The organism is Zooshikella harenae (assembly GCF_018837975.1).
Classification (GTDB): Bacteria; Pseudomonadota; Gammaproteobacteria; order Pseudomonadales; family Zooshikellaceae; genus Zooshikella; species Zooshikella harenae.
This window is the reverse complement of the sequence record NZ_JAGSOY010000012.1, coordinates 1-57,671: the sequence shown is the minus strand read 5'-3', so window position 1 is coordinate 57,671 and position 57,671 is coordinate 1. Positions and strand designations below refer to the sequence as shown.

Annotated in this window: 47 protein-coding genes (1 of these 47 running past the window's edge); 20 read left to right on the top strand and 27 right to left on the bottom strand. The window is 42.7% G+C overall.

The window, feature by feature from the left end; all coding sequences use genetic code 11:
• The 13 genes from rnr to KCG35_RS07460 all read right to left on the bottom strand — a co-directional run.
• Positions 1-662: the start of a ribonuclease R gene (gene rnr / locus KCG35_RS07520; protein ID WP_230409074.1), read on the bottom strand. It extends 1,852 nt beyond the left edge of the window; only the first 662 of its 2,514 coding nucleotides appear in the window; it begins with the start codon at positions 660-662; its stop codon lies beyond the left edge, outside the window.
• Between the two features lie 332 nt (positions 663-994).
• Positions 995-2,287, bottom strand: coding sequence for an adenylosuccinate synthase (locus tag KCG35_RS07515; RefSeq protein ID WP_215819068.1), 1,293 nt, complete (start codon positions 2,285-2,287; stop codon positions 995-997).
• Between the two features lie 55 nt (positions 2,288-2,342).
• Entirely contained in the window at positions 2,343-3,518 is a 1,176-nt protein-coding gene (locus KCG35_RS07510) for an ATP phosphoribosyltransferase regulatory subunit (protein WP_215819067.1), read from the bottom strand.
• A gap of 35 nt (positions 3,519-3,553) precedes the next feature.
• Positions 3,554-3,745, bottom strand: coding sequence for a DUF2065 domain-containing protein (locus KCG35_RS07505; protein ID WP_215819066.1), 192 nt, complete (start codon positions 3,743-3,745; stop codon positions 3,554-3,556).
• A gap of 132 nt (positions 3,746-3,877) precedes the next feature.
• A complete protein-coding gene (gene hflC, locus KCG35_RS07500; RefSeq protein ID WP_215819065.1) occupies positions 3,878-4,777 on the bottom strand; it encodes a protease modulator HflC in 900 nt (299 codons plus the stop codon).
• Positions 4,774-5,946, bottom strand: a complete 1,173-nt coding sequence (gene hflK / locus KCG35_RS07495; protein ID WP_215819064.1) for an FtsH protease activity modulator HflK — start codon at positions 5,944-5,946, stop codon at positions 4,774-4,776. Before hflK ends, hflC begins: the two co-directional genes overlap by 4 nt.
• Before the next feature lie 156 nt (positions 5,947-6,102).
• A complete protein-coding gene (hflX, locus tag KCG35_RS07490; protein WP_215819063.1) occupies positions 6,103-7,380 on the bottom strand; it encodes a ribosome rescue GTPase HflX in 1,278 nt (425 codons plus the stop codon).
• A gap of 21 nt (positions 7,381-7,401) precedes the next feature.
• Positions 7,402-7,650, bottom strand: coding sequence for an RNA chaperone Hfq (gene hfq, locus KCG35_RS07485; RefSeq protein WP_027706897.1), 249 nt, complete (start codon positions 7,648-7,650; stop codon positions 7,402-7,404).
• A 215-nt stretch (positions 7,651-7,865) separates the two neighbouring features.
• Positions 7,866-8,813, bottom strand: coding sequence for a tRNA (adenosine(37)-N6)-dimethylallyltransferase MiaA (gene miaA, locus KCG35_RS07480; protein ID WP_215819062.1), 948 nt, complete (start codon positions 8,811-8,813; stop codon positions 7,866-7,868).
• The gene (mutL, locus tag KCG35_RS07475; RefSeq protein ID WP_215819061.1) at positions 8,814-10,769 is read right to left on the bottom strand and encodes a DNA mismatch repair endonuclease MutL; all 1,956 of its coding nucleotides are present in this window, start codon (positions 10,767-10,769) and stop codon (positions 8,814-8,816) included. It abuts the gene before it with no gap.
• Between the two features lie 143 nt (positions 10,770-10,912).
• Entirely contained in the window at positions 10,913-12,250 is a 1,338-nt protein-coding gene (locus KCG35_RS07470) for an N-acetylmuramoyl-L-alanine amidase (protein ID WP_215819060.1), read from the bottom strand.
• Positions 12,251-12,264: 14 nt separating this feature from the next.
• Positions 12,265-12,750: a tRNA (adenosine(37)-N6)-threonylcarbamoyltransferase complex ATPase subunit type 1 TsaE gene (tsaE, locus tag KCG35_RS07465; protein WP_215819059.1), complete on the bottom strand. Its 486-nt coding sequence runs from the start codon at positions 12,748-12,750 to the stop codon at positions 12,265-12,267.
• Positions 12,747-14,300, bottom strand: coding sequence for an NAD(P)H-hydrate dehydratase (locus KCG35_RS07460; RefSeq protein ID WP_215819058.1), 1,554 nt, complete (start codon positions 14,298-14,300; stop codon positions 12,747-12,749). Before KCG35_RS07460 ends, tsaE begins: the two co-directional genes overlap by 4 nt.
• 283 nt (positions 14,301-14,583) lie before the next feature.
• Between KCG35_RS07460 and queG the strand changes: the two genes are divergently transcribed.
• Positions 14,584-15,669: a tRNA epoxyqueuosine(34) reductase QueG gene (queG, locus tag KCG35_RS07455; protein ID WP_215819057.1), complete on the top strand. Its 1,086-nt coding sequence runs from the start codon at positions 14,584-14,586 to the stop codon at positions 15,667-15,669.
• Positions 15,670-15,719: 50 nt separating this feature from the next.
• Here the strand turns inward: queG and orn are convergent, their stop codons facing one another.
• A complete protein-coding gene (gene orn, locus KCG35_RS07450) occupies positions 15,720-16,307 on the bottom strand; it encodes an oligoribonuclease (RefSeq protein WP_215819056.1) in 588 nt (195 codons plus the stop codon).
• 206 nt (positions 16,308-16,513) lie between these two features.
• Here orn and rsgA point away from each other — a divergent pair, with 206 nt between their 5' ends.
• Positions 16,514-17,536 carry a small ribosomal subunit biogenesis GTPase RsgA gene (gene rsgA / locus KCG35_RS07445; RefSeq protein ID WP_215819055.1) on the top strand — a complete coding sequence of 341 codons (1,023 nt, stop codon included), beginning with the start codon at positions 16,514-16,516 and terminating at the stop codon, positions 17,534-17,536.
• Positions 17,537-17,569: 33 nt separating this feature from the next.
• Here the strand turns inward: rsgA and motB are convergent, their stop codons facing one another.
• Together motB and motA are read right to left on the bottom strand one after the other, a co-directional pair.
• Positions 17,570-18,526: a flagellar motor protein MotB gene (gene motB / locus KCG35_RS07440; RefSeq protein WP_215819054.1), complete on the bottom strand. Its 957-nt coding sequence runs from the start codon at positions 18,524-18,526 to the stop codon at positions 17,570-17,572.
• A gap of 22 nt (positions 18,527-18,548) precedes the next feature.
• Complete coding sequence (motA, locus tag KCG35_RS07435; RefSeq protein ID WP_215819053.1) at positions 18,549-19,400, bottom strand: flagellar motor stator protein MotA; 852 nt, start codon at positions 19,398-19,400, stop codon at positions 18,549-18,551.
• Between the two features lie 104 nt (positions 19,401-19,504).
• Here motA and KCG35_RS07430 point away from each other — a divergent pair, with 104 nt between their 5' ends.
• From KCG35_RS07430 to asd, 3 genes are all read left to right on the top strand, one after another.
• Positions 19,505-21,532, top strand: a complete 2,028-nt coding sequence (locus KCG35_RS07430; protein ID WP_215819052.1) for an HDOD domain-containing protein — start codon at positions 19,505-19,507, stop codon at positions 21,530-21,532.
• Between the two features lie 133 nt (positions 21,533-21,665).
• Positions 21,666-22,514, top strand: coding sequence for a sulfurtransferase (locus KCG35_RS07425; protein ID WP_215819051.1), 849 nt, complete (start codon positions 21,666-21,668; stop codon positions 22,512-22,514).
• A 61-nt stretch (positions 22,515-22,575) separates the two neighbouring features.
• The gene (gene asd, locus KCG35_RS07420) at positions 22,576-23,451 is read left to right on the top strand and encodes an archaetidylserine decarboxylase (RefSeq protein ID WP_215819050.1); all 876 of its coding nucleotides are present in this window, start codon (positions 22,576-22,578) and stop codon (positions 23,449-23,451) included.
• 130 nt (positions 23,452-23,581) lie between these two features.
• Here asd and epmA read toward each other — a convergent pair whose 3' ends face one another.
• Positions 23,582-24,574 (bottom strand): elongation factor P--(R)-beta-lysine ligase, encoded by a 993-nt coding sequence (gene epmA / locus KCG35_RS07415; RefSeq protein ID WP_215819049.1) that lies wholly within the window; start codon positions 24,572-24,574, stop codon positions 23,582-23,584.
• Between the two features lie 415 nt (positions 24,575-24,989).
• A complete protein-coding gene (efp, locus tag KCG35_RS07410) occupies positions 24,990-25,565 on the bottom strand; it encodes an elongation factor P (protein ID WP_215819048.1) in 576 nt (191 codons plus the stop codon).
• 31 nt (positions 25,566-25,596) lie between these two features.
• Between efp and epmB the strand changes: the two genes are divergently transcribed.
• From epmB to KCG35_RS07395, 3 genes are all read left to right on the top strand, one after another.
• Positions 25,597-26,613: an EF-P beta-lysylation protein EpmB gene (gene epmB / locus KCG35_RS07405; protein WP_215819047.1), complete on the top strand. Its 1,017-nt coding sequence runs from the start codon at positions 25,597-25,599 to the stop codon at positions 26,611-26,613.
• 235 nt (positions 26,614-26,848) lie between these two features.
• Positions 26,849-28,639, top strand: a complete 1,791-nt coding sequence (locus tag KCG35_RS07400; RefSeq protein ID WP_215819046.1) for a cyclic-di-GMP receptor FimW-related protein — start codon at positions 26,849-26,851, stop codon at positions 28,637-28,639.
• A 210-nt stretch (positions 28,640-28,849) separates the two neighbouring features.
• Positions 28,850-30,934 carry an EAL domain-containing response regulator gene (locus KCG35_RS07395; protein WP_215819045.1) on the top strand — a complete coding sequence of 695 codons (2,085 nt, stop codon included), beginning with the start codon at positions 28,850-28,852 and terminating at the stop codon, positions 30,932-30,934.
• Between the two features lie 148 nt (positions 30,935-31,082).
• Here the strand turns inward: KCG35_RS07395 and serB are convergent, their stop codons facing one another.
• On the bottom strand, positions 31,083-32,288 hold the full coding sequence (gene serB, locus KCG35_RS07390) for a phosphoserine phosphatase SerB (RefSeq protein WP_215819044.1): 1,206 nt from the start codon (positions 32,286-32,288) through the stop codon (positions 31,083-31,085).
• Between the two features lie 320 nt (positions 32,289-32,608).
• Here serB and KCG35_RS07385 point away from each other — a divergent pair, with 320 nt between their 5' ends.
• Positions 32,609-33,838, top strand: a complete 1,230-nt coding sequence (locus tag KCG35_RS07385) for a hypothetical protein (RefSeq protein ID WP_215819043.1) — start codon at positions 32,609-32,611, stop codon at positions 33,836-33,838.
• 83 nt (positions 33,839-33,921) lie between these two features.
• Here KCG35_RS07385 and parC read toward each other — a convergent pair whose 3' ends face one another.
• The 5 genes from parC to KCG35_RS07360 all read right to left on the bottom strand — a co-directional run bounded on the left by parC (position 33,922) and on the right by KCG35_RS07360 (position 40,738).
• On the bottom strand, positions 33,922-36,180 hold the full coding sequence (gene parC, locus KCG35_RS07380; protein ID WP_215819042.1) for a DNA topoisomerase IV subunit A: 2,259 nt from the start codon (positions 36,178-36,180) through the stop codon (positions 33,922-33,924).
• 76 nt (positions 36,181-36,256) lie between these two features.
• Positions 36,257-38,143 carry a DNA topoisomerase IV subunit B gene (gene parE, locus KCG35_RS07375; RefSeq protein ID WP_230409073.1) on the bottom strand — a complete coding sequence of 629 codons (1,887 nt, stop codon included), beginning with the start codon at positions 38,141-38,143 and terminating at the stop codon, positions 36,257-36,259.
• A gap of 12 nt (positions 38,144-38,155) precedes the next feature.
• Complete coding sequence (locus KCG35_RS07370) at positions 38,156-38,791, bottom strand: YqiA/YcfP family alpha/beta fold hydrolase (RefSeq protein ID WP_215819041.1); 636 nt, start codon at positions 38,789-38,791, stop codon at positions 38,156-38,158.
• 290 nt (positions 38,792-39,081) lie between these two features.
• Positions 39,082-39,885: a 3',5'-cyclic-AMP phosphodiesterase gene (gene cpdA, locus KCG35_RS07365; protein WP_215819040.1), complete on the bottom strand. Its 804-nt coding sequence runs from the start codon at positions 39,883-39,885 to the stop codon at positions 39,082-39,084.
• A 292-nt stretch (positions 39,886-40,177) separates the two neighbouring features.
• Positions 40,178-40,738, bottom strand: a complete 561-nt coding sequence (locus KCG35_RS07360) for a DUF1249 domain-containing protein (RefSeq protein WP_215819039.1) — start codon at positions 40,736-40,738, stop codon at positions 40,178-40,180.
• 426 nt (positions 40,739-41,164) lie between these two features.
• Between KCG35_RS07360 and KCG35_RS07355 the strand changes: the two genes are divergently transcribed.
• Positions 41,165-42,559 carry a TolC family outer membrane protein gene (locus tag KCG35_RS07355; protein ID WP_215819038.1) on the top strand — a complete coding sequence of 465 codons (1,395 nt, stop codon included), beginning with the start codon at positions 41,165-41,167 and terminating at the stop codon, positions 42,557-42,559.
• 127 nt (positions 42,560-42,686) lie between these two features.
• Here KCG35_RS07355 and waaA read toward each other — a convergent pair whose 3' ends face one another.
• On the bottom strand, positions 42,687-44,006 hold the full coding sequence (gene waaA, locus KCG35_RS07350; RefSeq protein WP_230409072.1) for a lipid IV(A) 3-deoxy-D-manno-octulosonic acid transferase: 1,320 nt from the start codon (positions 44,004-44,006) through the stop codon (positions 42,687-42,689).
• 160 nt (positions 44,007-44,166) lie between these two features.
• Between waaA and KCG35_RS07345 the strand changes: the two genes are divergently transcribed.
• From KCG35_RS07345 to KCG35_RS07335, 3 genes are read left to right on the top strand one after another with little or no spacing between them, the layout of a single operon-like run.
• The gene (locus tag KCG35_RS07345; RefSeq protein ID WP_215819037.1) at positions 44,167-45,390 is read left to right on the top strand and encodes an NAD(P)/FAD-dependent oxidoreductase; all 1,224 of its coding nucleotides are present in this window, start codon (positions 44,167-44,169) and stop codon (positions 45,388-45,390) included.
• Positions 45,390-46,172, top strand: a complete 783-nt coding sequence (locus KCG35_RS07340) for an aldo/keto reductase (RefSeq protein WP_215819036.1) — start codon at positions 45,390-45,392, stop codon at positions 46,170-46,172. The genes KCG35_RS07345 and KCG35_RS07340 overlap by 1 nt, the downstream gene beginning before the upstream one ends.
• A 5-nt stretch (positions 46,173-46,177) precedes the next feature.
• The gene (locus KCG35_RS07335; protein WP_215819035.1) at positions 46,178-47,122 is read left to right on the top strand and encodes a hypothetical protein; all 945 of its coding nucleotides are present in this window, start codon (positions 46,178-46,180) and stop codon (positions 47,120-47,122) included.
• A gap of 44 nt (positions 47,123-47,166) precedes the next feature.
• Here KCG35_RS07335 and hldE read toward each other — a convergent pair whose 3' ends face one another.
• Complete coding sequence (gene hldE, locus KCG35_RS07330; protein ID WP_215819034.1) at positions 47,167-48,600, bottom strand: bifunctional D-glycero-beta-D-manno-heptose-7-phosphate kinase/D-glycero-beta-D-manno-heptose 1-phosphate adenylyltransferase HldE; 1,434 nt, start codon at positions 48,598-48,600, stop codon at positions 47,167-47,169.
• A 16-nt stretch (positions 48,601-48,616) separates the two neighbouring features.
• On the bottom strand, positions 48,617-50,398 hold the full coding sequence (gene msbA, locus KCG35_RS07325; protein WP_215819033.1) for a lipid A export permease/ATP-binding protein MsbA: 1,782 nt from the start codon (positions 50,396-50,398) through the stop codon (positions 48,617-48,619).
• 315 nt (positions 50,399-50,713) lie between these two features.
• Here msbA and KCG35_RS07320 point away from each other — a divergent pair, with 315 nt between their 5' ends.
• From KCG35_RS07320 to KCG35_RS07290, 7 genes are all read left to right on the top strand, one after another.
• A complete protein-coding gene (locus KCG35_RS07320) occupies positions 50,714-51,388 on the top strand; it encodes a BUD32 family EKC/KEOPS complex subunit (RefSeq protein WP_215819032.1) in 675 nt (224 codons plus the stop codon).
• Positions 51,389-51,394: 6 nt separating this feature from the next.
• Positions 51,395-52,411 (top strand): dTDP-glucose 4,6-dehydratase, encoded by a 1,017-nt coding sequence (gene rfbB / locus KCG35_RS07315; RefSeq protein ID WP_215819031.1) that lies wholly within the window; start codon positions 51,395-51,397, stop codon positions 52,409-52,411.
• A gap of 132 nt (positions 52,412-52,543) precedes the next feature.
• Positions 52,544-53,413 carry a glucose-1-phosphate thymidylyltransferase RfbA gene (gene rfbA, locus KCG35_RS07310; RefSeq protein WP_215819030.1) on the top strand — a complete coding sequence of 290 codons (870 nt, stop codon included), beginning with the start codon at positions 52,544-52,546 and terminating at the stop codon, positions 53,411-53,413.
• A gap of 2 nt (positions 53,414-53,415) precedes the next feature.
• Positions 53,416-53,973 (top strand): dTDP-4-dehydrorhamnose 3,5-epimerase, encoded by a 558-nt coding sequence (rfbC, locus tag KCG35_RS07305; RefSeq protein ID WP_215819029.1) that lies wholly within the window; start codon positions 53,416-53,418, stop codon positions 53,971-53,973.
• Positions 53,966-54,859, top strand: coding sequence for a dTDP-4-dehydrorhamnose reductase (rfbD, locus tag KCG35_RS07300; RefSeq protein WP_215819028.1), 894 nt, complete (start codon positions 53,966-53,968; stop codon positions 54,857-54,859). The genes rfbC and rfbD overlap by 8 nt, the downstream gene beginning before the upstream one ends.
• A gap of 7 nt (positions 54,860-54,866) precedes the next feature.
• Positions 54,867-56,036 (top strand): O-antigen ligase family protein, encoded by a 1,170-nt coding sequence (locus tag KCG35_RS07295; RefSeq protein WP_215819027.1) that lies wholly within the window; start codon positions 54,867-54,869, stop codon positions 56,034-56,036.
• Positions 56,037-56,169: 133 nt separating this feature from the next.
• Entirely contained in the window at positions 56,170-57,060 is an 891-nt protein-coding gene (locus tag KCG35_RS07290) for a DUF6625 family protein (protein ID WP_215819026.1), read from the top strand.
• The last annotated feature ends 611 nt before the right edge of the window (positions 57,061-57,671 follow it).

The following is a 57,671-nucleotide window of genomic DNA, read 5'->3' as shown; positions in this document are numbered from 1 at the left end:
TTAATTATGCCCTGCGGCAACAAGCGTCGTGTAGGCTGCTGAGTGATTTCGACAATAACATACTGACCTTGATTCGGCTGAATGGGACCTGACTCAACCTGAATATCTTTATCAATGCGCTTATTTTCTGGGGTAACAAACTGGGTATTACCCTTTTTATAAAAACGACCGACTAGCTGTTGATTTTTTCTTTCCAGAACTTCTACCAGTGCAGCTTCTCGACGGCCACGACGATCAACACCAGCCTCTCTGACCACCACTATGTCGCCATCCATGAGTTGTCTCATTTCTGTGCCAGAAACATAGAGATCATCAGAACCATCAGCAGGCGCTACAAAACCATAACCATCACGATGTCCAATCACTCGACCTTTGACCAGATCCATCTTGGACAGTAATCCATAAGCTCCTTTGCGCGTAGACAATAACTGCCCATCACGCTCCATTGCACGCAAACGGCGGCGCAACGCTTCACGACTTTCATCGTTATCAATTTCAAGTGCACGGCATAATGCCGACAAAGTGGCAGGAGTACCACGATCTTCTAGCAACTGCATAATCAGCTGTCGGCTAGGAATAGGATTTTCGTATTTTTTTGCCTCTTCGGCAGCTTGAGGGTCTGCTGTTTTCCACCAATCAGACATTTTGGAATTTTTTTTCAAATTTTCTTTTCTTTTCAATGAATTTCTACTTGTTTATTAACCAATGTAATCAAAGTAAACACTATAAATGATGTATTTCTAAAAGAATTATCACCTTTCTATAGACTATGCATTACTCAGTTAATCGTTTGCCTATATCTTCATCGCACAGATGAAGTGTGTGTCGTATAACAGGCAGAGTCAATCATTTTGCAGGTAGCCAAACCAAAGGCATTATAAAATACCTTTGGTTCAGGATGCTTCAGAGTCTTACTCTGAGCAGTTTGGAGGGAAGAAGCAGCGTAGTGATTTTCAGTAACCTAATTTAAAACAAGTAAAGCACTTGCTGAATATTAGGCAAAAGGACTACGCAGAATAATCGTTTCATTACGATCAGGCCCTGTTGAAATAATATCAATTGGAGCCCCTACCACTTCCTCTAAGCGCTTAATATAATTACGTGCATTTTGAGGTAAATCCTCCAACCGCTTAGCACCTACTGTTGACTCTTGCCAGCCAGGTAATTCTTCATAAACTGGCTCTACAGATGCGTAAACATCTGCATCAAATGGGCAGCTATTTATCTTTTGCTGCTCACTCTGATAACTTGTACAAATTTTGATGGTTTCCAGGCCATCTAACACATCAAGTTTGGTCAGACACAATCCTGATATACTATTGACATCAACTGCATAGCGTAGTGCCACTGCATCAAACCAACCACAACGACGGGGACGCCCTGTAGTCGCCCCAAACTCGTTACCTTTAGTTGCCAGGTGACGACCTGTCTCACAACTCAGCTCTGTCGGGAATGGTCCAGAGCCAACCCGGGTAGTATAGGCTTTGGTAATACCCAACACATAATCCAGATACAAAGGACCAAACCCACTACCCGTTGCAACACCACCTGCAGTTGTATTTGAGGATGTTACGAACGGATACGTACCATGATCAATATCTAAAAGTGCACCTTGCGCACCTTCAAATAAGATGTTTTTACCTTGCTGACGATACTTGTGCAAGGTTGCCGTGACATCTTCAATCATTGGCAGCATTGCATCACCCATCGCCAAGGTATCATCCAATACTTCACGAAAGTCTAGAGTGTCGGCTTTGTAGTAATGTTGCAAAACGAAGTTATGATACTCCATCACTTCCTGCAGTTTATCTGCAAAACGGTTATGGTTGAGCAAGTCACCTAGGCGTAGTCCCCGACGAGAGACCTTATCTTCATAAGCTGGGCCAATACCACGACCTGTTGTACCAATCTTGTTGTTGCCTCGGGCCTGCTCACGTGCTTGGTCCAGTGCAGTATGAAATGGCAGAATTAATGGGCAAGACGGACTTAACCGCAACCGCTCTCTTGCCGGAACGCCTTTATCTTCAAGCTCCTTCAACTCTTTCAATAATGCTTCCGGTGATAGCACAACACCATTACCGATATAACACATCACCCCATCACGCAAAATGCCTGAAGGAATCAGGTGCAATACTGTTTTTTGTCCATCAATAACCAGTGTATGTCCGGCGTTATGTCCACCTTGGTAACGGGCAACTGCAGATACCTCTTCAGTCAAAAGGTCTACAATTTTACCTTTACCTTCATCACCCCATTGGGTGCCCAATACAACAACATTTTTACCCATGACAATTTCTCTAAAGTTTCTCGTAATAAACAAAACTTTGTGCTGCTGTACTGCCTTACAGCGGTAACACCTGCCATTGCTCATCAGTATGGACCAATTGTCGATCACAGCCCAACGACTCTGGACATGTCTGTGCATCTGGTAGTGCACAAATAACACGTTCTCCCCGTTGTCGAAGCTCATCAACGACTACACGATCAACGCCTACAGGAGCCCATATACTTTTTTCACTTTGAGTCATTTCTGCAGTCAGCAGGTTTAATAAAACCTTTAAATCTGTACTAAAACCGGTTGCTGGCCGGGAACGGCCATAGCAAGCACCAACACCATCATAACGACCACCTTGAGCAACTGCTTGTCCCTGCCCAGCAGTATAGGCTGCAAAGAGAATCCCTGTATGGTAATCAAAGCCTCGCTGTTCACTCAGGTCAAAGTACAATGTAACTTTAGGATTAACCTGTTGAATGCCCGAAGCAATCTCTTCAAGTTGTGTCAGTGCATTTAATACTTGCTCCCCAGCGGGTGCCAAACTGGACTTCGCTTGCTGAAGCACATCAATGTCGCCACACAGAGTTGGTAACATCTGCAGCATAGATGCTAACGTCGTATCTGAAACCTTCTGCTGGATAAAGTCATGTAACTCTGGAAGTGCTTTTCGTTGCATTAACAAATGCAACTCTTCTTGATCCGTTTTACTAAGGTCTGTATTGGCTAAAACACCTTTCCAAATTCCGGCATGTCCCATTCCAACACAAACATCGTCTAAACCAACCAGCGCTAATGTTGCGAGCATCAGGTTTATCACTTCTAGATCGCTTGCTATACCCGCATGCCCGTATAACTCGGCACCTACTTGAATAGGACTACGCGAAGCAGCCAATGAACATGGCTTAGTATGAAAAACACTTCCACAATAACATAGTCGTACAGGTCCTTCTTTTCCTAGCTTATGTGCGTCAATCCTGGCCACAGAGGGTGTCGTATCCGCACGCAAAGCCATCATTCGTCCTGTGAGCTGATCCGTGACCTTAAACATCTGTAACTCAAGATCATGATTACTTTCTGTCAGTAGCGAGTCTAAATACTCAATATGGGATGGAATAACTAAGTCATATCCCCAACTATGGTATAAGTCCAAAAGAAGACGGCGCAGCTCTTCCACCTGCATAGCATCAGGAGGAAGCACCTCATCAATACCATCCGGTAGTAGCCAACGATCAGCAACAGTCATGGTCTTACTCGCAATCAGCTAATTGGTTAATCTAATTAATTAAATAAATAAAGCAATGCTGTGCCCGTTAACATGCTTACCAAGCCAATAATGCGCAATGTTTTATCATCAATCTGCGCCAACATTGCTACTAACTCACGCCACCGATGGGGATACAAAAAAGGAATAATGCCTTCAATCACCAACATTAAACAAAATGCAACAAGTAGTTCACGCCAAAAGTCCATCGATACAGCGTCCAAGCTAGTTGATAAACAAAAATCTCCAAGCATCAGGCAACAAAAAACCGGGTAATGGACCCGGTTTGAACAATCATAACACGATTTTTATGGAGTACAGTAGTTGTTTAATGGATTCATCTATTCACTACTGTTGGCAGGAGATTTTGGCTGCCTATAGGCTTTTTTCAAATACTTGAAAAAGTCACTATCAGGCTCCAATATCATCATGCCATTATTTTCTTTAAAACTTTCTTTGTAAGCATGCAAGCTACGGTAAAATGCATAAAACTCTGGATCTTGGTTATACGCACTAGCATAAATTGCTGCTGCTTTTGCGTCACCTTCACCTCGAATTTTCTCAGCTTCTCTATAGGCTTCCGCCAATAGTACGCGACGCTCGCGATCAGCAGTAGCTCGAGTAATTTCAGCTTGCTCATTACCCTGAGAGCGCAACTCCTGAGCTTCTTTCTCGCGTTCTGTAGCCATCCGTTCAAAAACTGAATCACTTACCTGAGGAGGAAGATCAATCCGCTTAACACGCAAGTCATTTACACGAATACCGTAGTTTTCCTCCGTAAACTTGTTAAGTACTTTAGTCAGCTCTTCCATTAATTCATCTCGCTTACCAGAAACAACCTCTTGTAGCGAGAGTCTTCCCACACGGTTCCGCAATCCAGACTCAACCCGCTGAGATAACAAGCGGTTTGCCTGTAATACGCTTCCTGCTGTAGAACGGTAGAATTTACCCACATCTTTAATACGCCACTTAACGTATGAATCCACGATAAGTGCCTTTTTTTCTTGAGTCAGAAACCGCTCAGGTGGAGCATCTAATGTCAGCAAACGAGCATCAAACTTAATGACCTTATCAATTAATGGTGCTTTGATATGAAGCCCTGGCTGCACATCAGGCGCCACAAGCTGCCCAAAACGTAATACCACAGCCCGCTCAATTTGCGTCACAATATAAAAGCTATCCCAGCCAACCAGGACAACGATGAAGGTAAGAATCAAGCCAAATAATGATTTAGGTGTCATCGTACTGTCCTCCCAGTTCTAGTGCTTGTGGGAGTTCGCTTCCGCAGCTCATCTGCGACACGATTGGCGATGCTATTCATCTCTTGCTGTGTTAAACCTGTTGAAGAAGTCGATGTATTGACACCTGTATTACCTCCAGTGAGTTTATCTAAAGGCAAATACATCACATTATTTCCACCTTTTACATCAACCAAAACTTTATTGCTGGTTGTCAGCACCTCTTGCAGCGCATCCAAGTACAAACGCTCTCGTGTTACTTCTGGTGCTTTTTGATATTCTGCATAAAGTCTTGAAAAGCGATCAGCCTCACCTTCAGCTTTAGCTATCACCTCCTGACGATAACCTCCCGCCTCTTCTAACTTACGCTGAGCCTCACCTCGAGCTTCAGGGATAATAGCATTGCTATACGCTTGTGCTTTATTCTGAACCCGTTCTTTGTCTTCTCGAGCCCGAATGACATCATCAAATGAAGCTTGAACTTCTCTTGGCGGTTGGGTTGCCTCAACGTTAATACGTCCTACATTAATACCGGCTTTATACAGATTAATATAAGCCTGTAAACGCTCTTTGACTTCATCCGCCAGAGCTTCACGACCCTCTGTAAGTACCGAATGCATCTCTGAGCCACCTACAACATGCCGTAGAGCACTTTGCGTCGCATGTTCCAAACTGCTGATAGGATCCTCAACCTGCAGCACAAAGTCTTTAAGATTGCCAACGTTGTACTGCACAGACATAGCCACTTCAACAATATTTTCGTCTTCTGTCAGCATTTGTTGGCGTAAGTTATAGGTACGAAACTCAGTTACCCGTTCCTGAAACTTTTTCTCAAAAGGAGGAAAATACATATGTAAGCCAGGCCCTACTGTGTCATGATATTTCCCAAGACGTAGCACGACAGCTTGTTCTTTTTCATCCACGGTATACACCGCATTCCACACATAAAGAACAACTGCAATGATAACTACAAGAGAGAACATGCCACTGGAGCCAGACCCACGCCGTCCAGACGTAGAGCCTCCACCCTTTCCACCAAATAGCCCACTCAGCTTTTGTTGAAATTTGCGAAGCACCTCATCAAGATCAGGAGGACCCTGATTATTCCCCTTATTACCACCCCCCCAAGGGTCTTGATGCTTGTCATTTCCACCCGGTTCATTCCAGGCCATAGACTTCTCCGTTACACCCGTGATGATTAGATAATCAGTAAAAACGCTGTGTAACAAACAAATGTTATTACACAACTCGCTTTAATAATGATTTGTTTTGAAATTGTAGGAACCTTAGCGCAGAGGTGCAACTTTACTTTCCAAGGTTATTAGTCTCTACAACGTCTGCAACTCTCCTTCACGCTTGGCCAGGCGTTGCAAATCATGTTGCTGCATACGTACTCGTATCAACCACCCCCCATGATCTTCACTACTTTCCTCAAGGACTGCCCCAAGACGAAATAGCTCTGCTCTTAATCGTCCTTGAGAAGGTTTTAATTGTAGTGTAGCTTCCACGACACTTTCGCCCAGCAGCTCTGAAATAGCCTTTTTTATCAGCCCAAAGCCTTCACCACTGAGTGCAGAAACCCATACCCGCCAAGGCTTACCTTCCTCATCGTAGTCAATCTGTGGCGCTCGATCAGTAAGAAGGTCGATCTTGTTATACACCAACAGCCTGGGTACTTTTTCAGCCCCAATCTCTAATAAAACATCATTGACTTGCTCAATATTGCCATCACGCTCACTGTCATAACAGTCAACTACGTGAATAAGCAAATCTGCTGCTACAGTTTCTTCAAGGGTCGCCCGAAATGCCTGTACCAGCTTATGGGGCAAGTGTCTTATAAATCCAACCGTGTCTGCAACAATGACAGCACCAATATCCGGCACCTCGATACGACGCAGTGTTGGGTCCAACGTAGCAAATAACTGATCAGCCGCATACACTTCCGCAGTAGTAAGTGTATTGAATAACGTAGATTTCCCTGCGTTGGTATATCCCACCAGAGAAACTAGAGGTACATCAGCACGCTTTCTGGAGCGACGACTCTGATCACGCTGCTTGCGAACTTTGTCCAAGCGTTTTTGGATCGTTTTGATCCGTTCACGTAGTAAGCGTCGATCTGTTTCCAGCTGCGTTTCCCCAGGACCTCGGAGACCAATCCCCCCCTTCTGGCGTTCTAAGTGAGTCCATCCACGCACCAGACGAGTACTTAAATGCTGCAACTGGGCCAGCTCAACTTGTAACTTACCTTCATGGGTTCGTGCCCGTTGAGCAAAGATATCCAGTATTAACCCCGTCCGATCTACCACACGGCACTCAAGTTCTCTTTCGAGGTTGCGTTCCTGTGTTGGGGACAGACTATGATTGAAAATAACAATTTCAGCTTTCAGTTGTTTGACAGCTTGGCGAACTTCTTCAACTTTGCCTTTACCGATAAAGAATTTGGGATGAGGTTGCGGGCTTGTAGAGGTGATAAAGGCAACGGGGTCAGCCCCCGCAGAACCAACCAGTTCTTCAAACTCGCGGGGATCTTCCCGTTCTTTATCGTCAATTAGCTCAGGATGAACCAATACGGCATGTTCGCCACCTTGATGGCGTTCAAAAAACAATGCGAATCTCCTGCTAATTAACTAGCTTGTAGCTTCACCCTGCTCAGTATTCTGCATAGGCAGCCGCACAGGACGACTTGGCACTACTGTTGAAATCGCGTGTTTGTATACCATTTGACTAACTGTATTTTTCAGCAGGATGACAAATTGGTCGAAGGACTCAACTTGGCCCTGTAGCTTGATACCGTTGACTAAATAGATAGAAACCGGGATACGCTCTTTTCTAAGCAGGTTTAAGTAAGGGTCTTGTAAAGAGTGCCCTTTTGACATTGTTGTACTCCTTTATCGTTCAAAAAAAATAAAAAAAAGTGCTTACTACAAAGAATCCGCCAAGTCAGTTTGATTAGCAGTAAGATGAGGTCAACACAGTAATCAATCTACAGCGGCAAAATGGTGTTCATACTGAAAGCCAGTATGTTCCATTAAAACCATAGTGTGCACAGCCAAAATCAGCCACATGATAGCTGAAATTTGTGAGCCAAACCCTATATAAGTTCCTGCTCTACTATTTTCAAGGCCGTATATTCCGCATCTGTTGCCAAAGAGTCCAACCAGGTCAAGTTTTTCCAACGTCTTAACCAGGTAAATTGACGCTTTGCCAGTTGTCGGGTTGCAATCACTCCCTTTTCGATCATTTCCTCGTAACTCAGTTCCCCATCCAAATAATCCCACACCTGTCTATAACCAACAGCACGCATACTTGGAAGCTTTTTTGATAAATCATCGCGCTGTTTTAATGCCGCGACTTCATCAATAAAACCTAACGTCAACATTTGCTGAAAACGATCAGCAATGCGCTGGTGCAGCACTGCACGCTCAACAGGCGCAATGGCCAGATTCAATGTGCGATAAGGAAATTCGTGAGCTTCTTGTTGCTCAAGGTGGTACTGAGTGAGTGTCTTGCCCGTCAACAGATACACTTCAAGCGCACGTTGCATGCGCTGAGGGTCATTTGGGTGAATTCGCTGCGCTGACTCAGGATCAAAGGAAGCCAGTCGTTGATGCAATGCAGTCCAACCTAGTTTTGCTGCATCACTTAAAATTTGTGTACGAATGGTTTCATCCGCAGACGGCAATTCAGTCGCTATACCCTCAAACAGAACTTTGTAATATAACATAGTTCCGCCCACTAAGAGTGGTATTTTTCCCTTTTTGCTTATCTCTGCCATCAGCTGTAATGCATCCTCTGCAAAGTCTGCAGCAGAATAAGGTTCGACAGGGTCTAAGATATCAACTAGATGATGTGGATATTTTGCTAATGTTACGCAATCTGGCTTAGCTGTACCAATATCCATACCACGATACACCATCGCAGAATCCACACTGATCAACTCAAAAGGAAAACGCTTAGCTAAAAAAAGAGCCAAATCAGTTTTACCAGACGCTGTTGGTCCCATCAGAAAAATAGCGAGTGGTCGCTGCTTAATACTCATTTAACGACCCCGAAGAAATAACTTATCTAGCTCTGTCATCGTCAACTGTATCCAGGTAGGACGACCATGATTACACTGTCCACTCCGCTCAGTTTTCTCCATATCACGAAGTAATGCATTCATTTCTGCAATTGTCAGTCTTCGGTTAGCTCTCACTGATCCATGACAAGCCATCGTGCCCAGTATTTCATTGGTATGTGCTTGAATCCGATCACTGGTACCATACTCCAGCAAATCGCTTAACACGGCTGTAACCAGTGGCTTTACATTTTGTTTACCTAAAATAGCAGGAATTTCTCGAATCACGAGCGTTTCAGGTCCCATTCTCGCCACCAGAAAGCCTAGGGTTTTAAAGAGTGCCTTATGCTCTTCCGCACAGTCCGCCTCGCGCTGGCTAATAGCAATCGATTCAGGAACCAGTAAAGGCTGGGTCTTAATACCTTCCCCCGCATAAGCCTGCTTCATTCGCTCATAGGTAATTCGTTCATGCGCTGCATGCATATCAACCAATACCATGCCATGCTCATTTTCAGCCAGGATATACACACCTTTTAGCTGAGCCACAGCAAATCCTAATGGTGGAATTTCCCCATGAGTGACCTCTTTATTTTGCAGTTCATGCCAGACCTGCTCAGCACTGTTATCCAGTTGCTGCCAACCTGTAATTTGCTCATTAACCTGCTGAGTAGAAGGTGATGATTGCTGGTCCCAGCGCTTTGAGGATAAACCAGACTGCGGCTTGCCCGACATTGAAGCATACTGGACAGGAGGATGATCCTTTTGAAAAATGGATGGTTTTTCAGTCTTTCCTAAAGCTGAGCCATCCATATGTTCACGGTTTTGCGACCAGTCTATTGGCTGCTGTCCAGCAAACACACCAGAAGCACTATTATCTGCATCCTGAACCTCTTGACTCTTCTCAGCCAAATTTTGTGATATTAAGTGATGCTCAGGACTCACTTCCGCTAAAGCATGATGCAACTGACTAAACAGAAAGTTATGCACAGCCCGACTATCACGAAAACGCACTTCATGCTTTGTTGGATGTACATTGACATCCACCCCTGCAGGATCAAGCTCCAGATAAAGCACAAAAGCAGGGTGCCGACCGTTATAAAGCACATCGCGATAGGCTTGGCGAACGGCATGACTAACCAGCTTGTCACGAATCACTCGCCCATTAACAAAGAAATATTGAAGATCAGCCTGGCTTCGGGAAAATGTTGGCAGTCCAACCCAACCCCATAAACGCATATCTCCTACTTGGGCATCTATACAAACCGCCTGCTCAAGAAAGGCTGGACCACAAACCGTAGCCACCCGCCGGTCCTTTTCCAAAGCACTATGGGCAGCACGCAGCTGGTGGATCACTCGCTGGTTATGACGCAACTGAAAGTTAATATCGAAATGACTCAACGCTATGCGCTTAATCACTTCTTCTAAATGGCCAAACTCAGTTTTTTCGGTTCTTAAAAACTTGCGGCGAGCTGGGGTATTATAAAATAAATCTCGCACCTCTATTGTTGTACCCGTTGGATGAGATGCAGGCGATAAAACTGGCTCCATATCGCGCCCTTCTACGCGCACACACCATGCTTCTTCTTGCCCTTCGGTATTAGATGTCAGCAACAGTCGAGACACAGAACAGATACTGGCCAATGCCTCACCACGAAAGCCCAAGCTTGCCACAGCCTCTAAATCTTCGAGTTCAGTAATTTTACTGGTAGCATGGCGGCTGAGTGCTAGCGCTAGGTCATCTTTTAAAATACCACCGCCATTGTCACGAATTTTGATAAGCTTTACGCCACCACTTTCTATATCAATATCAACTCGAGTAGCACCCGCATCAATACTGTTTTCAACCAGTTCTTTGACTACTGAAGCAGGACGCTCAACGACTTCGCCTGCAGCAATCTGGTTCGCTAAGCGTGGGCTTAGCAGACTTATACGCTTCATGATTATTGCGTCATCTTTATATTAGTTGGAGTATAAGCTCAGTTTGGAGGGCGCTTAGGTTAACGGGTAATGGACAAAGTGAAAAGCACCCTGTCCAGTTTTTACCCGCTGAAACACCTTAAATCACATTATTCCAGTTCGCTTTAGTTAGGAATTTGTAATATCTGTCCTACACGAATCCTGTCCGCTTTTAGGTTATTTCTGGCGCGTAAACTACTCACTGATACATTATGCCTACTGGCAATCTCAGAGAGCGTATCACCTCGCTTGATAACATAACGGGTTGGACCAGCTACTGGTCCACGTTGCTTAAGCTGAGCAACATAGGTATTAGCAGGAGGAACTTGGTAAAAATATTTCTTAAGGCCATTAAAGACAGCCCGAGCCACACGTTCTTGGTGAGCGCGTGTTGCCAGCTTTTGGCCATCGATCGGGTTGGTGATAAAGCCTGCCTCAACCAAAATGGATGGAATATCAGGGGATTTCAACACCATAAACCCAGCTTGCTCAACGTGTCGCTTGTGGAGACGACTGATCTGCCCCATATTGCGTAGAACCTGCCCTCCTGCTTCTAAGCTGGAGGTCAGGGTTGCAGTCATGGATAAATCCAGCAGAACCCCTGCCAAGGTTGCATCTTTATCACTTAAACTGACATTACCCACCCCACCAATTAGATCAGAACTATTCTCCCGACTGGCAAGCCAGCGAGCTGTCTCAGAGGTTGCACCACGTTGTGAAAGTGCAAAGACAGAGGCGCCATTTGCACGTCGATTCTTAAAGGCATCAGCGTGAATCGAAACAAACAAATCAGCACGCCGTTGACGAGCAATTACAGTACGCTGACGTAATCCCACATAGTAATCGCCTTCTCGAATAAGAAATGATTTAAACCCAGGCTCTCTACTAAAAAACTGATGCAAACGCCGAGCAATCTGCAAGACGACATCTTTTTCACGAACACCACGATAGCCAATAGCGCCAGGGTCATCACCACCATGTCCTGCATCTACCGCAATAATGATGTCGCGCCCTACTCGTCCAGAAGAAGTTATTGCTACTTGAGGTACAGACTTAATCACTGGCTTTACATTACGGTCATACAAATCAATAACCAGTCGATCACCATAAGTCTCATTTGGCTTAAGTACAAAGCTCCTAGGCCTGACGGCCGTTTTTAAGTCCAATACAACCCTTAAATCACGGCCATTACGCTTGCCATGACGAACTTTATTAATAGGTGTGTTGCTGAGCGTCAATTCGCTGAATGCTGATTTTAACTTAGCCTGCTTAATGTCAATAACCAGACGGTCAGGATTCTCTAACTGAAAAATTTTATGGTCAATGGGTCCTGACAAGTCAAAAACCAAGCGCGTATTATCAGGTGCACGCCACAACCTAACCCCTTTGATATCAGCCGCCTGAGTAACATTTACCAGCCACAAGCTCACGCAGGCCAACATCATGACTAACCTGTTGATCATAATGACAGGAACCCCTAATGGTTTACATTTCTATCATGAACAAGCTTTGCAGCAATATTTTGACCATGCTGGCTGACAGGCAGAACTTCAATAGTCCGAGCCCCTTGCTGATACTGCAAGGTGAGCTTAAGATCGGCAGGGGGTAAAAAACCAGTCCCACGTTCAGGCCACTCAATCATGCATAAGGCGGACTGGTTAAAGTATTCACGCCCCCCTAAAAGTTCTAACTCTTCAGGATCACCCAAACGATAAAGATCAAAATGATAGACAACTTGTCCTGATACCAGGTTATATGGTTCTACTAAAGTATATGTTGGACTTTTTACAGCGCCATCATGCCCCATTTGCTGCAAAACTCCCCTACATAATGTGGTTTTACCTGCACCTAAATCCCCATAAAGAAAAATAACACCCTTGCCCCCACTTGCTTTGGCGAGCTGTTGTCCAAAGCCAATAGTTGCAGCTTCATCTATTAACAGAATAGTCTGCCCAGAAGTCATTGTTCCTCACTTCCCGTGACTAATTGATTCAAAAGATGGCGAGCTTCTGGTATAATCTCTGTCGCTCTAAGCCCCCACTCTCCAAACTCAGCCGCAATCACATCAGCAGCCGTTGCATGCAACCACACGCCCAGTTTTGCCGCCTCACAAGGTGGTAGCCCCATCGCTAAAAAGGCACCTAACATACCACTTAGCACATCACCCATACCACCAGATGCCATACCTGGATTTCCATCAGGGCAAACCCATACTTGCTCACCATCACTCACCAAACTACCTGCTCCCTTTAGCACAACTGAGGCTTGAAAGGTCTTACAAAGACGATCAATTGCCGTAAAACGATCCTGCTGAACAGATGGTGTACTTTCTCCCAGTAACCTACTGGCCTCACCTGGATGAGGTGTTAGTAGCAACTGCTTACTGTTACAGTGCAAGGTATCACTCTGTTGAGCCATTAGGTTAAGGCCATCTGCATCGACTAATAAAGGCAACTTAACTTTCAGTGCAGTTTTGAGTACAGCCATACCCCAGTCATCTTTACCAAGACCAGGGCCAATTACGATAGCCGTCTTATCAACCAATAATGCTTCAAGGTGTAGAGGGTCATCGATAGCATGTACCATTACTTCTGGCGTTCTTGCCTGAATGGCTGCAGCATGATGAGCCAAGGTTGCAACTGTAACCAGCCCAACCCCCATACTTAGTGCAGCTTCAGCAGCCATAGTGACCGCACCCGCCATACCTGCTCCACCACCAATAATAAGTAAGTGTCCAAAAAGCCCTTTATGAGCACACCGAGCACGTGGCAATAACACCGGACCTATCGTTTGATCGCTCAGCTGCCAAACTTTCGTAGACACAGAATCAAAAACTGAATCAGGCACATTTAGACTGGCATATACCAATTCTCCACAGTAGTCAGGAGCCACCCCCGTTAGCAGTCCTCTTTTCATGCCGATAAAACTTACTGTTAGGCTCGCTTTTATAGCTATACCTAGCACTGAACCTGTATCTGCACATAATCCAGAGGGAATATCTATCGCCAAAATAGGTCTGTTTGCTGCATTGATATGCTCAATAATCGCTAAATAGGGATCACGAACGGCACCAGACAACCCCGTTCCAAGCAATGCATCGACCAAAATATCACCATCTATTTTGGTCGATGCATCATATGGCGTCAAAATAATGTCAAACTGTTGGCACCACTCATAGGCTAAAAGTGCATCTCCTTGCAAGCACTCCTTCGGAACTGCCATGATGGCTTCTGCAGTAAAGCCAGCCTGAGCTGCAAGCCCTGCGACAATGTAGCCATCACCACTATTATTACCACCCCCACAAAAAACCTGAATCTTGCAGGCGGGCTGTTGAGAGATTAAGCGTTGCTGTTGCGATCTTAAGTGCCAGTGCGCAATCATAGCGCGATATGCAGCTTTACCTGCACGCATCATTAACTCAAAGCCCGCAATGCCTTGCTCAGAGATTACAGCATTATCTAATTTTCTAACCTGTTCTGCGGTAAAGAGTGGCTGTGGTAAACTATGGTTCATACGTTTGCATCCCCCAAGCGTAGCTAGAAAGCCCTGTTGCAATTATACGTTGACTGTAGTCTTTATCTAGCACTTAAAACGTTGACACTCGCTTAAGATGTGGGTTCCCCAGATAAGTAAATATTCACTTCCACTACACAAGTGGTCATTGATGAATAGTTATACTGTCGTTCTCCATAGGTCCCACCCTAATTTACGAGTCTCAAGAAATTCATAATCAGGATTTGCTAGCTTCTGCCAGTCTCAAACCCTATACCAGCTAAATGCATAGTAGTGAGAAAGCATGACAAACACAGCCTCCCAACAAACTGACTTTGTCTTGCTGGCTAAACAGATTAAGCAGTGGGCAAGAGAGCTTGGCTTTCAGGATGTAGGAATTACAGGTATTGACCTGAGCGAGCATGAAGTTTACTTGAAAAAGTGGTTAGCGAATGGCTTCCATGGCGAGATGAACTACCTGGCAGACCATGGCAATAAACGCAGCCGTCCTAATGAGCTAGTGCCTGGTACGATCAGTATTATTTCCGTCAGAATGGATTACTTACCAGGTGATACCCAGGCGGTTAAAGTTCTGCAAAACTCTTCACAAGCATACATTTCACGCTACGCCCTGGGCCGCGACTACCATAAAGTCATTCGCAAGCGCCTGGCTAAACTTGCTAATAAAATAACTGATTCTGTTGGTAACTTTGGCTATCGTGCATTTGCCGACTCCGCCCCGGTACTGGAAAAAGCAATTGCAGAAAACGCAGGGTTAGGCTGGATTGGTAAGAATACGCTGGTCCTTAACAGTAAAGCAGGCTCTTGGTTCTTTTTAGGAGAGCTTTATACTAATCTTCCTCTACCAACCGATCCCCCCCAAGCCACCAAACACTGTGGAAGTTGCCAAGCCTGCCTGGACATATGTCCAACTGACGCATTCGTCGGGCCATACCAACTGGATGCTCGTAAATGTATTTCTTATTTGACTATTGAGTTGAAAGGATCAATTCCAGAAAACCTCCGCTCTAAAATTGGCAACCGTGTTTTTGGCTGTGATGACTGCCAGTTGGTATGCCCCTGGAATAAATTTGCCAAGCCAACTCAGGAAACCGACTTCCTGCCACGGCACACGTTGGATAGCAGCGATCTAACTACTTTGTTTTTATGGACTGAGGAGCAGTTTCTCACTTATACCGAGGGTTCACCAATACGACGTACTGGATATGTAGGATGGCTTCGTAACCTAGCAGTGGGTCTCGGTAATGCGCCAACAACAGCAAAGGTTATCGCGGCACTAAAAAGCAGACTGAACTTTCCCAATGAAATGGTTCAAGAGCATGTTTCCTGGGCGCTAAGACAACATGAAATAAAAACAGAAGAGCGCTAGATATGGCTAAGGGCTAGCTATAGGCTTCTGCGCTCAACTTAGACTCACTGTTACTCTGTTTTTGCTTTCTTCGTTTTTTTAGGAGGAGCTGATAAAGGCAGCTGAATGAAGTGTTCTCGATAGTAGCGTAACTCTTCAATTGACTCATAAATATCAGCCAATGCCTGGTGACTAGCTGTTTTATTGATCCCACTAAGCACAGCAGGATTCCAGCGACGAGCTAACTCTTTTAAGGTGCTCACATCAATACTTCTATAGTGAAAGAATCGCTCCAAGTCAGGCATGTAACGGTATAGGAAGCGCCGGTCCTGGCCAATGGTATTACCACACATGGGTGACTGACCTGGCTCTACATACTGAGAAAGAAATGCAATCGTTTCAGCTTCTGCTTGTTTTTCTGTTATCAAACTCTTGCGAACTTTTGCTGTTAACCCAGAACTGCCATGCTGTTGAACACACCAGTCATCCATTAAGCTAAGATGATCATCTGGTTGATGAACGACCAGCACGGGGCCTTCTGCAATTACGCTCAACTGGTCATCAGTCACTACTGTTGCAATTTCAATGACACGATGCAGGTCTGGGTCCAGCCCCGTCATTTCCATATCAATCCAAATAAGATTATCTGCTTTAGCCATTAACCTACCTTATAACCATTGAACATGCTGGCAACTGAGTTCATAGCAGCCCTCTTGAAGCTTTTCCAACAAGAACACTTATCTTCAGTATAAAACGCACTGGGCTTAAATATAAATGCCTATAAAGTTGAACTATACTCCACGGTTCATGATAATGCGCAACTAATAGCTAAAGCAAACGCCTATGGAGAGAAAGCCGTCCACCTATGGCCAAACGTCGCCTTAACCGCCGCCAGTCCTGGCGCATTAAAAAAATTCAAGATGAGCGTGCAAAGCGCGCGAACCAGCAGCAGGAAAAGTTCCAGCAAGACTTAGCATCAGGCGAGCTTGGACTAGAGCAGCAGGGTTTGATCATTGCCCACTATGGAACTCAACTGGCTGTAGAGCCTCTTGATCAGCCGGGCAATGAGTATCGCTGCCACCTTCGTGCCAACTTACCCGCCTTAGTCACTGGAGACCATGTTGTTTGGCGAGCTGGTGCAGATAGCACAGGTGTTGTCGTTGCCGGCTTAGATCGGCACAACTTGCTATCCCGACCAGACAGCCGGCAACAGCTTAAGCCAGTCGCAGCAAACATCGACTTTATTGTCATTGTCATCGCCCCTGTGCCGGAGCCTTATGCCAATCTGATTGACCGTTATCTGGTAGCGGCTGAGATAGAAGATATAGAACCAGTATTACTGCTTAACAAAACTGACCTACTTAATAACGCAAACAGTGAAGCATTTTCACAATTATTATCCACCTATCAGCAGTTAGACTACCGAGTACTTCAGGCATCAACCCATCAGGAGCATGGTCTTGACGACTTACAAAACCTGCTTGATCAGCACACAAGTGTCTTTGTTGGCCAATCTGGCGTGGGCAAATCATCATTAGTCAACGCTTTACTACCCGATGTTGATGCCCGCGTTGGTGAACTGTCAAAACAAACAGGTAAAGGTACACACACCACAACATCAGCTAAGCTATTTCATTTTCCAACTGGGGGAAAACTTATTGACTCTCCTGGTATTAGAGAATTTGCCCTGTGGCCAATGTCAAAAATAGAGTTAGCAGAAGGATTCCGAGAATTAAGGCCTTTGATTGGACACTGTAAATTTAGGGACTGCCAGCATGAGCAAGAGCCTGGCTGTGCCTTTCTACAAGCTTTAGCGGATGGATTAATTAGTGCGACTCGACTCGCTAGCTTTGAGCACATCGCTAAAAGCTTTACCGAAACAAGTTAAACAGAGTAACTAACAGGCTCGTTTTACTCCAGCCTACTGCTGGAGTGATTCGGCATCTGGCTGGTTCTCTCTCGCACGCTGACGGACATCGTCTATATTTGACTTTTCACGCTGATCAAAGAGAGGCTGTTGAGGGCTGGGTGATGCTTGTGTCATCCGCTCTACTTTTGTTTCTGTTTGCTTACTCATAATCAAAATATCAATCCGGCGATTGACAGGGTTATAAGGGTGTTCAGGGTCAAACAGGTTAGAATCGCCAAGCCCCACTATCTGAGACACCTGCTTCTCAGGAATGCCACCATAAACCAGTGTCCTCCGCGCACTGTTTGCTCGTGCAGCCGATAGTTCCCAGTTGCCAAAATCTTCCTTTTTACTGTAGGGCGTTGCATCCGTGTGACCAGAAATACTGATTTTGTTTGGCACAGATTTAATAAGTGGTGCCAGCTCCAAAAGTACATCCTCAAAATAATATTTAAGCTGCGAATGACCACTATCAAACATAGAGCTTTTATCATCATCCACAATCTGAATACGTAACCCTTCCGGTGTTATATCCATAATCAGATTATCTTTAAAACGCCTTAACACTTCATTATCTTCAACACGCGCCTGTAACTCCTGAAATAGTGATTCCAGACGCTGCTTTTCAATTTTTTCCGCTAAAGACGTGACTTGCTCTGCGGATAAGCGGCTCCGCTGATCTTGATCCTGAATCGGAGAGCCTATTCCCTGGTCAACTACCATGGTAGGCGTCCCACCCAAATCAACTACATAAGGACTTGCCCGCTCACTCCAAGCAACAGGATCCTGAAAATAACCAGAAATCTCAATTTTTTGTTGCTCAGTTGTATTGTCCAACAACCATAACACCAAAAAGAAAGCCATCATGGCTGTTGCAAAGTCAGCAAAAGCAATTTTCCAGGAACCACCATGGTGAGCGTGACGACTCTTCCTAACTCGCTTAACGATAATGGACTCTTCACGCTTCACAGTCACATCTCCCTATACTTTCTTAGCGGGAGCGAACATGTTGCTCCAGTTCCATAAAGCTGGGACGGCTATGGGCATAGAGCGCCTTGCGCCCAAACTCAACAGCTAACGCTGGTGGCATTCCTCCTAACGAAGCGATCAAACAAGCTTTCACACACTCATAAGCATTAACCTCTTCCTGACTGATATGCTCTAATGCATGTGCCATAGGCCCAACAAAGCCATAAGCTAATAATATCCCCAGAAAAGTACCCACCAACGCAGCAGCAACATGCATACCCAACACTTCAGGCGGGCCACCTAACCCTTTCATCGTAATCACAATACCCATTACTGCAGCAACAATACCAAAGCCAGGCAGTGCATCCGCCACCTTGTTCATAGCAACTCCAGGACGGCCCAATTCTTCAGCACGGGTTTCTATTTCCATATCAAAGAGACTTTCCAACTCATGCGGCGCCATATTGCCTGAAGACATTAAACGCAAATAATCTGCAATAAACTCCGTCAAGTGAGCTTCTCTTAAAATGGCCGGATATCGGGTGAAAATAGCACTCCCAGCAGGATCATCCAGATCACTCTCAATAGCCATCATGCCATCGCGTCGACTCTTATTAAGTAGCTCAAACAACAAACCCAGAAGATCCATAAAGTAGGCCTGATTAAAGCGACTGCCAAAGAGCAGACTGGGAAATAAGCGAAGCACAGCGGCAAACACAGAAGGAGGATTAGCAATAAAAAAAGCCCCTATTGATGCGCCAGCAATGATCAGCAGCTCATAAGGCTGCCATAATGCCATAAGCTCACCATGGGATAGGACATACCCCCCAAGAACACTACCCAAGACAATAATAAAGCCTAATAATTTAAACATTTTGTATTGCCTGCTCGGTTGGCAAGAGCTTCCCTTGCACTAACTTCATTATTATGAAGTCCAACCTGTAAACATATAACGCTATCCTGTGGCTATACTTGCAGATGAGAGAACACCTGTCGGCGCAAACTGGATTACTTGTTCTCTTTTCAAGTAAAGGTCATCAACTGATATTCGACAAATTTCTTATGGATAGAGCTTCTCCCTCAAAAGGAATTCAACACTGGCAGAATCTGCTGACAAATGAGCCCTTTCCTGTTGATGCTCAAATTAAAGCCAATTTACTTGAGTTCATTCAGCAACCCAGCATTGCACTCAACGATATCGCACATCAATTTCGCCGATGCCCCATTGCCTGCTGGCATGTATTTACACGGGTTAATCAGGAAATAAAAAAAGGAACAGACCCAGTACGCCATCTTGAACAAGCCTTGAGTTTACTTGGCGTCAAGAAGCTTGCAGCACTTATTAATAACATGCCCGCCTTAACGCTTAACACCAATCATGTTAACCACCGTTTTTACTGCCGCATGATTACCTGCAGTATGCATGCGGCTTTTCAGGCAAGTTACTGGCACCAGCTTCGAGTACAACAGAAACAAACGGACGAAGTTTTTTGGTTAGCGCTATTTTTTCACGCTACCTACTGGGGATTATGGTTGTGGGCTCCTGAGGTAATGCTCACTATTGAGCGACAGGTAAGGCTCAACCACCAACAACGACAGGAGGCTGAGCGTGATGTTCTCGGCTGTACTGTCGACACCTTGCAACTAATAATGAGCAACGAGTGGAAGCTACCAGTGTTACCTATGTCGCAGCTCTCCCCTTTGTTAGCTGCCTCCCCAACACTTTGGGCCAAACTTGCACGCGTCAAGCAACTGCCACCCGAAAAGCAGCAGCGCGCAGATGCTTTTCGGCAAGAACTTGAAAATATCCCTTCGCTCAGAATTGCCTTCGCAAGCCCTGCACTTCCTGTATTACTGTGTAATCAACTGAGTTGGGAAACCAGCTTCTCTTGGCAAAGCCGACACACAAATCGAATTCTTAGGCTGCTTGCTTTCTATGCCAATAAGCCTCTCCCTCAAGCACATCATGATGCTTTTCAACAAGCCTTAAGCGCTTCTAACCTATTGTTACCTGTGATGAAACCCGCACCTCTCGCCACAGTATTTTTTGCTGAAGCTGATTTTCACTCAGTATTAACCGGTGAATCTGAAACAAAAACGAGTGACTCCTCGCCAGGGGCAAAAGGCAGAGCAAAACAACCCTCTGTTCCGCTTAAGAAAACGGCCCCACAGTCGATTCAACAGGAAGACAAGGTCACTTCTGGCAAGCAACCTCAAATCGCAGATGATAAGTTTGGCTTATGGAAAGGTAAGACAACGCAACCGACAGCAAAACAGCAAATTAGTAACGCTAAATCAGCCATTCCTCCTATCCAGGCTACGAAAAGTCAACAAAGTAAAGCTCGCCTAAACAGCAATAGTGAACACCAAAAACCACCACAATCTCCAGCTTCTCAACCAACAGCCGAAGCAAGTAAAACGCCTGAAAAAAACACAACGCCAGTAAAACAAGCACCAACGGCTAAACCACCACAAATTAAACGTAAAATTGATCTCGATAGCGTAAAAGTTAGTCTAGGGCGCTTTTCTCGCTACCCTGAGCTCTATAAAAGCCTTGGCCAATTACTGGAAGAAACGGCTAATGTATTACATGTTGCTTTAGGGTTTGAGCGTGTGGTTATCGCATTACCTAATAAGCAGCGAGACAAACTGGTTTCTCATATATCTATGAGTAACAATATTCCACTAAAGTTTTTACTTGAGCTTCCTCCAGAATCTCCCATGACACAACTACTCAATAAAGAGCAGGTTTTATGGGTCAATGCAAAAGAAGCCAACAATATTTGGTTTAAACTCCCAAGCAAGTTAAAACAGCATGTCAATACTCAGATGTTTCTACTGGCTACTTTACATACCAATAAACGCCCTATTGCAATGATTTATGCAGACTTAGGTATTTCACAAACTGAACTTACTACTAACGACCTGAAGTATTTCAACTCAGTTTGTAAAGGTGCCGCCAGAGTTTTAAAACACTTAACTCGAGGCAGAAGCCAAGTCCGTTAAAAAAACCAAATCAAACGCAATAAAAAGCACCAAAAGTTGCCAGCACAACGGTTGCATGGCATGGTTGCTGTTTAAAAATGACTAAATAAGCCTAAATAAGTACGTCTCTTGCCAGTGTGAGAATGGGTCTCTAATGAGTAACACACAAAATAACCAAATATCTGATACAAACCCCCTTCGCCATCTCCCTTTACTACTTGAGCCAGAGGAACTTGAGCCACTGCTTTCAACCCCCAACTTATTGATTGTTGACTTATCTTCAACAGAAAACTATCAGCAAGGGCATATTCCAGGTGCAGTCCACTTACCAGGAGCAGCACTACAAAGTGGTGAAGAACCAGCAAAAGGGAAGCTACCTGATATCAAAAAGCTTGAGACCATTCTTGCTGAAATTGGTTATCAGCCTGACAAGCATATTGTTGCATATGATGATGAAGGTGGTGGCTGGGCTGGTCGTCTTATCTGGACACTAGATTGTATTGGTCATCTCTACAGTTCTTATCTTAATGGTGGTCGTATCACATGGGCCGCTGAAGGCCGAACTCTATCAACTGAGCCATCACAACCTCACCCAACAGCGCCCCAATTAAAACTTCGTATAGAGCCACGCGCAGATAAAGCTTATGTGTTATCAAGCCTAGAGCAGCAGGATACGGTGATCTGGGATGCCCGTTCTCCAGCAGAGTTTCACGGTGAACAACAGTTGGCGCTGCGTAGTGGTCATATGCCAGGAGCGATTAACTTAGAGTGGACAGCGTTGATGGACCCAGACAGGCAGCTAAGGATTCGGGAAGACGCCAGCAAAATCCTCAACAACCTGGGTATAACACGTGACAAAAACGTAATAACTCACTGCCAGTCACATCATCGGTCAGGTTTTACCTATTTAGTTGCCAAAGTGCTAGGTTATCAACGGCTTAAAGCTTATGATGGCTCCTGGTCTGAATGGGGTAATGATCCAAACACCCCCATCGAACAATAGCTTCCAGACAAGTTAAATAACCTGATTATTTTCGTTTTGACTGCTTTTTGAGAGTGATCGAGTGAATAGTAAACTATTTGTTGCTTTACAACGCTTATGTCCACAACACCTGTTATCCCGCGCTGCTTATTGGGTTGCGGAAAGCCCCTCCCAACGATTTAATCAGGCTTTTATAAAGTGGTTTATAAAAAAATATAACGTCAACATGACAGAAGCAGAGCACACTGACCCTAAAGCGTATGTGCATTTCAATGACTTCTTTACCCGTGCGTTAAAAGCAGGGGCTCGACCCATTGCTGAAGATTCATCTCACTTAGTATCACCTGCTGATGGCAAAATAAGTCAACTTGGTAACATTGAGCGTGGTCAGGTGTTTCAGGCTAAAGGCCATCACTTTAGCTTATGTGAATTAATTGGCGGTGACTACGAGCTTGCACAGCAATTTAATAATGGGCACTTTGCAACCATTTATCTTTCTCCACGAGATTACCACCGTGTTCATATGCCTTACGCAGGCGAACTGGAACAAATGATTTATGTTCCAGGGCATTTGTTTTCTGTTAATGATGCAACAACAGAAGAACTACCCAGTTTATTTTCCAAAAATGAACGTGTGGTTTGCGTGTTTAAGACAGATTTTGGTCCAATGATTGTTGTTCTAGTTGGAGCCATGATTGTTGCCAGTATAGAAACTGTTTGGGCTGGTCTGGTAACCCCTCCTAGACGCATACTGCAACGGAAAAGCTACACCAAAGCGGCTAACCAACCAATTCAACTGGAAAAAGGAGCCGAACTTGGTCGCTTTAAACTAGGTTCAACGGCTATTGTACTACTACCTGAACAAGCTGCTCATTGGTTATCAGAGCTGAATGCTGGCAGTCCTGTTGTTATGGGTGAAACTATTGCCACACGAAGTGGGAAGTCTAATAACCCGTAGTACACCCTCATAACATGAGAATATTGCTTGGCTAATAATACTCAACTCTATAAGGCTACGCTTATTTTAATTAAACAGCAGAGCATGCTAGCCAAGCATTAACATTACTTTGTTTTACCAGCTTATTTAGTTAGCTATGGGAAAAATCGAAAGAAAGCACATCTGCTATTGAATGAGTACCCGCCAGCAGCATCAATAAGCGATCAACACCGAGTGCTACACCAGCACAGTCTGGTAAACCACCCCGAAGTGCAGACAATAAGTGCTCATCAATTGGATTGACTTCATAACCAAGCTCCTGGCGCTTCCCCCTATCATGCTTAAAGCGCTTTTCTTGCTCTATCGCATCAGCCAATTCGTTATAACCATTTGCCAACTCAACACCATCAATAAACAGTTCAAACCGACTTGCGACTTGCTGTCCTTCTGTGTCTAACTGGACACGAGATAATGCAGCCATAGATGCAGGAAAATCATAGACATAAACCCCCGCCAACTTGTTCTCTGCAGACCACCCCAATGAAGGCTCAATTAAATGGGTGAAAAGTAGTTCTAAAAGCGCATTACGCTCTAATCCAGAAAGTTCTGAATCCACTTTTTCTTTAACTAGCTTGGTTAACTGTTGAGTTGCAGTCCGATGGGGATTAATCCCCAAATGCTCTTCAAATAACTGCTGGTAAGAAACACGCCTTAGCTCTGTAAAATCACATACATGACTAAGCAAACCAGTGACATCATCCATTAGCTGATGGTGATCAAGCCCAACCCGGTACCACTCAAGCATAGAAAATTCAGGATTATGGCGCCCACCCGCTTCACCATTACGAAATACTTTACATACTTGATAAATATCCCCAGAACCAGCCGCTAAAAGCCTTTTCATTGCATACTCAGGTGAGGTATGAAGATAAACTGTCTTTCCTTCGAATTGACTCACTGGCTTAAAATCAGTCGAAAAGCACTCAATATGCACATCACATACAGCAGCATGAGACATTACTGGCGTTTCAACTTCTAAAACATTCTGCTGCTGAAAATAGCTACGAATTTTGCTCAATAAATTAGCTCGCAGCTTTATCGTTTCCAAAGAAGCTGTTGGCTGCCAGTCGGTTTCTGTAGTCATGGCTTATCACCCCATTAGCCAAGAAAAGATCGTGATCAAAGCTTACTTTGTGAAAATATCCCATTACTAATCGCGTTTTAGGTGCTGCGATCAAATAAAGAAATCCCATAAGCGAATCTAAGTGACTGGGTAAAATAGCCACAGCCTCCTAAAAGTGATTCACAAAGTACGATCAAAGATGCTTATTAAGCGCTGGTGTCTTTAGAGGTTACGAAACACCCTAAAATTAACACCATGCTGAGTTGATATTGTTTAAAGAGTAGCGTTTAACATGCAAGGCCGCATAAAGGAAATTACAATAATAAGAAAACCACACTATCAGTGGATTATTATTAGTAATTACGCTTATTTCATTATTAATGAAAGTGGCTTAAGGAAGCAAAAACAGTCCTCTCCACTTTCATTTAAACGCTCACTATTTATTACTTACACGGCTCACGTAATCACCCGTACGTGTATCAATCTTCAAAATTTCGCCTTGATTGATAAATAGAGGCACTTTAACCACCGCTCCCGTACTCAATGTTGCTGGCTTACTACCACCTTGAGCGGTATCCCCTTTCAAGCCTGGATCTGTTTCAACCACCTCTAACTCCACAAAGTTTGGAGGTGATACAGTGATAGGCGCGTTGTTATAAAGCGTAACTTCGTATACATCCTGCTCTTTGAGCCAGTTAATGGTATCGCCCACTGCTTTTTTATCAGCAGCATACTGTTCGTAAGAACCATCTGTGAGCATAAAGTGCCAAAACTCACCATCGGTATAAAGATACTCCATTTCTTTATCAACCACGTCGGCAGCTTCTAGAGACTCACCTGATTTAAAGGTTCTTTCCCAAGCCCGGCCAGAGTTCAAATTACGAAGTTTGACTCGGTTAAATGCTTGCCCCTTGCCAGGCTTTACAAATTCGTTTTCTAAAATTACACAAGGCTCATTCTCCAATAAGACTTTGAGACCTGAGCGAAATTCATTGGTAGAATAGCTAGCCATATTTCCTCACCAATAGATTATTTGAGAGCCTATGATAACGCGAACAGCAGCCTATGTGCAGGGTAGTCGCTGGCAACAAACTCTTTCAGAATCAATTACCAATCCACATGAACTGTTCGAACTACTTGGCTTAGATGCCGACCTACTTCCAGCAGCTTTAGAGGCAAGTGGTTCATTTCCACTGAGAGTGCCCCACCCTTTTTTACAACGTATGTGCAAGGGCGAAATCAATGACCCACTCTTACAACAGGTTTTACCTACTGCAGCTGAGCTCATTTCCACAGCAGGTTATAGTGTAGACCCTTTAGTAGAGCGCCCCAAAAACACTCAAAAGGGAATTATCCACAAGTATAGTGGTAGGGTATTACTGGTTGTAGGCAGCACCTGTGCCGTTAACTGTCGATACTGCTTCCGACGTCATTTTCCCTACGAGGAAAATCGGTTAAATAAACGCCAGTGGCAGGAGGCGCTGGATTATATCACCAAAGACGACACAATTCGTGAAGTTATTTATAGCGGAGGCGATCCATTAGCCTTAAATGATCAAAGGCTTAAATGGTTAACAGAGTCAATTGCTGAAATACCACATGTTGAGCGGTTAAGAGTACATACTCGACTGCCAATTGTTATTCCTGAGCGTGTTTGTACAGAGTTATTAGACTGGCTGACATCAACTCGCCTTAAGACACTCGTCGTAGTTCACTGCAACCATCCAAATGAAATCGATGACAATGTGGGTTATGCACTCCAACAACTTCAACAATCAGGCTGCATGGTACTCAATCAAACAGTTTTGCTTAAAGGTGTGAATGATAACCCAGAGGTACTCATCAAATTGAGTGAAAAGCTCATATCGTGGGGGGCATACCCTTACTATTTGCACGTTCTGGATAAAGTACAGGGTGCTGCGCACTTTGATATAGACCACACCACAGCACAGCGTATTGTTGGTCAAATGATGAAACTGGGAAGCGGCTACCTGATACCTAAACTTACCATCGAGCAAGCAGGTGCTGCCAGTAAACTTCCTCTTCAGCCTTTACTCTAGCGCCTCCAATACTCAGTTTAATAAACTTCTCACTCATGCCTTATCAAATATGACATCACTTCACTCTCAGCCCCTAAAAATAGGCATAAAGTGAGTTCAACAGTATTGTCATCCTTATCATATACAACTGATGTCTTACACTTAATATTCAGTATAACCGCCACAGTCGTCAAATGTGGTCTATATAATTAGTAAGAACGTTCGATGATAATCTGTTTACAATGTAGTTTACTAAATGAGCACTCATCAATCGCTTGATTTAAAAGTACCCAAGCAATGTCGAACTAGCCTGACATTTGCAGATGCATCACCAGATGCAATCGAGACCTGGCTAACTGACTTGCCAAAAGCCAATTTAGGGGTGATGGCCAAGCAGTTGTATAACGCCTTACAAGAAGTAAATCAGTTGCAAATATCCTATGCTCCGCGCTTCGATATTATGGAACTCTTCAGGCCACAGTGTTATTACGTCTGTGACCAGCTTGGCAAGCACTTTTTAGGGCATTCAATTGTTCTCACAGAGCAGCAGCGAAAAATAGCCAATTTAGCCCAGACCATTCAGTACCAACTCACAATTGGTTATAAGCATATTGTCCGAGATATGCTGCTTGGTGGTAAAAGGCCAGAAGGCAGCAAAGAGTTATTGGTAAACGCCACTCACCGAGCAATGAGTGATACTTCTCACACCCTATTACGTGCATACCAGCTCTACTGCCCTATCCCCAAAAATTTGTGGCATGAGTTACATCAGCTTTATCGATTAGCCGAATCGCTTCAGTTGCTTCAACAAGTCGTGAGTGATCCTCAAAACTCCTTTATCCACGACTACACAATTGAAGCCAATTACAAGCGCATGCTATTACTTGCTTGTAGCAGGCCTAACCAAGTACGCCAGGGAGATTTATTACAAATCTTTAATGCTCTTGAGTACTGGACTGATGCTGTCGTATTAGGTCCTGCCCGAGACAACATTCCAACAACCTTTATCATCGATTTAGAAAGTGATATGGGTCCAGCCTATCGCGCACTCTACAGTAAAACACTAAAAACCCATCATCGAGCGCTTGAGCCAACCGAACTAACGGAAACGATCAATTTATTTCTAAAAGACCCTGATGAGTGTGAACTAACAATCCCCAAAGCCATCAGTAAAGAGTTACTTTTACACCTGTCTCATGCTTGGGGCCCCATACAAAAACGAACTTTCAAACGTATACCTGCAAGTGGCACGCTTGAGCTGTCTGTTGGGCTGACAGCAACTCACTACTACTTATGTGGTAAACAAGAATTTCGTCTCTGGCTAGAGGTTCAGCATGTAGCAGATCATATTCCTGAACGCCAAAAAGAGCGATTTGATAAAAAAGAATATGATGTATGGTCTCCAGCATTTGATGCCCGCCATAACGAACAGCGAGTACTGGCCAAAGATGAAGCTAATATTTCCTATACCCCAGAAGAAGAAAGAAAACACAAACCCATCTTTCCAGTCTTTAGTGCTAATTTATTAAATACCAGTCCTGGTGGCTACTGTGTCAGCTGGCAAGGCCATCTTCCACAACACTTGCAAACAGGAGAACTGCTGGGTATACACGAAGTTGAGTACAACTCATGGAACTTGGCCATTATCCGCTGGCTCCACCTTGAAGCTGAAAATCAGGTAGAACTTGGTATCGAACTGCTGACGTGCAATGCTCGCCCTTGTGCAATGTGCCTTTTGCGAAAAATAGAAGATAGTAGCCAGTATATGCGTGGTTTTTTTGTACCAGAAATTAAAGCTCTCGACCAGCCTGCCTCACTGATAACACCACGTATTCCCTTTCAGGTAGGACACAAAATAAAAGTTAACCTTGATGGTGTCATTCATAAAGCTCAACTTACCAATCTGCTTCTTTCCACCTCAAGTTTCAATCAGTTTGAATTTCACCTAACGGATCTAGACTCCTCTATCAACAAGCAACCAAGTACTCACAAACCAAAAAATAAAGATGATGATGACGAATTTGGGGGAATTTGGGATATCCTTTAATGAACTTATTTTTATGTGAACTGCTACTCTATAGATGTGTGACAAACCGATAATTTAGGTGTGTAATGTGCGCTTCCTTCACACTTTTGAGCTGAACCTGAAAGATAAGTTTAACCAGAAACAATCCCACAGTTGTTTGCTCTTTCGTGCAAGACAATTAATTGCCCAAGTTGTACCTGGAGTGGGTCAACTCCAGAAAATGGAACAAATATGCAACAAGTAGAAGCCAACACAATTCGTCTATTAATTATTGAAGCTTCACAAAATGAAGCTGAGCAAGTTGTTAGTCTTTTTCGTAATGCCGGCAGAGCAACTCGTGCCCATCGCGTTACCTCAGTTGTAGACCTGGAAGATGTTTTAAATGGCCAATTATGGGATTTATTGATCGCTAGTCATCCAATGGATGAAATAAATGGTGATCAAGCACTTGCAACAGTAAAAAAACTCAATAAAGACCTTCCTGTTATTCTGCTTCAAGAAAGCTATGATTCAGAAGGATTCACAGAAGCCTTACAGCAAGGCTATAAGGACATAGTACTTTATGGTGAAGAACGTCGCCTGGTGCTTGTTTCATTCCGAGAAGTCGATAACCTGCTAGAACGCCGAATGCGTCGTAAGGCAGAAGTATCGCTTCGTGAAACAGAAAAACGCTGTCAGCTGCTGCTAAACAGCTCAGTAGATGCTATTGCTTACGTTCATGATGGTATGCATATTTATGTCAACAAGTCCTATGTGGAGTTGTTCGGCTATGATGACCCAGAAGAAATGGAAGGCTTGCCAATTATTGACCTACTGGCATCAGAAGATCAGGCTCAATTCAAAAGTTTCCTCAAAAATTATCAGCAAGGTGATAGCAACTCTGAAGACCTGGTTTGTCAAGGAGTTAAAGCTGATGACTCAAAGTTCAAAGCCCGTATGTCCTTCTCCCCAGCAACCTATGATGGAGAGCCTTGTACCCAGTTAATTATTCGTGTTGACAAAGGCAATGCTGAGCTTGAAGAAAAACTAAAAGAAATCAGTACGCAAGATCTAGTCACTGGACTTTTCAATCGTCAGTTCTTTACAGAACAGCTTGAAAAAACCGTTGAGCGTGCTGTCGACGGCAAAGGAAACAGCGGTTTATTTTATATTGCACTGGATAATTTTGACGCAATTCGCGCGCAAATTGGGTTAGCAGACTCAGATTTAGTACTGGCGGATATTAGCTCACTTCTGAAGACACACATCACTGCACCCAATATTATCTCCCGCTATGGTGATAACATTTTTATGGCACTGTTAAATACTGATAGTCAGAATTTGCTCTCCACCTTAGCCAAAGCTATCTGTAAAAGTGTTGAAGATAACTTATCTGAAGTGTCAGGTCGGACTGTACAAATTAAAATAAGCATTGGTATCACCATCGTTAACGAAACAACCAATAAAGTGAAAGAAATTTTAGATCTCGCACAAAAAGGAACGGAACGTGCGAAATCCGAAGGTGAAAATAAATTTGCTTTTTATACTGCTCAAGATGACCTTGCAGAGTTAGCCGGCGAAGGTAATGTGCTCGCTATGATCCAGCAAGGGATAGAGAAAAATGATTTTAAACTACTGTTTCAACCTATTATCAGTTTAAGGGGAGACAGCGAAGAGCATTATGAAGTCCTGCTCCGCTTATATGATTCAGACGGAAAAGAGATTCCAACTAAAGAAATCTTTACGACTGCTGAAAAGGCTAAATTAGCTACAAAAGTAGACCGATGGGTTATATTGCAGTCAATTAAATTACTTGCAGTACATCGTGCTAAAGGCCACAGTACACGACTGTTTATTCATATTTCAGGTCCTTCACTACAAGATAAAACGCTGGTACCTTGGGTCAGTGTTGCGCTCAAAGCTGCACGGTTGCCAAGCGACAGTTTAATTTTCCAAATCAGCGAAGAAGACGCCACAACCTACCTTAAGCAAGCAAAAGAGTTAACCAAAGCCCTTGGAGAACTGCATTGCAAAGTAGCGCTGACGCACTTTGGCTGCGCAATCAATCCTTTCAATAATCTAAAACACCTTACAGTAGATTATGTCAAAACTGATGGTTCCTTCACTCAAGACTTAAACAATCCTGAAACCCAGGAAAACCTAAAAACAATGATCAGTTCCCTCCATAGTCAGGGTAAGCTCACCATTGTTCCTTTGGTTGAAAATGCCTCTGTATTAGCGACACTTTGGCAAGCAGGTGTTAATTATATTCAAGGTTACTATTTGCAAGGACCCGTGGCTGAAATGGACTATGACTTTAGCAGCGACGAAGACTAACCCTTCCTCAGTAACACACTAAAAATCGCCAATATTGAGCGAGTCACATGACTTTTTGCACTACATTTGTGGTTTGAGCACGCTTTGCCCCCTGTGAAAAACCCAACACAGGGGGGTTGTTTTTCTTAAGGATAGACAGCTTAAAGTCTCAAGGTAAGTCTTGGTCTCGATACCCCAGCAAATAGAGTAGAGCATCTAAACCCAAGGTTGAGATCGATTGTTTAGCTGCCGTTTTAACCATGGGTTTAGCTCGAAAGGCAACACCAAGTCCAGCTACACCGAGCATAGGTAAGTCATTAGCACCATCACCTACCGCAATGACTTGATCCAACACTAAATGCTCTTGACTCGCAAGAGACTGCAGCAAAGCTGCTTTCCGCTGCCCATCAATGACTTCACCAATAACATCCCCTGTTAGTTTGCCATCAACTATTTCCAGCTCATTGGCAAATACATAGTCAATGCCAAGTTTTTGCTGAAGATAACGGGCAAAATAAGTAAATCCTCCAGAAATAATCGCTGTTTTATAACCCAGTTTATGTAAAGTCGGAATAAGCTTAGCTGTACCGTCCGTTAACTGAAGTCGTTCAGCAACCTTAGCCAATACAGACTCATCCAGCCCTTTTAGCAGTTTCATTCTCTTAGCAAAACTAGCCTTAAAGTCCAACTCTCCCCGCATCGCCTGTTCTGTTATTGCCGCTACCTTATCCCCAACCCCCGCCTCTTTGGCCAACTCATCAATCACTTCTGCCTGTATCAGAGTAGAGTCCATATCAAAAGCAACCAGTCTACGACTCCTTCGATAAACGCTATCTTTCTGAATAGCAAGATCAACATCCAACTCCTGGGCAACCTGTAAACAATGATTTCTAAGCTGGGGTAAACTTTCAGGCAAGCCTCGTAACATCAATTCAATACATGAGACAGCAGGTGGCGTATTGACATCAACAGGCGCAGAGAGGCGTTCCATACGCTCTATAGTAAGTCCATGCTCCAACGCCAGTCGACTAATTGACATCAAGTAATGTGCAGTAACCTGCTTGGCAAGTAGCGTAACAATATAGCGAGGATGCTGCTTATCAATTAGCCACCGTTGGTAGTCATCCTCACTGACGGGTTCAATGTGTACATTAATACCAAAGCGATGACCAAAATAGACGACATCTTTAAAAAGCAGTGCTGCATCAGTGTTATCTGCCAAGCTTAGTAATGCGGCACAGCTGAAATGTTCATGAGAAGCTGATTGCTCAATATCCAGAATTTGAGCCTGGTGGCCTGCCAGCACCTGAAAAAAATGATCTGCAATGGTCGGCTGGTATTTGCCCTGCAGATTGAGTACAACAATATCTGCCACCCTATAACCCCTCTTCTGTTAATCATCAGTGAACAGGAAAGCAATATTACGGTCAGTTATATTACGCATTCACTCAAAATACACCATACTTAAACACTACACATGTAGCTAATCGTATGGAGTAAGTGAAATGTTTAAAGCATAGTTGAAAAGCAACACCTCATTAAAAAAATGCCAAACACTTTTTGGAAGGTATATTTATGCTTAAACCAAATTTAGACCTTTAATCTCTTGTAATAATGTAAAATAACCCAACTATGATTGTCTAAGTTATAAGATATTATCCTTCTTTTTTTATTACCCCCACCCCTGGTATTATCGTGCTAGAACCGACGAACAACATATTTATTCAACTTTTTCGCCGACTCCGCCATTGGCAGTTGTCCATCAGAAAAAAATTTGCCATTTTATTTACGCTTATTTTAGGGGTTTTTGGTTGCTTATTTGCCTTTATTGCCCACGAAGAAATCTCTGCAGGAAATAAGCATTTAGCGTATGCGTTTGGTAAAACTATCGCCCACCAACTGGCTGAGAGCGCTGCAAGCCTGATAACTAGTGGCGACCAGCTCAGTTTAAATGTACTTTTAAACCAGCTTGTCTCAAACCCTTATATTTATAGTGCTGAAGTGTTTAGTGTGGATAATCGCTTATTAGCAACCGTTAAAACTAAATCTAAACTAAATAGTCAGCCCTACCCCACTATTTTTTCGACTCCCGTCCACTACCAAAATGTCTTAGTGGGTCACATTCGAGTTCGACTAGATAAGGCTATGACGACTAAGCCTGCACGTGAAGCTATGTTCATGGTCATACTCAGTGGAGTACTGCTATTAATTTGTGGACTGATCCTTTTAATGCGACAAACTCACCAGCTTACTTTTCGTCTCAAGCTACTGGCAAACGCATTGAACCGCAAAGATGAGCGTATTTTGCATACGTTAAGCCAGTCAACACACCCTGACGAAATAGGCAGTGTCCAACGCGCATTAAGTGCAATACTGCCACCTCCTGAAGGTGAAACTACTCAAAAACATGTTCAACAAACTGCGATTGTTGGCGTTCATCTTCATAACCTAACTACGCTACAGCAGTATATGATTACAGGAGACTTTCAAGATTTACTCAGTCACTTTACTGAAATATTGCAAGTCACTACTGATGAGTATGATGGCCAATTAAGTTTCACTGCAGATGGACATGCTGTCGTACACTTTTCTGACACGCAAAGTTTTTCTGAACTTGTCAATCACAGCCTGTCCTTCATCAACACACTGGAAAATAGAAGAAAAGATGCTGAGCTCGATACCCTCAAAATAGGCTGTGGTGTCGCACTTGAACTTGCAGATCAGCAGACACAAGAAAATGCTCACCCTTTATTGGCCCATAACCCGCTTGCAGTTGCCCTACAATTAGCGTCTATTGCAAAAACCAACCCCTTAATACATAAAGACGATCTTTCGTTTTGCAAACAGGTTACCTTCGAAGCAAGCCCTATTGGTCCAGAAGCTAAAATATTTAGCCTATACCAACCATCTCCTGAACCGGTATAACAAAATCCCCTAAAGCGGTATAAAAAAAAGCAGCCAACATAGGCTGCTTTTTTCTCACTTGCTTAGCAAAAGAAAGGATAGAACTAACTTTTTGACTCTATTTCAATTGAGTCCACTTTTTGAAAGCCCCGAGGTAACTTACTTCCTCGGCGACCTCTATCACCATGGTAATGCTCAATATCCGCAGGCTTAAGTGTTAACTTCCGTCTGCCAGACTTCAGTATCAGGTTATCACTAGGTGAAAACAACGTCATAGCGACCACAAACTCTTCTCGCTCAGCAACTCTAGGGGCTGGGATATTAATGATTTTATTACCTTTACCACGAGCCATCACGGGCAGCTCAGATAAGGGGAATACCAACATTCGGCCTTCGTTGCTGACAACTACTAGCCAGTCCTGTTCAACATCCTTCACTTCGACAGGTATTAACACACGCCCCCCATCAGGCAAGGTTAATACAGCCTTACCTGAGCGGTTTTTGGTGACAAGCTCTTTCGTTGGAACCACAAAACCATAGCCTGCGTCAGATGCCATCAAATAGTAGCTGGACTCTTCTTCTGCTGACAAAATACCAATAAAGTCGGCACCAGAAGGTACATTAAGACGCCCAGTAAGCGGCTCACCTTGGCCTCTTGCAGAAGGTAGTGTATGTGTGGGCAAAGTATATGCCCTACCAGTGGAGTCTAAGAAAACTGTGGGTACATTGCTACGCCCATGCATAGACATCAAGTACTTATCACCTGCCTTATAATTTAATGCAGTAGGATCTACTTCATGTCCTTTAGCTGTTCTAACCCAACCTTTTGCAGAGAGTACGACAGTTACAGGGTCAGACGAAAGCATGTCTGTTTCATCCATTGCTTTCGCTTCTGCACGACTAACGATAGGTGAACGACGATCATCCCCATACGCTTTAGCATCAGCCAACAACTCTTTTTTAATCAGTGTCCGCATACGAGCAGCCGAACCTAAGATTTTTTCCAACTTATCTCGCTCTTTGGCTAAGTCATCTTGCTCGCCTCGAATTTTCATCTCTTCCAGCTTGGCTAAATGCCTTAGCTTTAAGTCTAAGATGGCTTCAGCCTGATCAGAAGACAATCCAAAACGCTCCATTAGTACAGGCTTAGGCTGATCTTCAGTGCGGATAATTTCAATGATCTCATCAATATTCAAGAAAGCGATTAATAGTCCTTCCAGAATATGCAACCGTTTGAGTACTTTATCCAAACGATATTGTAAACGACGACGAACCGTCTCTGTTCGATACGTCAGCCATTCAGATAAAATCTCATTAATTGGCTTAACATGTGGACGGCCATCTAACCCCACCATATTTAAATTAATACGATAGGGCTTTTCTAAATCAGTGGTGGCAAATAAATGCGCCATTAAGCGCTCAACATCCACCCGATTGGATTTAGGTACAATTAACAATCGAGTTGGATTTTCATGATCAGACTCATCCCGTAAGTCCGATACCATAGGTAATTTTTTACTTTGAATTTGAGCTGCAATTTGTTCCAAAATCTTTGCGCCAGACACTTGATGCGGTAGCGCAGTGATTACTATATCCCCATTTTCCTTATGGTAAACCGCTCTCATTTTTAATGAGCCACGACCTGTCTTATAGATTTTAATGATTTCATTTTGCGGTGTGATAATTTCCGCATCAGTAGGAAAGTCTGGTGCAGGAATAAACTGACAAACATCTTCTACTGTCGCATTTGGACTATCCAGCAAATGCATACAGGCATCAACGACTTCACGTAAGTTATGGGGCGGGATATCTGTTGCCATCCCTACTGCAATACCCGTACTGCCGTTTAATAGTACATTAGGTACTCGTGCGGGTAGGCAAGAAGGCTCCATAAGCGTGCCATCAAAATTAGGCACCCAATCAGCAGTCCCTTGTCCTAGCTCACCCAGTAATACTTCAGCATAATTCGCTAATTTGGCCTCGGTATAACGCATTGCCGCAAATGACTTTGGATCATCAGGTGATCCCCAGTTACCTTGACCGAAGACTAATGGGTAACGATAAGAAAAAGGCTGAGCCATCAACACCATGGCTTCATAGCAGGCTGAATCACCATGAGGGTGATACTTACCAAGTACATCCCCGACTGTACGCGCAGATTTTTTAAATTTTGCCGTCGCTTTTAGGCCAAGCTCACTCATCGCATACACAATACGACGTTGAACAGGCTTTAATCCATCACTGATATGTGGAAGCGCTCGATCTAAAATGACGTACATGGAGTAATTCAGATAGGCATTCTCTGTATAAGAATGCAACGACTGACGCTCTACACCATCATCGCCAATCACAATATTTTCCATAGCAACCAACTCACTTAAACTTTGCTAGTGCTTGTATACCCTAATTGCTGCAGGGTATATCAACTAAAGAAGCAGACTAATTTACTTCAGCTTGGTTACCCACTAATTCCAACCAAGCTTTACGATCAGCAGCTCGTTTTTTGGCTAGTAACATATCTAATGTTTCAAAGGCTGCTTCCGCATCATCTAGTGTCAATTGAACTAACCGCCGGGTATCGACAGCCATGGTCGTCTCCCTTAGCTGTAAGGGGTTCATCTCACCAAGCCCCTTAAAACGCTGCACATTGATTTTTCCTTTTTTCTTCTCTGCCTCAATGCGATCAAGAATGCCTTGCTTTTCAGCATCATCCAGCGCATAGAAAACATCTTTACCCACATCAATTCGGTAAAGGGGAGGCATAGCAACGTACACATGGCCAGCTTCAACCAATGCTCTAAAATGGCGAACAAAGAGTGCGCAAAGCAGTGTGGCGATATGCAAACCATCAGAGTCCGCATCCGCTAGAATGCAGACTTTGCCATAGCGCAACCCAGAGATATCTTCTGTGCCAGGATCAACGCCTAATGCCACTGCGATATCGTGAATTTCCTGGGAAGAAAGCACATCGCCAGAGTCCACTTCCCAGCTATTTAAAATCTTGCCTCGAAGCGGCATGATTGCTTGAAACTCTCGATCCCGAGCTTGCTTAGCTGAGCCACCAGCTGAGTCACCCTCAACTAAAAATAACTCACTATAGGCTGGATCCTGGCTGGAACAATCTGCCAACTTACCAGGTAAAGCAGGGCCAGCAGTGACCTTTTTTCGAGCAACTTTTTTAGAAGCCTTCAAGCGCTGCTGAGCATTACTGATACAAAGTTCTGCAAGCTGTTCAGCTTGTGCTGTGTGTTGATTCAACCACAAGCTAAACGCATCTTTCACAACACCTGCAACAAAGGTTGCACACTCTCGAGATGATAAACGTTCTTTGGTCTGCCCCGAAAACTGTGGTTCTGCCAGCTTGACAGAGAGCACATAACAGCAGCGATCCCAAATATCATCTGGTGCCAGTTTTACACCCCGGGGTAACAAGTTCCGAAACTCACAAAACTCACGCATGGCTTCTAAAAGCCCCGTCCGCAAGCCATTAACATGGGTTCCACCTTGAGCAGTGGGTATCAAGTTAACATAGCTCTCGGCTATTTGTTCCCCTCCCTCTGGCAGCCACTGAACAGCCCAGTCAGCCGCTTCAGTTTTCCCAGCCATAGAACCTACAAATGGGTCAGGAGGTAATGTCTCTGCATCTTTAGTGGTAGCAATAAGATAGTCTTTTAATCCATCTTCGTAGTACCAGCTCACTGTTTCATTAGTAGCAAGATCTTCAAACTCAACATGAAGACCTGGGCATAACACAGCTTTAGCACGTAACACATGATGTAGTCGTACAACCGAAAATTTAGCTGAGTCAAAGTACTTTGCATCAGGTATAAAACGCACAGTTGTCCCTGTATCCCGTTTTTTACATGTGCCAACTGTCTGCAAATCTTGAGCTTTTTCACCCTTCAAAAAGCCCATGCGATAGATTTGACCAGCACGCTTAATGGTTACTTCCAAATGGCTAGAAAGTGCATTGACAACTGACACTCCAACACCATGTAACCCACCCGAAAACTGATAGTTTTTATTTGAAAACTTACCGCCTGCGTGAAGGCGCGTGAGAATCAACTCAACACCTGAAATACCTTCTTCAGGGTGAATATCAACAGGCATCCCACGCCCATTATCAGAAACTTCCAAAGAGTGATCTGGGTGCAAGGTAACCTTCACATGGGTTGCATACCCAGCTAAAGCTTCGTCGACACTGTTATCAATCACCTCTTGAGCGAGATGATTTGGACGCGTTGTATCCGTGTACATACCAGGCCGCTTGCGAACTGGATCAAGACCACTTAATACTTCAATGGATTCAGCGTTATATGTACTCATAATTAATCTGTACTAGCCCCTGTTATGATCGACAGGTGGTAACATCCCGAAAAAGCTGTAGATTTCCTCAAGATGTTGCTCAAAATAGTCAAAGTGGTGGCTACCACCTGGCTCAATAACCTGTGGTGAGCTTTTAAAAAAATCGACTGCTTGACGATAATCTAATACGTCATCTGCTGTTTGTACCATCAGCAAACAGTCCTCTGGATGACTCAAGTGACTAACCTTAAGTGCTTTTAGTTCAGTTATGTGTTGCTCTGTAAGGGTGAACCTTTCCCCTGTATATGGGTTAACATTGTCTCCCAAGTAATTACATAGCAACTCATAAGGCTTTATTGCAGGGTTAATCGCTACTAATTTTACGCAACCTAACCCAGCTTTTTTAGCAAGTAAGTGCTCTCGTAGCCAAACACCATAATAACCACCTAATGAACTGCCGATCAAATATACATCAGAAGCTACACTCTTCGTAGCAAGTAGTTCCCACAAAAATTCTGCTGCTTGTGTCGGGTAGCACGGTAGTTGAGGCACAATACACTGACTTTTAAAGCACTGTTGTGCCAAAGATTCCGTCAAGAGCTGTGCTTTTTTTGAGGAAGGTGCACTCAAAAAGCCATGAATATAAATTATTAAAGGTTCACTGTGCATATTTTACCTTGAGTCACGAGCATAGCCCTAGCTATAACCAACAACATGTCTATTTTCATCAATAATGACAAGTATAATGCTAGGCTAGCTGTACATGCCTCAATAGCATATCAGGGCTGACTGAGCTGGTTATTAGGTTAAATCATGGAAAAATGATGGTGGGCTAACAGCTCTCAGTTGTACACAAATACATCAGTTAGCGCTTTTACACGATATTGAATTCAATTGGTTATTATGAGGAAAGAAGCTGGTGACTATTAATGCATAGTTCGCCAAGTAAAAAAAGCAAACTAGTAACCTTTAACACTGTAGTCAATTTCAAATTCTATGTGGGTAACTCTCTCAACAAATGTGCCTATTTCCCCATCGGCTCTCAACTGGAAAACACGATAACCAGGCGCACTGACATCAGCCTGAAAAGTCTCACTACCAGGTGAAAATTGGACACAAGTAGACGGCGAAGCGAGTACTCTAATACCATTATGAATTTGATCATACTCTTGGTGAATATGCCCACAGGCAATTGCACGAACACTGTCATATTGAGCAAGGGCTTCAAAAAACTCTTCTGCGTTATGTAAACCAATTTGGTCAATCCAAGCACTATCTACAGGCACTGGGTGATGATGAAGACAAACAAGGACATTAGGCCGCTCAGCATTTTTGAGCGAAGTGTTTAAAAAGTTCAACTCTGCTTGACTCAATTTACCAAATACCTTTCCAGGAATACTGGAATTCAGCATAATGATTTGCCAGTTCCCAATGGTAATTTTTTTATACAAATTTGTTTTACCAGCAAATAATTGAGCCATCACTCGAAATTCATCATGATTTCCTGGCAACCAATAGGAGGCTATCCCCATGCCATTAACCAGTCGAGCGAACTCTTTATAAGATCGCGCCGAACCATCCTGAGAGATATCCCCTGTAGCCAATATCAAATCAACGTTATCGATATGCTGAATTTTTTTAATAACTTCTTTGAGGCTATCTTGGGTATTCATACCCAATAAACGACCATCAGCCGCTTGAAAGAGGTGACTATCCGTAATCTGAATAATGGTAACTGTATTATTAGAATTGTCGGCAGACAACGTCTGACTCCTGCAACCGAGTGAAAAGCTGACCAACGATTTTAATTCACTTAAAACTCAAACAAGAATGAGTTTTAATACAACAGTCAAAAGCAAGTACTCAACAAAATTATTTAAAAAACCCAAATAATTCTTCTTAACCTGTCGGGTACTGCGAACTTGCTTTGCTCTGCTGACTCCTAATGTATGTGCGATTGATCTGTTTACAATCAATTTCTCTACTATAGCAATCTTGTTTCCATCCCCAACTGAAGATCGCACATAATCAAACACAGTTCACATAAAAACTGCCTCACTGTGACGGTATGCTAACCATATCAAGATCATAGCCATGCTCCAAGCAGTTTACCAAGCACTCGGATAGTAGGCGATTATGTTGTGCTTTCTCATCAGGTTGAAGCATCTGTGGGTTTGGATAAGGGTATTTAGGCGCGGTATTTCGTTGCTTTTGAATACTGATCACCTCAGCCATGCTCACATCATGATAAAGCCGAACCTGAAAAAGTGGGAGCACTAGCCAGGAACCAGATCCCTGCTCATAGTTCATACTTAAAACAGTGGTATATTTACAACGCTCAACCACTGTAAATGTCACCATAAACTGCCGGCTTCCCATTCGTACAGCCATGTGAGCCTGCTCCTTTTCTGCCAAGTCAGGCAACAGCTTAAGTAAGCGAGCATAATTTGTTTCACATTGTGTTTGTAGCTCAACGAGGCTAACTTTGTATTCAGTTTTACCCATGTTCTGCTCACTGCTTTGTAATAACTTAAAACTTGACAAAAAAAACGCTTTATACTTGGTAATTTCCTGATTATTAAGGCTTTTAATAGCAACATTTTCTATGAAAAGCATATCATTGAAGCCCTATTTAGGGAAATAAACACCCGAAATAACAACTTTTCTAGTTTAATCTTATTCTTTCAGTCCCCCTCACCATACAATGCCTTTGATCAATAGGCCCTGACCACTTAAGCCCCAGCCTTACGCATTACCCTTTGCTAATACATTCGCCCCCACTCTCCTTTGTTAATAGCAAAGGGTTACTAATGTTAAATATGACTTAATACTCAAGCATAAAAGCCTCAAGTAATTATTCATTCCGACTTTCTAAAGTTTGTTACTCTTTGTTATTACACATCAATATTTGATAATCTTCTCTTATTGAATATTGTTTGGCGCAATAATTAACAACCTAAGTACAGTTTTTTGTTATAACAGTACATTCGTTCTTGCCAACCAAACTGACGAGAACCCCAAAAGCTCAGGAATCTTTTTATTATGAGAAAGCGACGTTCCCCCAAATGGTTTCTGGTGACAGCATTAGTCCTCGTCCCCCTGTCCTCATTTGCGGATGAACCTCTAAACCTAATGGAGGTTTATCAACTCGCGCTGGAAAATGATGCAGAGTTTGCTGCAGCCAAAGCCGCACTAAAAGCGGGAGAAGAACTGGATGACCAGGGAAGATCTCAGCTTTTGCCAAAAATTTCAGCCAGTGCCAACACTCAAAAAACAAAGCAACACCTGCTGGATGCTAATGATTTAGCATCTACTGACCGGACCAGCAGTTATAACTCTCATGGTTGGTCTGCCACTTTGCGGCAACCATTATTTGATTTAAGTAAATGGTTTAGTTACACACGCTCTAAAGTGTTGACAGAACAAGCCCAACACCAGTTTCAGCTTGAACTGCAAAAGCTCATCTTACGGGTTGCAGAGGCTTACTTTGACGTATTACGGGCACAAGACACCTTAGCCACAGCTAAAGCTAAAGAAGCAGCATTCAAACGGCAGTACGACCAAGCTGAGCAACGCTTTGAAGTTGGACTTGTGGCTAAAACGGATGTCTTAGAAGCCAAAGCCAGTTATGACACTGCTCGCGTTGATCGGATCGTAGCTGAAAATGATGTTGATGTTAGCCTAGAAAAACTACGGACCATTACAGGTAACTACATATCGTCAATTGGCAAACTTGATAAACAAATGCCAGTCAAAACCCCTATCCCAAACCGCAGCAAGGACTGGGTTGACAATGCAATGACACAGAACCTGGATATCAAGGTTGCAAGAGACTCCGTTCGAGCGGCAGAAGAACTGTTAAGACAAAATAAGTCAGGTCATGCTCCAACAGTTAATGCTATCGCACAGTATGATCACACAGCAGGCGCTTCAAGTAACACATCAATTGATGATTTTTCTGGCAAATCGAATACCACAGTATACAAGCTTCAAGTAGATCTACCCATTTTCTCTGGTGGCCTAACCAGCTCTCAAGTCAGGGAGTCCACTCATAAATTGACGCAAGCTCAAAAACAAGAGGAGTTTGCTCAGCGAAGCGCCTTCCAGGATACACGCAACCTCTTCAACACCATTGTTGCTGACGTACAGAAAGTTGATGCACGCTGGCAAAGCACCATTTCTTCTACAAGTGCTCTTGAGGCAACAGAGAGTGGATACGAGGTTGGTACACGGAATATCATTGATGTATTGCAGGCACAGCAAGTTCTGTATAACTCTCAACGAGATTACCTCAACGCTCGTTACGACTATATTATTAACTCCTTGCGCTTAAGAAGAGCGGCAGGCACCTTAGATGAGCGTGACTTAAAGACTTTGAATAACTGGGTTACTAAAAAACAAAATACTGAACTGCTCCCACCGTTAAACTACCAATAGTGACTCATAAAATCGCTTTACTGCATATTCAAGCCAGGTGAAACTTCTAAGGCTTGAATATGCACTTTATTCGCTAATTAAAAATTAAATTGCCTTTCTGAATTACTTTAATTTGACGTAACTTGAGCTACTCCTTGGGGTGGGAGTTTATTGTAACACCTCGCTCTAAACCAATTACTGCGGCAATATGAACAAGTAACCGGTCAATAGCTCCTCTGTGGAGAGAAACAAACTTTAGCCCATTCAGCCCTACTGCTTTTGCTTGGGCTGGTGACTTGAAGAGCTTTTCAATTTCCATGGCTAAGCTTTCTGCATCATTAACCCAGTGTAATCCTCCACTTTCTGCTAATAACTTACTGATCTCCATAAAATTAAAGACATGAGGCCCTGACAGCGTCGGTTTACCAAGCGCTGATGCTTCAAGCATATTATGCCCACCATGGGGCACTAAACTACCACCAATAAACGCCACATCACATGCTGCAAAAAATATCAAAAGCTCTCCCATGGTATCGCCTAAAATGACCTGGGTTTGTTCGCTTGGTAGCTGTTGGCTTGTACGGCGGATATAATTGATACTTTTCTGCTCAAGTAATGTCGCCACTTGATTAAAGCGCTCTGGGTGCCTTGGCACGAGTATTAGCAGTGCATCTGGTTGGGAGTTCAACAGTTGTTGATGAGCAGCTAATACAAGTTCATCCTCCCCTGGATGCGTACTTGCCGCTACCCAAACAGCTTGCTTCTTACCATTTTCTAGCCACTGCAGTCTCAACTCCTCTCCTATAGTAACTTGTGCCTGATCTGGCTGAAGATCAAACTTGATACTCCCTGTTACTGACACCTTATCAGGTTCAACACCTAAATCTTTAAATCTATCGGCTGACGCCTGATCTTGAGCTGCAATCAATGATAGTTGCCTTAGCATAGGCTCTACTAGTGACCTGAACTTACCGTAACCATTGGCAGATTTTTTAGAAAGGCGTGCATTCGCTAATATCACAGGAATTTCTTGAGCGTGGCATGCTGCAATGATATTCGGCCAAAGCTCAGTCTCCATCATAATCGCTAACTCTGGCTGGATTTTTGTTAAAAAACGTTGCACGGATCCTGGCAAGTCATAAGGAGCGTATACATGAAACACTTGATCCCCCAACTTACTCTTTACTTGTACTGATCCTGTTGGAGTCATTGTCGTTACTACAAGTTGATGTTGGGGGTAGCATTCTTTTAGTTTCTTTATCAGTGGAATCGCAGCAATGGTTTCTCCAACTGAAACTGAGTGCACCCAAATTGCCGGTCGACTCAAATCCCGGGGAGCAAACCGACCAAAACGCTCTCCCCAACGCTTAGCATAATCCGGCGCCTTGATAGCACGATACAGTAGCTTCAATAACACAAACGGCATTAAGCTATAAAATAACAATGTATAAAACAGGCGTGAAAGCAATGATTTCTCCCAACCAACGATAAATCAAAACAAGTTACGAAGATTAATGATGAATACAGCACAGCATACTAACTCATCAACCCTGCAGAGAGATGACCAATCCAGCTTGCTGGCGTATACTCCCAGATTCTTTATTGTTTGAGCAAGCAGTTAGATTCATATGCAGCAAGTACGTATAGAAACTGATGTAATTGTGATTGGCGGAGGCATTGCAGGGCTGTGGCTAACCAATGCCCTGCAACAACACGGACTCCAAACCCTGTTACTTGAAGAACACCAATTGGGAGGCATACAAACCTCTCGATCGCAAGGTATCATTCACGGCGGCACCAAATATGCCCTATCTGGCAATCTGACCAAAGCTTCAGAGTGTATTGCCGGCATGCCTGACCGCTGGCGTAAATGTCTTGACGGTGTTGGCGAGTTTGATCTCAGCCAAGTTAAAGTACTCTCCCCCCATCATTATCTATGGTCTACTGCTGGGTTAGGATCAAAACTTACAACATTTTTTGCCAGCAAAGCGTTAAGAGGACGTGTCACCCCACTAAAATCTGACAGTATTCCTCAAATTTTTAGAAACCCTCAGTTCAAAGGCAGCGTTTATCAACTTAATGAGTTGGTACTGGATATACCAAGCTTAGTTGATGAATTAGTAAAGCCCATCCGGCAGCAAGCCATTAAAGTTGACTGGCAAAATACCACACAGTTACTAACTGATGATCAGCATGAAATAGTAGGTATAACGCTTCAGCATCAAAATGTTGAATATCTTTTCACTGCAAAACGCTATGTCTTTACCTCAGGAGAAGGCACTGCCTCTCTCATGGCCAGGTGGGGGATCAATGAACCCAAGCAGCAGGTACGCCCACTACATATGGTGATGGTTAAGCATAACCACCCCAACCCACTTTATGCTCACTGTATTGGTACCAGCACAGTGCCAAGGCTCACTGTGTCCAGCCATCCTACTGCAGAAGGTGATTGGGTTTGGTATTTAGGTGGAGAAATTGCAGAGACAGGTGTAAAGCGCTCTTCTAGTGAACAGATTGAAATTGCCCAGCAAGAACTGAAGAAGCTAGTCCCATGGATCGATTTTTCTAATGCTAAATGGGCAACTTTACATGTCAACCGTGCAGAGCCTAAGCAGCTCTCATATATTCGCCCAGATGCAGCTTACTGCAAACCTATGCATAATGGCATTATATGCTGGCCGACTAAGCTTGCTTTAGCGCCCAACCTTGCAGATGAAGTCATCAAACTATTACAGCTAGATGCTATTACTCCTAAAACACAGTCAACTTCTGACCAAAGCCATCCCCAGCATTTGCCAAATAACCTACCACTTGCCCCCATCGCACCACCATTTTGGGAGGACTTCTTTTAATGCAGCGTCGACAAGTGGCTAGTACCAACCTATGGGTTTCGGCTTTAGGGCTAGGTACCGTTAAGTTGGGTCGAAACCAGGGGGTTAAATACCCCAAACAGTTTTCAATCCCAGATGATAAAGCTGTACTGAATTTACTATCTCAAGCGAGGGAGCTTGGTATTAACCTGATTGATACAGCTCCTGCTTATGGTACCAGTGAAGAGCGCCTAGGTTCTCTGCTACCAAAAGTTAAAAATGACTGGTTAATCTGCACCAAAGTGGGTGAGTCATTTGAGCAAGGCCAATCCTCTTTTGACTTTACCCCAGAAGCTACACAATTAAGTATTGAGCGAAGCTGCCAGCGTCTAAAAGTGGACTGTTTAGATATGGTGCTCGTGCACTCGGATGGACGTGACGAATATATCATCCAACATTTTGGTATTCTGGATTACTTAAGCGACCTCAAAAAAGCGGGAAAAATACGTGCCTTTGGTATGTCTACCAAAACGGTTGAGGGTGGTATTTTGGCCGCAAGCCAAGCAGATATTGTTATGGCAACCTATAACCTGGCAGACCACACAGAGCAACCTGTTCTTGATTATGCTGCAGCCCATCAAAAAGCCATATTTGTTAAAAAGGCCTTAGGCAGCGGCCATATTTGCCTTGAAAAAGGCGACCCAGTCAAAAAAAGTATGGCATTTATCTTTGACCATCCTGCTGTCACGAGCACTATTGTGGGAACAATTACTCCAGCTCACTTGGCTCATAATGCCGCTTGTATTTCGGCTGTACTTGATTAATCAATATGCTTGTATCCGGCACCTTGCTTCACAGCTACAGCAGTAGCATTTTTTCAACATACCGCCAAAGTCTCTGGCTAATTAAGCATCACGACTCAAGCTACCAAGCTAATTTGCAAAGCTGGGGTGAACCATTATCTTTTGCTCAGCTGCACCGACTTAGAACTTCAGCAAACAACTCAGCAATTAAGCCAGATAACTGTTTGAGTAATGTGGCATGTATTCTACTTAATAACCTAGGTGTTTCAGCGCACATTACCGTTCAACTTCAAGGCTGCCGCTGGCTACTTCTGGTTCCTCAGCTGCGGCATGATTTTGGGGATACCGTCCTCAAGCTACCTTCTGGCTATGTACCTTCAGAATCTTTATCTTCACCACAAAAGACAGTATTACAAGAAGTTGCCGAAGAATTGCTATGGCTAACACCTAATAAAAAACAGTGTCCAATCAGCAGCTTTAACCAAAAGCCTCTTCCTCATGTTTACTCATCAATTCCCATACGCTCACAATCTCCAACGGCAATGATGCTTTCCTTTGCTCAAAGCCCCCATCAAAGGATGCCTGTTTATTACACAAATCAGTTTAAGGGAGAGCAAAGCCATCTTTATTTACATCAACCAACTCAATCAGCTCAGTTAGTAAGTTACTTTGAACTCAAACTTCTTCCTAACTTTATTCAGCATGAAAAGCTATCACTCTTCCATTGTGAAGATGTCTGGAATGATGATTCGCAACGTGTTGAGGTTAGATTTAATGAGAATGCATTCGTGATTTGGGCGGAAATCAATGAGAACAATCAGCTAACAGGCAAAGCAGCCATCTTACAAAGAGGCCAGCTCACCCCTGTTAGTGATACTAAAAAACTCTACTTGTCGGAGTACTTTTGTCGTCGCCAAGGCATTTGGGTTAAAGATAATAACCGACCTTTTCTGGAAAATACGGACGCCTAGCAAGCTCTAAATAGCGGGCACAAAACACAGCGTTTTATTTATCGCTAAGTTTGTTTAGGCGCTTTAATTTTGTTAACTATCGCAGTTGTTGAGCAATCATCTAAGAAATCCAGTACGGCCACTTGACCTCCATAGCTGTGTACAATGTCCCCACCAACTACTTCATCTACCGTGTAATCCCCACCTTTTACCAAAACATCTGGCTTTAGTTTTTGCAGCAAAGATTTTGGAGTGTCTTCATTAAAACTAACAACCCAATCTACCGCGGCTAGTCCAGCCAATACCGTCATGCGTCGATCAACGGGATTAACAGGACGTCCTTCCCCTTTGAGGCAGCGAACTGAAGCATCATCATTAATGGCCACTATAAGTCTGTCACCCAGTGAACGAGCTTGCTCCAAATACCCCACATGCCCAGCATGTAAAATATCAAAGCAGCCATTCGTGAAGACAACCTTTTCACCCTGTGCCCTAGCCTCTTCAATGGTGCTTAATAGCTGATCTGCTGTCATTACTCCTTTCTCAAGGTCAGGTTCACCCTGAAGTGCACGACGTAATTCTGGTGCGCTTACTGTCGCAGTACCCAATTTACCAACAACAATTCCTGCTGCTAAGTTTGCCAAGGCCACAGATTCAGAAAGTGGCAAGCCTGCACCTAAAGCAGAAGCAATAACCGCAATGACTGTATCACCCGCCCCCGTCACATCGAACACTTCTTTAGCCTGTGCAGGTAGATGTAATGGTATACCTGAAGGCCGAAACAGAGTCATTCCATGTTCACTACGTGTGACTAAAAGTGCATCCAGCTCCAGCTCCGCGAGCAAAGCCATTCCTTTTTTTGTAAGTGTGGCTTCATCAGGGCAATCACCAACTACAGCTTCAAACTCAGTTAAATTGGGTGTAATTAAAGTGGCCCCTTGATACTTAGCAAAGTCAGTTCCTTTTGGGTCCACTAACACTGGCTTGCCAGTCGCTTTAGCTGCTTGAATTAATTGCTGAGGATTTGTGAGTGCACCTTTGCCATAGTCAGAAAGCACTACCACATCAACATTTTGCAGAAGGCTAGTAAAGCGCTCAGTAAAACCTACTTCATCAAGAGACTTAAAGGATTCTTCAAAGTCCAGCCGAATAAGTTGCTGGTGCCGACTGATAATTCTGAGCTTTGTTATGGTTGGCTCATCCTTAACCTGCTGAAAATTACACCATACTCCAGCAGCCTCTAGACAAGTTTGTAACACATGACTTGCCTCATCTTCTCCAGTGACACCTACTAAATAGGCAGGAGCCCCCAAGGCAACAATATTTAATGCCACATTTCCAGCCCCTCCAGGCCGGTCTTCTTTTTCACCTACCTTGACTACAGGAACAGGAGCTTCAGGCGAGATTCGAGAGGTAGCGCCATGCCAATACCGATCCAACATGACATCGCCAACAACAAGCACGCTACTGCGATCAAAACGAGGCATAGTCAACTTCATTAATTAAATCTCATATTTAGTTAACGGCGATTTCTGAAGATTCGGATACTTCTTCTTTAAACTGCATATGATGAAGCTTGGCATAATGGCCTGACTGCTGAAGAAGCTGCTGATGCGTACCCACCTCAACAATTTCTCCTTTATCCATCACCACAATTTTGTCCGCATTTTCGATCGTGGATAATCTATGGGCAATCACAATGGTGGTTCTTCCCTTCATCACTTGGTCAAGTGCTTTTTGAATCATTCGCTCCGACTCAGTATCAAGGGCTGAAGTCGCTTCATCGAGGATAAGCAAAGGCGCATCCTTCAAAATCGCTCGAGCAATAGCCAATCGTTGCCGTTGCCCTCCAGAAAGCAGCACACCATTTTCACCCACAAGGGTATTCAGTCCTTCTGGCAAGTCTTTAATAAATTCCATCGCATAAGCCGCTTCAGCTGCTTTCTGGACTTCATCCAAGGACCTGTGTTGTAAATCCCCATAAGCAATATTGTTAGCGACGGTATCATTAAACAACGTTACCTGCTGAGTGACTAAGGCAATCTGCTGACGTAAATTACGAAGCTTATAATATTGAATAGGTGTACCATCCAACAGGATTTCTCCACTTACGTTGTCATAAAATCGAGGGATCAAGCTCGCAAGCGTTGATTTACCACTTCCTGAACGCCCAACCAACGCAACTGTCTCACCAGGTTCTATGTGTAAAGAAATATCTTTAAGAACCATTTTTTCAGTATTTGGGTAAGAAAAGTTTAAATGGTTAATTTGCAGCCGGCCTTCAGTGCGTGGCACTACATGCTCACCATTATCTTCTTCAGCAGGTTCATCTATTTGCTCAAAGATACTTTGAGCTGCAGCAATCCCCTTTTGAATCGTGGCATTTACTTCACTCAATTGACGTATAGGCTTGGGCAGCATACCCGCTGCAGTTACAAAACCTACCAGCTCAGCGGCAGTTGCTTCTCCACGCATAAAAAGCACTAAAAACATGAGTAATGCAAGAGAAGTAAGTACCAAAAACTGCAGTGTAGGTGTATGAACTGAAGATGTTTTAACCATTTTCAGGTTTTGCTTGGTATTTAATGTACTTGCTTCATGAAAGCGTTTTTGCTCATAGTCTTCACCACCAAAACTACGGACGACCCGATAACCATTGATGGTCTCTGACGCAACATGGGTGACATTACCCATAGCATTTTGAATTTTCCGGCTTAATTTGCGAAACCGCTTACCAGCCTTGCTGACAACCAGCGCAATTAGCGGTGCCATACCCACAAAAATGAGTGACAACTGCCAGTTGGTAATAAAAAGAAAGCCCAACAAAAAAGTAACTGTGAAACCTTCCCGAATAACCACCTTAATGGCATCTGTTGCAGCTCCTGTCACCATACCAACATTGTAGGTAATACGAGAAATCAAATGTCCAGAGTTGTTGTTATCAAAGTAATGATTAGGTAGTAAAACTAATTGATCAAACAGAGCGCAACGAAGGTCATGTACAACCCCCAAGGATACCCGTGCGATAAAGTAGTTGCCTAGGTAAGAGCCTAATCCTCTAAATAGTGCAATGATAACAGTTCCGATCGGCACCCAATAAATCAAGCTTGCATCTGAACCTTCCAAGCCTGCTACAAAATACTCCATCATTTTGGCAAATAACGGTTGGCTTAAGGCAAAAAGGATATAGCCCAAAATACTAATCGAAAACCAACCTGCATAAGGCTTGACATAAGAGAGCAGACGTAAGTAAACATTCAAACCACTTTGTGAAGGGTTATTTGGATCTGTACTCATAATGCCTCAATCAATAACGTGGTATTAGGCGCAGGATTCTAACACAAATTGCCATCAGAGCGTCATAATACACATAACACATCTCTCGACATCCTTCTTGCTTTATAAAAGCCCATGCGTACAATAGCCTAGGTTACAAATAGGCTAAATCAGCAGCACCTCTTCCTAATTTCTTTAATCAGGGCAACATTTTTAGGTGTTTGTCGTACTCATAAGTTAACTTATGAAGTTAAAAAGTGGGCATCCCTAGTTAACTTTCAGTCATAATCATGCTGCTTTCTTACTGATATCATGTAAATCTTATACAGTGGTGCAATGAAATTACTCTCTTTAAGCGAATACAACCAGTTAAAAGATGGAGCCACTGTCATTGAGGAAGATGCCTGCGGAGAAAAGGTTGTCACTTTACAAGATGGATCCTTTATCAAACTTTTCCGCAATAAACGGCTCATCTCTTCTGCTCTTTTTTTTCCTTATGCTAAACGCTTTGTTAAAAACGCTCATACCTTAAATGAACTTGGCATACCCTGTGTTCAAGTTATTGACATGTTTAAAATAAATAAGCCTCCACGCTGTATTGTTCGTTATTTACCATTGAGTGGAAAAACCGTTAGGGAAACAGCTGCAGCAGCAAATTCTGGCTCAATTGAGCCTACCTTAACTAAACGCATCGCTGAATTTATCAGCACGTTACATAATAAGGGAATATATTTCCGTTCCTTACACCTGGGTAATATTTTGCTGCAAGATAATAACCAACTAGGTTTAATTGATGTGGCTGACTTGAAGTTTTACAGAAAGCCTCTTTCCATTAACAAGCGTATACGTAATTTTAACCACCTCATTCGATACAAAGATGATGTCTCGCTGCTTTTTTCTCAGTCACCTATAACTTTTATTGATGCTTACTTGAAAGCAAGTCAAAACTGCATATCTTATAAAAATCAGCAAACCATCAGCAATGCATTAAATACTCTCGTTAGGTGTTAAGTTAACATGAAAGTCCTTGTCACAGGTGGTGCAGGTTTTATTGGCTCTGCGTTAGTTCGACACATTATTAACAATACATCAAATCATGTAGTTAATGTTGATAAACTCACCTATGCAGGCTGTATTGATAATCTTGCTAACTGCAACGTGTCTGATCGGTACGACTTTTACCATACAGACATTTGCAACAAAGATGAACTACAGGACATTTTTACCAAGGAAAACCCTGATGCTGTTATTCATTTAGCGGCTGAATCTCATGTCGACAGGTCTATTCAAAATCCTCGTGCCTTTTTGGATACCAACGTTATTGGCACCTATAATCTATTAGAAGTGACTAAGCAGCATCTTCAACATAGCAATAAGCATAGCTTCAGATTTATCCATGTCTCTACAGATGAAGTTTTTGGCAGCCTTGGCGAAACAGGTCTGTTTTCTGAAACAAGCCGCTATAAGCCAAATTCCCCATACTCAGCCTCCAAAGCCGCTTCAGATCACTTGGTGAGAGCATGGCATAAAACTTATGATATCCCCATAATCACCACCAACTGTTCAAATAATTACGGTCCCTATCAATTCCCAGAAAAGCTTATCCCGCTTACCATCATGCATGCTATTCAAGGTAAACCTATTCCGGTATATGGGAACGGCTTGCAAGTGAGAGACTGGCTTTATGTTGATGATCATGTTGATGGCATAATGACTGTGCTTGGCCATGGTGGGGTTGGAGAAACATACAATATTGGTGGATTTAATGAGCAAACCAATATTTCAGTGGTTAAAACAATTTGTACCTTATTAGATACCGCCATTGAAGATAAACCTCAAGGCATAAAACACTTTGAGCAACTCATTCAACATGTTACAGACCGTCTTGGTCATGACACACGTTATGCAATAGATGCAACCAAAATGGAAACTGAACTACACTGGAAGCCAAAAGAGACATTTCAATCAGGCTTAGATAAAACTGTTCAATGGTATCTAAACAACTTAGACTGGGTAAAAAACAAACAATTTTAAGAAATATCCCATTGTGAATAAAATGGTAAAGGCTCACTTAAATCAACTGCTAGCAATGCGTTTAGTCTACTCGCTCAATACTTAAAAAAAAGCCTTTAACCTCAGTTCCGTGGGTAAATATATGGTTAAACTATGAAAGGCATAATACTCGCAGGTGGTTTAGGAACCAGGCTTTATCCAATTACATTAGGTATCTCTAAGCATCTTTTACCAATTTATAATAAGCCGATGATTTACTATCCATTAGTAACCCTCATGCAGGCAGATATTAGAGATATCGCGTTGATCACAACGCCAGAGGATTACCCCCTTTTCAATAAAATTCTTGGTGATGGACAACAATGGGGTATAAATATCCAGTACCTCATCCAGCCTAATCCTGAAGGTATTGCTCAAGCATTTATTATTGCTAAGGACTTTCTACAAAATGATAAATGCTGCTTAATCTTAGGCGATAATATATTTTTCGGAGAAGGCCTTGAACAGCAAATGATCCAAGCTCAAAAGGCCCCTGGAGCAACTATTTTTGCCTATCATGTGAGCGATCCAGAACGTTATGGTGTTATTTTTCTGGATGACAATAAAGTCCCTCTTTATATTCAAGAAAAACCTGCTAACCCAAACTCAAGCCTTGCCATCACTGGCTTGTATTTTTATGACAATGACGTCATCTCTTTTGCCGAAAACCTAAAACCCTCTGCCAGAGGGGAACTGGAAATCACTGACATCAATAATATATACCTGAAGGCAAAACGATTAAATGTTAATATATTTGGCCGAGGTATTGCTTGGTTAGATACCGGTACTCACCAATCATTACTTGAAGCCTCCCAGTTTGTTCACGCGCTTGAAACCAGACAAGGCGTCAAAATATGCGCTCCAGAAGAAACTGCCTGGCAAAAGGGTTGGATTACTGATGACCAACTTATTCAGCAGTCCAAGCATTTTGATAAAAGTGACTATGGCCCTTATTTAAGAAGCCTGATTAAGCAGGATAGATAATCGTGATCGTTAAAAAGACATCACTCCCAGAAGTACTTGAAATTACACCTCGCGTCTTTGCAGATAGTCGAGGATTTTTTTATGAAGCTTATAATGCCGAACGCTATAAAGAGTTTGGTATTGCTGCAACATTTGTTCAAGATAACCGTTCAAAATCACAAGCAGGAACAGTTCGAGGTTTACACTATCAACTAAATAACCCTCAAGCAAAACTCGTGCGTGTCACTCGCGGAGAAGTGCTTGATATTGCTGTCGATATTCGCAAAGGGTCTCCTCGATTTGGCCAATGGGTAGCCGTTAAATTATCAGCTGATAACCACAAACAACTCTTTATTCCAGAAGGGTTTGCTCATGGTTTTATCGTTTTGTCGAAAGAAGCTGATTTTGAGTATAAGTGTTCAGACTATTATCACCCAGAAGATGAATATGGTATCTTTTGGCAAGATCCTACTCTTAAAATCGATTGGCCTGACATGCCAAATCACACGCTGTCACCAAAGGACTTAAAGCTACCAATTCTAAACGAAGTGAGCGAAAAGGAATTACCTCACTATGAATAAAAAAATCCTGCTTACTGGTGCTGATGGTCAGCTTGGTCAATCAATATTACGTGAATCAAGTAAATTTCCTTCATTTACGTTTATACCCACAGACCAACATAATTTGGATATAACAAATCCACAAGAAGTCAATAGCGAACTGGATAAAATAAAACCAGATTACATCATCAATACTGCTGCCTACACTAATGTTGATAGTGCAGAAAGTGATTATGATACTGCCTTGGCAATTAACAGCACTGCAGTACACAACCTTGCTGTAGAATGTAAAAAGCGAGGTATTTTCCTAGTTCACTTCTCGACAGACTATGTGTTTTCTGGCGAAAAAAAAGAGCCTTACAATACCCATGATAAATGCGCTCCCCTTAACGTATATGGGAAAACAAAATGGCTGGGAGAACAAGCTATTAACACTATAGCTCCACAAGGAAAAATTATTAGAACAAGTTGGTTATTCAGCATTTTCAATAGAAATTTTGTAAAAACAATAATTGAAAAGGCTTCAGCCCATAAAGAAATAAGAGTCATTAGTGACCAACTAGGCCAACCTACCTCAGCACATGACTTAGCTTATTTTACACTATTTAGCATCTTACAAAGCAAAAATGATAAGATGGATACTATCCATTTTTCCAACCAAGGGGCTTGTAGTTGGTACGAATTAGCTAAAGAAATAGTTGAAGAGTATTATCGCTTAAATTTACTCGACTACATGCCAAGAGTTATGTCAACTTCAACAAATGAGTTAACCCAAAAAGCAACTAGGCCAGCAATGTCAGTACTTTCAACAAAAAAAACTGAGGATGTATACAACATAGTAATTAGAGATTGGCGCTCCTCTTTATCAGATGTTTTGATAACTTTAAGCTTTAGTCGTATGAAGTGAGAATAAAATGAAGCCTGCTTTTTTTGATAAGTTTAACCAATCAATTTTTCTTTTATTTATGGCTATCGTTTTTTTACTACCACCGGGAACATCCATTAGGACTTCATACTATATTTTAATATGTTCTACAGTGGCTATTTCCATATTTTTCTTAAATAAATCTTATATCAAACTACTAATTAAAAGACTTAAGCTTTTCGATAAAAACTTAGTACTTTTATTCATTATATCAACAACTTATATATTTTTATCCGTTTTTTGGAGCGATTTATTATCAAAAGAATTATTTTTTTATTATTTTAAAAATTACTTATTACTACTAATTCTACTTATTTTTATCTCTCAAACACCAACCAACCAAAACACAATCAACTATTTATATTTCTTGGTTCAAATTTCTGCTCTCATTGGATCACTAACAATAAGTATCAATCATATACATTCTCAAGGCACCGAAGGCCGATTAATAGACCCAATAGATACAGCTCAGATTTTTGGCTTAGCTGCAATTTTTTGCATCCATAAATTAACATTACACGATACAAAGCCAGATAAACTTTTTTCAGTTACAATTATATGCTTAGCTTCAATATTTTTGCTTATGCTTCTAGCAAAAAGCAGAGGGCCATTTATAGCACTCATTTTTACTTCTTTACTAATCATTATCAGAAGCAAAAATATTAAGCTTCTGGCATATATCTCATTAATTGTTGTAAGTGTTTTAACCACCTTATACTTTTTTGATGCTTACGATAGTATATTTAATCGTGTTTCAGTACCAGCTTACAGATTCATGATTTGGAAAGCAACGATCTTTGAATCTTTAGATAATTTGTTTTTTGGTATTGGTTTGAATCAAGAGTCATCGGTTTACATTACAAACAACAATATGGGCTTCCAACATAGTCATAACATGTTTGTGGATACTTACAGACTAACAGGACTTATTGGTTTCTTGCTATTAACTTCTCTAACAATAGTAACTTTATATAAAGGGTATAGTTTAACGAAAATGGATGATATTTGGTTCTATATACTTATTTATGGTGTTATCTGCCTATTAACAGAAGGTCGACAACCTCTTAATAGACCATCACATACATGGCTAATTTTTTGGTTGCCAATTTTACTAATTGCAAAAACCCACACCTCATACAAAATAGAAAAGATCAAATAAAGAACTGGCACTTTATTTACTCATGTTTAAAATAACATCCTCAAGGCACGCTTAAGAAATGGGTTTGTAGTTCAGATTAACATATTTCCACCTACATGTTTTTAACGTCACAAAACAAAAAGATATTTTTAACATGAAATCAATAGTAATCATCGTACCATATTTTGGTCAATGGCCTGAATGGATTGACTTATATATAGAGTCCTGCAAGCACAACCCAACTATTGATTGGTTACTCTTTAGTGACTGTTCTCCACCTAAAAATACCGCAAAAAATGTTAAAATCACTTATATTTCTTTTCAAGATTACAAAAGAAATATAAGTGATTCACTAGGTATTAACTTCTCAAAAGCGAGCCCATACAAATTATGTGACATAAAACCAGCCTTGGGTTTTATACATCAAGATGAAATCAAACATTATGACTATTATGGTTTTGGAGATATTGACGTTATTTATGGAGATATACGATCTTTTTATAACGAAAAAGTGCTCACACATAACCTAATATCAACCCACTGGGATAGGATTTCAGGTCACTTAGCTCTGTTTAAAAATACTAAAAAAAATCGAATAGCTTTCAAACTGATTAAGAACTGGCAACAGCTCATGGCAGATACCAAGCACCATGGTATCGATGAATCAAAGTTTTCTAAAATATATTTGCGCCACAAAAAGTATTCCCGCTGGTTAAGAAAATGTTACTCCTTGTTCAATGCATACAACAGAAACTGCTACTTTAAAGAGCAATATAGCACTATTCTTTCACCTATTTCATGGATAAATGGTTCTGAAGAACATCCAACAGTATGGTATTGGAAGAATGGGAAGCTTACAAATAATATTGATGGAGATAGAGAATTTCTATACCTGCACTTTATGAACTTAAAGTCTGCTAGTTGGTTACACAAAAAATATGGAAATAAAGCAGCTTGGGAAACTTTAAAAAAAATAAATCATGTTCCATTTAATAAAATCACTAATAACTGGATTATCTCTAAAGAAGGTTTCATACCAATATAAAGTAACCACTATGGGTATAAAATATATCACTCCCCCCCCTTATGCCAGGATAGTTGTCGCCTCACCTGAAGTAAAAATCTAAAGAAAGGGGCGTAGGTAAATGATGAGTAAAGCGCGCATCAAAAGAAAGAAAAGAAGCTATTTTAGCGAAGATGATGCCACCTCATAATATGAGTGTTCCAGCACTCGCAGAAGAAACCGGTATTTCAGCAAAAAACCCTGTATAATTAGCTTCAAGTTGCGAAAAGAAAAGGCTGTGTTATACCCGGAAACAAGAAGAATGCTGAGAAATGGTCCTCAGCGGACCGCTTTAATATTGTGGTTGAAACCGCCCGCTTCAATGCCTCGGAATTAAGTGAATAAAGTTTCACCATAATATTTAAGCTACTAACTGCAGCATAGTGCTAATGAAATTATTTTTTTGAGGTTTAGTAAAAATACCTACGTACAGGACAAAAGCTGAATAAACAAATAAAATCAATTGGTTAGAGGTGAATTGATCCCTCATTGGTATTACAATTCAGGCTACGAAACTAAAGAATTGTAAAACAATGAAAGAAATCAACTCACTCGCCAAAGAACTTAAAGGGGTTTTTGGTTGGCATCAAGCC

Coding starts and splice junctions, on each gene's coding strand:
- efp (WP_215819048.1), bottom strand. CDS start 25,565: ATGGCTAGCTATTCTACCAATGAATTTCGCTCAGGTCTCAAAGTCTTA.
- rsgA (WP_215819055.1), top strand. CDS start 16,514: ATGGCCAAACGTCGCCTTAACCGCCGCCAGTCCTGGCGCATTAAAAAA.
- KCG35_RS07515 (WP_215819068.1), bottom strand. CDS start 2,287: ATGGGTAAAAATGTTGTTGTATTGGGCACCCAATGGGGTGATGAAGGT.
- rfbD (WP_215819028.1), top strand. CDS start 53,966: ATGAATAAAAAAATCCTGCTTACTGGTGCTGATGGTCAGCTTGGTCAA.
- rfbB (WP_215819031.1), top strand. CDS start 51,395: ATGAAAGTCCTTGTCACAGGTGGTGCAGGTTTTATTGGCTCTGCGTTA.
- miaA (WP_215819062.1), bottom strand. CDS start 8,813: ATGAGTATTAAGCAGCGACCACTCGCTATTTTTCTGATGGGACCAACA.
- KCG35_RS07290 (WP_215819026.1), top strand. CDS start 56,170: ATGAAATCAATAGTAATCATCGTACCATATTTTGGTCAATGGCCTGAA.
- epmA (WP_215819049.1), bottom strand. CDS start 24,574: ATGACTACAGAAACCGACTGGCAGCCAACAGCTTCTTTGGAAACGATA.
- KCG35_RS07340 (WP_215819036.1), top strand. CDS start 45,390: ATGCAGCGTCGACAAGTGGCTAGTACCAACCTATGGGTTTCGGCTTTA.
- epmB (WP_215819047.1), top strand. CDS start 25,597: ATGATAACGCGAACAGCAGCCTATGTGCAGGGTAGTCGCTGGCAACAA.
- KCG35_RS07505 (WP_215819066.1), bottom strand. CDS start 3,745: ATGGACTTTTGGCGTGAACTACTTGTTGCATTTTGTTTAATGTTGGTG.
- msbA (WP_215819033.1), bottom strand. CDS start 50,398: ATGAGTACAGATCCAAATAACCCTTCACAAAGTGGTTTGAATGTTTAC.
- parC (WP_215819042.1), bottom strand. CDS start 36,180: ATGGAAAATATTGTGATTGGCGATGATGGTGTAGAGCGTCAGTCGTTG.
- KCG35_RS07360 (WP_215819039.1), bottom strand. CDS start 40,738: ATGCTTTTCATAGAAAATGTTGCTATTAAAAGCCTTAATAATCAGGAA.
- KCG35_RS07425 (WP_215819051.1), top strand. CDS start 21,666: ATGAGTAACACACAAAATAACCAAATATCTGATACAAACCCCCTTCGC.
- rfbA (WP_215819030.1), top strand. CDS start 52,544: ATGAAAGGCATAATACTCGCAGGTGGTTTAGGAACCAGGCTTTATCCA.
- KCG35_RS07320 (WP_215819032.1), top strand. CDS start 50,714: ATGAAATTACTCTCTTTAAGCGAATACAACCAGTTAAAAGATGGAGCC.
- parE (WP_230409073.1), bottom strand. CDS start 38,143: ATGAGTACATATAACGCTGAATCCATTGAAGTATTAAGTGGTCTTGAT.
- KCG35_RS07345 (WP_215819037.1), top strand. CDS start 44,167: ATGCAGCAAGTACGTATAGAAACTGATGTAATTGTGATTGGCGGAGGC.
- KCG35_RS07430 (WP_215819052.1), top strand. CDS start 19,505: ATGAGAGAACACCTGTCGGCGCAAACTGGATTACTTGTTCTCTTTTCA.
- tsaE (WP_215819059.1), bottom strand. CDS start 12,750: ATGACTTCTGGGCAGACTATTCTGTTAATAGATGAAGCTGCAACTATT.
- KCG35_RS07460 (WP_215819058.1), bottom strand. CDS start 14,300: ATGAACCATAGTTTACCACAGCCACTCTTTACCGCAGAACAGGTTAGA.
- KCG35_RS07510 (WP_215819067.1), bottom strand. CDS start 3,518: ATGACTGTTGCTGATCGTTGGCTACTACCGGATGGTATTGATGAGGTG.
- KCG35_RS07295 (WP_215819027.1), top strand. CDS start 54,867: ATGAAGCCTGCTTTTTTTGATAAGTTTAACCAATCAATTTTTCTTTTA.
- hflK (WP_215819064.1), bottom strand. CDS start 5,946: ATGGCCTGGAATGAACCGGGTGGAAATGACAAGCATCAAGACCCTTGG.
- hldE (WP_215819034.1), bottom strand. CDS start 48,600: ATGAAGTTGACTATGCCTCGTTTTGATCGCAGTAGCGTGCTTGTTGTT.
- KCG35_RS07335 (WP_215819035.1), top strand. CDS start 46,178: ATGCTTGTATCCGGCACCTTGCTTCACAGCTACAGCAGTAGCATTTTT.
- queG (WP_215819057.1), top strand. CDS start 14,584: ATGACAAACACAGCCTCCCAACAAACTGACTTTGTCTTGCTGGCTAAA.
- KCG35_RS07400 (WP_215819046.1), top strand. CDS start 26,849: ATGAGCACTCATCAATCGCTTGATTTAAAAGTACCCAAGCAATGTCGA.
- mutL (WP_215819061.1), bottom strand. CDS start 10,769: ATGAAGCGTATAAGTCTGCTAAGCCCACGCTTAGCGAACCAGATTGCT.
- KCG35_RS07470 (WP_215819060.1), bottom strand. CDS start 12,250: ATGATCAACAGGTTAGTCATGATGTTGGCCTGCGTGAGCTTGTGGCTG.
- hfq (WP_027706897.1), bottom strand. CDS start 7,650: ATGTCAAAAGGGCACTCTTTACAAGACCCTTACTTAAACCTGCTTAGA.
- KCG35_RS07370 (WP_215819041.1), bottom strand. CDS start 38,791: ATGCACAGTGAACCTTTAATAATTTATATTCATGGCTTTTTGAGTGCA.
- KCG35_RS07355 (WP_215819038.1), top strand. CDS start 41,165: ATGAGAAAGCGACGTTCCCCCAAATGGTTTCTGGTGACAGCATTAGTC.
- orn (WP_215819056.1), bottom strand. CDS start 16,307: ATGGCTAAAGCAGATAATCTTATTTGGATTGATATGGAAATGACGGGG.
- motA (WP_215819053.1), bottom strand. CDS start 19,400: ATGTTTAAATTATTAGGCTTTATTATTGTCTTGGGTAGTGTTCTTGGG.
- KCG35_RS07395 (WP_215819045.1), top strand. CDS start 28,850: ATGCAACAAGTAGAAGCCAACACAATTCGTCTATTAATTATTGAAGCT.
- hflC (WP_215819065.1), bottom strand. CDS start 4,777: ATGACACCTAAATCATTATTTGGCTTGATTCTTACCTTCATCGTTGTC.